Here is a 55454-nt window from a genome sequence, read left to right as displayed (position 1 = left end):
CGCGAGATAATAATCTCCCCAGATTCCAGTGGTTCACGCAATGAATCAAGTACCTTGCGTTCGAACTCGGGCATCTCATCGAGAAACAACAGCCCATTGTGCGCCAAAGAGATCTCTCCTGGCCTAGGGATAGAGCCTCCCCCCACCAGTGCCGCCATCGAGCTTGAATGATGCGGAGCGCGAAAAGGACGCTGCTTCCAATTGTGGGCATTGATTTCTTGTTGGGTCAGTGAAGCTACCGAAGCCGATTCAAGCGCCTCACTATCTGACATATCGGGTAGCAAGTCGCATAAACGCGAAGCCAACATGGTTTTTCCTGTCCCCGGCGGGCCAAGAAACAACAAGTTGTGATTGCCTGCGGCAGCAATCTCTAAAGCGCGCTTGCCTTGCTGCTGCCCGATTATATCTTGCAGATCTCTCAGGCTACTCGGTGCTGCACAAACTTGCGCGGTTTGATGTAGTGAGAGCTTTTGTTGTCCACAAAGGTCGGCACACACTTCAAGTAAGCTTTGCGCCGATTTATGTCTTTCAGCACCAACTAAAGCTGCCTGATCACCATTGCTATGGGGAACCACTAAACTGCGCTCAACTCGATTGGCAGCCAATGCCGCGGGTAACACACCTTTCACCCTTCTCAGCTCTCCAGATAAAGCAAGCTCGCCAATAAACTCTTGATTATTTAGCTCATTAACAGGAATCTGCTCCGACGCCGCTAAAATACCTAATGCAATCGGCAGATCGAATCGACCACCTTCTTTAGGTAAATCAGCAGGCGCGAGATTGACTGTGATTCGCTTAGCTGGAAATTCAAAACGCGAATTGATGATCGCACTGCGCACTCTATCGCGAGACTCTTTAACCGTAGTTTCAGGTAGCCCAACCAAACAAAATCCCGGCATACCATTACTAATATGCACTTCTACCGTCACTTTAGGCGCCTCTACCCCAACGCAAGCTCGGCTGTGAATGATCGCTAATCCCATACCAAGCTCACTTGTTGTCTGACCATTATTTATCCCCCTGATAGTTCGTCTATTTTGTTATCAAGGTTGTTATATAGCTTGGCGAGATGCTGAAAGAATGTGAAAAAAGAATGAGTTTTTGCTTGTCATGCGGCGGAATTGTATGTTACCACTAGAGACGCAAACAATTTCGTGCCCTATTAGGCACAGATAACTAAAGAAATAATAAATGAACTTCAACGCCCGCATTAACGCACTGATTGCCCTGATTATCGTGGTCATTATTGATTCCGCGCGGGGTAGAGTGGGCGAAAGATAACCACAGATTCAAAAAAACCCCCGCACTGAAAAGTCCGGGGGTTTTTTACAATTAGTACGCTGAAAATTTGGCAGACATAAATTAAAGCTCAGAAAAACAAGAGCCGTAGGAAGAATGGGAGCGCACATGACGTGCAACACAACACAACATCAAGCAATGCATAAAGGGGGCTCACAATGACAGGTGCCGAGTTAGTCGTTGCCGCCCTAAAGCAGCAAGGCATTAAAACCGTATTTGGTTACCCAGGTGGGGCCATCATGCCAATCTATGATGCCCTCTATGATGGTGGCGTCGAACATATCCTTTGTCGACATGAACAAGGCGCAGCGATGGCCGCGATTGGTATGGCTCGCTCAACTCAAGACGTCGCAGTCTGTATGGCAACATCAGGGCCGGGGGCAACCAACCTAGTTACTGGTCTCGCCGATGCCTTTATGGATTCAATTCCACTGGTTGCGATCACAGGTCAGGTTGCCAGCTCTCATATCGGTACTGACGCGTTCCAAGAAATCGATGTGATCGGTATGTCACTCGCGTGTACTAAACACAGCTATCTAGTAACGGATATCAATGAACTGGCACCAACACTTGCTGAAGCCTTTGAAGTGGCGAAAACAGGTCGCCCAGGCCCAGTAATCGTTGATATCGCCAAAGATGTTCAGCTAGGCCAAGCACCTGTAAACCTTCTTCCTCCTTTTTCTCCACCAGCGATGCCTGTGGCAAACCAAGAGGCTATAACCCAAGCACAAGAGCTGCTTTCTCAAAGCTCTCGTCCGGTACTTTATGTCGGTGGTGGTGTTCAGCTTGGTCACGCAACGGACTCGGTACGAGAGTTCCTACGTTTAAACCCAATGCCTTCTGTTAGCACCCTAAAAGGGCTAGGTACCATTGAGCGTCATGACCCTCACTATCTAGGTATGCTTGGCATGCACGGCACTAAAGCGGCCAACCTAGTTGTACAAGAGTGTGACCTTTTGATTGCTGTTGGCGCCCGCTTTGATGACCGAGTGACCGGCAAGCTCGATACCTTTGCGCCAAATGCTAAGGTGATTCACATTGATATTGATGCCGCAGAGATTCACAAACTGCGCCAAGCCAATGCGCCAGTGCGTGGTGAGATCCCAGCCGTTCTTCCTCAACTAGAGCTGACTCAAGACATCACGCCTTGGGTTAAGCATAGTGAAAGTCTCCGTAGTGGCTTCAAGTGGCGCTACGACCACCCAGGCGATCTTATCTACGCTCCAGGGTTACTGAAGCAGCTATCTGATCTTATGCCGGACACTTCGATTATTTCTACCGATGTGGGCCAGCACCAGATGTGGGCAGCCCAGCACATCCAACCGCGCGAGCCACAAAACTTCATCACATCAGCAGGCCTAGGCACTATGGGCTTTGGTCTTCCTGCAGCGATGGGAGCAGCGGTTGCTCGACCTGATGATCAGTCTATTCTTATCACAGGTGATGGCTCATTTATGATGAACATCCAAGAGCTAGGCACACTGAAGCGCCGTCAGATTCCGGTAAAAGTCGTTCTACTCGATAACCAGCGTTTAGGCATGGTTCGTCAATGGCAATCGCTGTTCTTTGATGGTCGCCACAGTGAAACTATTCTTGATGACAACCCGGACTTTGTGATGCTAGCAAAAGCCTTTGATATTCCGGGTAAAGTGATCACTAAAAAAGAAGAAGTTGAGCCAGCTCTTAAAGAAATGCTAGAAAGTAAAACCTCATACTTACTTCATGTTTTAATCGACGAAGAAGAAAACGTATGGCCACTTGTACCACCAGGTGCATCAAACAATGACATGCTGGAGAACACCTAACATGGAAAGATATCTAATCGACATTAAAGCGGATGATAAACCTGTACTGTTAGAACGCGTTCTTCGTGTGGTACGCCACCGTGGTTTTATTGTTAAGCAAGTTGCTGGCACGCAAAACCACGAGAGCAAAGTCGCTAGCGTTGAAATCATCGTCGACAGTGATCGTCCTATTTCATTTCTCACCAATCAAATCGAGAAGCTTTGGGATGTACGCACTGTTGAAGTCACGCAAATTGCGAGTGACGAACTCCCAAATAACAACCTACAACAAAAGATTTGTGCATAAGGAAGGCAATAATGGCTACAAAAACAGCAGACTACATTTGGTTTAACGGTGAAATGGTTCCTTGGGCAGAAGCAAATGTGCATGTGTTAACTCACGCTATGCACTACGGTACTTCAGTATTTGAAGGCGTGCGCTGCTACAACACACCTAAAGGCCCAATTGTCTTCCGCCATTTAGAGCATGCAAAACGTCTTAAAGATTCAGCAAAAATCTACCGCTTCCCTATTCCATACACTGTTGAAGAGATCATGGAAGCGACGCGCGAGACGCTGCGTCAAAACAAACTTGATAGTGCTTACATTCGTCCACTAGGTTTCGTGGGTAACGTTGGTCTAGGTGTCTGCCCACCTGTAGGCACTGAAATGGATCTGATCATTGCGGCTTTCCCTTGGGGTTCATACCTAGGTGAAGAAGCACTAGAGAAAGGTGTAGATGCAATGATCTCTAGCTGGAACCGTGCAGCGCCAAACACGATTCCAACAGCGGCAAAAGCCGGTGGTAACTACCTATCTTCACTACTGGTTGGTGGTGAAGCTCGTCGTCACGGCTACGATGAAGGTATTGCACTCAGTGTCGATGGTTACCTATCTGAAGGTGCTGGCGAAAACATCTTCGTGATTAAAGATGGTGTTATCACTACGCCACCAGCAACCAGCGCAATCCTACCTGGTATCACTCGCGATTCAATTATGACTATCGCTCGTGATCGCGGTTATGAAGTGCGTGAAGCAAACATTGCGCGTGAAGCGCTTTACCTAGCAGACGAAGTCTTTATGACAGGTACTGCAGCAGAAGTCGTTCCTGTTGCAACTATCGATAAGATTGAAGTCGGCAGCGGTAAACGTGGCCCAATCACCAAAGAGCTCCAAGAAGCTTACTTCGGCCTATTTAATGGCACCACAGAAGATAAATGGGGTTGGCTAGATTACGTTTACCCACAAGACGCAGACAAAGCTTAAAAAGCACCGGCAAATATAGGAAGTAACACAATGCCAAAATATAGATCAGCAACCACAACACACGGACGCAATATGGCCGGTGCGCGCGCCTTATGGCGTGCTACGGGCGTTAAAGACGAAGATTTCGGTAAACCTATCATCGCGGTAGTCAACTCGTTTACCCAGTTTGTACCAGGCCACGTGCACTTAAAAGACATGGGTCAGTTGGTAGCGCGTGAGATTGAAAAAGCGGGCGGTATCGCCAAAGAATTCAACACCATTGCTGTCGACGACGGTATCGCAATGGGCCACGGCGGTATGCTTTATTCGCTACCATCACGTGAGCTGATTGCCGACTCGGTTGAGTACATGGTTAATGCCCACTGTGCTGATGCCATGGTATGTATCTCTAACTGTGACAAAATCACTCCGGGAATGCTAATGGCGTCAATGCGCCTGAATATTCCAGTTATCTTTGTTTCTGGCGGTCCGATGGAAGCGGGTAAAACCAAGCTTTCTGATCAAATCATCAAGCTAGACTTGGTTGATGCAATGATCCAAGGCGCTGACCCGAAAGTGTCAGACGAACAGAGTGAGCAGATCGAGCGTAGTGCATGTCCGACATGTGGCTCATGTTCAGGGATGTTTACTGCTAACTCAATGAACTGTCTAACCGAAGCGCTGGGTCTTTCTCAGCCAGGTAACGGCTCAATGCTAGCCACTCACGCTGACCGTGAACAGCTATTCCTTAATGCAGGTCGTCGCATTGTTGAACTAACTCGCCGCTACTATGAGCAAGATGACGAATCTGCACTACCACGCAACATCGCAACCTTTGACGCGTTTGAGAATGCAATGGCACTCGATATTGCAATGGGTGGTTCAACTAACACTATTCTGCACCTGCTAGCTGCAGCGCAAGAAGGTGAAGTCGACTTCGATATGGAAGATATCGATCGTCTATCTCGTCAGGTTCCACACCTTTGTAAAGTAGCTCCTTCGACTCAGAAATATCATATGGAAGACGTCCACCGTGCGGGTGGTGTCATGGCCATTCTTGGTGAGCTTGACCGCGCTGGCCTACTTCACAACCAAGCACGCACCGTTCTTGGCCTGTCAATGAAAGAGCAGCTAGCCAAATACGACATCATCCAAACTGAAGATGAAGAAGTATTGAAGTTCTTCCGCGCAGGTCCTGCAGGTATTCGTACCACTCAGGCATTCTCTCAGGATTGTCGTTGGGATCGTCTTGATGACGACCGCGCTGAAGGTTGTATCCGCACCAAAGACAACGCCTTCAGCCAAGAGGGTGGCCTGGCCGTTCTTTCTGGCAACATCGCATTAGATGGCTGTATTGTTAAGACCGCAGGTGTGGATGAGAGCATTCATAAATTCACTGGCCCTGCGGTAGTGTTTGAAAGCCAAGAAGATGCGGTTGAAGGCATCCTTGGTGGCAAAGTGAAAGCAGGCGATGTGGTTGTTATCCGTTACGAAGGCCCTAAGGGTGGTCCGGGCATGCAAGAGATGCTTTACCCAACGACATACCTAAAATCTATGGGGTTAGGTAAAGAGTGTGCCCTACTGACAGATGGTCGCTTCTCTGGCGGTACATCTGGTTTATCTATTGGTCACGCGTCTCCAGAAGCAGCTAACGGCGGTGCAATCGGCTTGGTGAAACAAGGCGATATGATCGCTATTGATATTCCAAACCGTTCAATTTCTTTACAAGTTTCAGATCAAGAACTTGCTGAGCGCCGTGCAAAACAAGATGAGTTGGGCTGGAAACCAGTCGACCGTCAACGTGAAGTTTCATTTGCACTAAAAGCGTACGCAAGTATGGCGACTAGTGCTGACAAAGGTGCAGTACGAGACAAATCTAAGCTAGAGGACTAGCTTATGAGTGACTCAATACTTTCAGGGCAAGAACCTCAAACTGGCGCGGATTACCTGCGCCAGATCTTACGAGCGCCTGTTTATGAAGTGGCGACAGTAACGCCACTTCAAGAGATGCCACGCCTTGCAGCACGTATTGGTAACAATGTGCAAATCAAACGGGAAGACCGCCAGCCGGTACACTCGTTTAAACTGCGCGGCGCATACAACATGGTTGCAAGCCTAAACGATGAGCAAAAAGCGGCGGGAGTAATTGCAGCATCCGCAGGTAACCATGCTCAAGGTATGGCGCTTTCTGGGACTAAACTAGGTATCAAGACCACTATCGTGATGCCAAAAACCACGCCAGACATTAAAGTCGAAGCAGTACGTGGTTTTGGCGGTAACGTGGTGCTGCATGGCAGTAACTTTGACGAGGCAAAAGCCGAAGCAGAGCGTCTATCAGCTGAGCATGGCTATACTTTTGTACCACCATTTGATCACCCACTAGTGATTGCCGGTCAGGGTACGATTGGTATGGAGATGCTGCAGCAAAATGGTCACCTCGACTACATCTTCGTTCCCGTTGGTGGTGGTGGTCTCGCGGCAGGTGTCGCAGTATTGGTTAAACAACTGATGCCTGAAATCAAGGTGATTGCCGTTGAACCTGAAGACTCCTCTTGTTTGAAAGCAGCTTTAGACGCAGGTGAACCAGTGGTGCTCGATCAAGTTAGCATGTTTGCTGATGGCGTCGCTGTAAAACGCATTGGTGATGAGACTTTCCGTCTTTGTCAGAAATACATTGATGGGCATATCTCAGTATCCAGTGATGAAATCTGCGCAGCTGTGAAGGATATCTTTGAAGACACACGTGCGATTGCCGAACCTTCTGGCGCAGTAGCTTTAGCGGGCCTGAAGAAATTTGCCGAGCAAAACGGGCTGCAAGATAAAAACCTAGGTACGGTTCTTTCGGGTGCCAACACTAACTTCCACGGTCTACGTTACGTCTCTGAGCGCTGTGAACTGGGTGAGAAACGTGAAGGTCTATTGGCGGTAACCATCCCTGAGCGTCAAGGTGCTTTCTTCGAGTTCTGTAACTTGATTGGCGGCCGTGCCGTGACTGAGTTTAACTACCGTTACAACGATGACGCACTAGCCAATATCTTTGTTGGTGTCCGTCTGCAAGGTGGGCAAGAAGAGCTAGATAACATCATTCATGACTTGCGTGATGGTGGCTACCCTGTGGTCGATCTTTCTGATGACGAAATGGCTAAGCTGCACGTGCGCTATATGATTGGTGGTAAACCTTCTAAACCACTTAAAGAACGTTTATACAGCTTTGAGTTTCCAGAATACCCTGGTGCACTATTGAAGTTTTTGAGCACACTGGGAACCCACTGGAATATCAGCTTGTTCAACTATCGTAACCATGGGGCTGACTATGGCCGCGTACTGTGTGGCTTTGAGTTAGATGAATCCGATTTATCTCGCTTCTCTGCTCACCTACGAGAACTGGGTTACCAGTGTAAGGATGAAACTGACAACCCGTCGTACAAATTCTTCCTCTCATAAACTGTTAAGCCCTTAACCCCCTTGGTTAAGGGCTTTTTTGTTATCCCATCTATAGACAACCTTTCTCTTGCTTATACTTTGGTCAAAATGCGTGATGCGCATAGATATAATGCTAAAGTTTCATTTTTGTCATATCTAATTTGGATCTACACTCGTAACCAGTTTTTAAATTGCTGCTCTTATTTGTGGAGACCACTTATGTTCAACGCACTGATTCTAAATCAAGAAGAAAAACGTACTATTGCTTCTATCGAGCAAATCGACGAAGCACAACTGCCAGAAGGCGACGTACTAATTGATGTTGATTACTCATCACTAAACTACAAAGACGGATTAGCAATCACCGGGAAAGGCAAAATTATTCGTAATTTCCCTATGGTTCCAGGTATCGACTTAGCCGGCACCGTAGTGAGCTCTGAAGACAACCGCTACCAAGCAGGTGACAAAGTAGTACTGACAGGTTGGGGCGTCGGTGAAAACCACTGGGGTGGTATGGCTCAGCGTGCTCGCCTGAAAGCTGACTGGCTCGTTCCACTACCAAAAGGGCTAGATAGCAAGAAAGCCATGATGGTCGGTACGGCTGGCTTCACAGGTATGCTATGTGTCCAAGCACTGCTTGATGCGGGGATTAAGCCTGAAGATGGCGAAATTCTTGTTACTGGTGCGAGTGGCGGTGTTGGCTCAGTAGCAGTAACGCTATTGGCTCAGCTAGGTTACAAAGTGGCGGCGGTAACAGGCCGTGTTGAACAAAATGGCCCGCTACTTGAGAAGCTAGGTGCAAGTCGAATTATCGACCGTGTTGAGTTTGAAGAGCCAGCACGCCCACTTGAAAAGCAAGTTTGGGCAGGTGCAGTTGATACTGTAGGCAGTAAAGTACTAGCAAAAGTACTGGCTCAGATGGATTACAACAGCGCGGTCGCAGCGTGTGGTCTAGCAGGCGGTTTTGACCTACCTACTACAGTGATGCCTTTCATTCTACGTAACGTTCGCCTACAAGGTATTGATTCAGTCTCTTGCCCGACCGAAAAACGTATCGCAGCGTGGGAGAAACTGGTAGAACTCCTTCCAGATAGCTACTTTGAGCAAGCTTGTACTGAAGTAGAATTAGCTGAAGCACCAAAATACGCGGAAGACATCACTAACGGCCAAGTAACAGGTCGTGTTGTGATTAAGCTATAACAGCTGCAGTTAGATAGAAAAGAGCCAGCACCTGTAATGCCGGCTCTTTTGTTACTGAAACGATTTAGTCCAAACCAATATCTTCAATGCGCTTGGCAATCAAGCGACTGCACTCTTCCTTTACGATTCCGCGTAACCACTCCTGAGCAGGCGAATGCTCACAGCGTGGGTGCCAAATCATCGAATAGTCGAACGGAGTAAACTGAAATGGCAATGGCTTAATAACTAAGTCATAGCGTTCAGCGACCAAATAAGCCAAGTCTGCCGGAACCGTAATAATCAATGGCATGGTATCGACAATCGCCAACGCAGCCTCTAGATGGTACGCACGCAGCACCATTTTGCGCTTAGGTTGGTCAACTAACGCCCCTTCAATCAACGCCTTAACACCATCACTGATAGCGATCATCGCATGTGGATAGTTGAGATAATCCTGCAGGCTGAGCTCTTTGTCTGCCAAGGGATGCCGCTTCGATAATAAGCACAACACCCCAACCCGACCCAAAATTTCGCTACGCAGTGGCTCTACAGGGCCAATTGGGCGGCAGATCGCTAGGTCTGCACCTTCATAGGTAAGCTGATCGGCTAATCTATCATGCTGAAGTGGTAAAAAGTTAAACGACACATTGGGCGCTTCTTGATATATACGTGGCAAAGCAAACGGCAAGATAGTTTGCATTGCGTAGTCCGTCGTAGCGATATTAAACGTTTGATCGCAGCTGCTTGGTTCAAACTCAATTGGTGACAACAACTGACGCAGGGACTCTAGCGGCTCACCTAAACAGCGATCAATTTCGAGAGCCTTTTCTGTTGGAATCAGATGTTGACCTTGGCGGGTGAATAAAGGGTCGCCAAGCATATCGCGTAGCCGTCCCAAAACACGACTCATCGCAGATTGACTAAGGTTAAGGCGATTCGCTGCTTTGCTCACGCTGCACTCTTCAATCAGTACGCGCAATGCAACCAATAGGTTGAGATCTCGACGATAAATATCTTCTAATTCCACGCTTAAACCACGTATTTTAGATGGGTATGGGCGTATTGTACCTTTTTCAGGCAAAAAAAATCCCGCTTTTCAGCGGGGAAGCCCAAGAAAACTGGGGATAGTGTCGGAATGTAGTTGAGCGTAGTGATAAAAAACGAAGCGTAGTTGGAAGCGCTACAGTTCGTTTTCGTGTTCTTCAGATGCGCTCGGCCAGCGATGCATCTCAAGCCAAATCCCTACCACCGTCGCACCCATGCCGAGCAAAGGCATAAATGACGACGATTCTGCTGGTGAACGTAAAACAAGTGCGCAAAAAGAGATAAAACACAGCACTGAATAGATGGTTAGACGATCTAAAGCTGTCAACATACTTGCTCTCCCGTTTTAAATGTTACCAACTTGTTAACTAAGTTAAAACAAAATGATCGCTTTGCCAAGGGGTTATTGAATATTTTTTCTTCACTAGTATTATCTAGGCCAAATTGAGTAACCAAAGATACGACCATGACATTCAATCCAGAACAGGCAACCAAGACATTAGAGGCGGAAGGATTACGCTGCCCAGAGCCAGTGATGATGGTCAGGAAGACAATTAGAACCATGCAAGATGGTGAAGTACTGCTCGTTAAGGCGGATGACCCATCAACAACTCGCGACATTCCAAGTTTTTGTCGCTTTATGGATCACCAATTGATTGGCTCGCAAACCGAGCAACTGCCTTATCAGTATCTGATTAAGAAAGGAATGGCTTAAACGCCACGGCAGAAAAGAAAACGGCAGCCTTTGTGGCTGCCGTTGTTTTATTCATCGTATTCTAGTGTACGGACTTCTGACTGAAGTTTACTTATCTGTTTTCTCATCGCGCGCATCTCTTCATGCATCGGGATAATATGTTCAGCTCGAATCCAAGCTTCAACAGTCAAACCAGTCAAAATAAACGAACCAGCCACAATCGGTAGCCACATATCGGTCAGTACCATTGCTAGCAAACACAACGCTAGACCAAAGGTGAACAAATAACTCTGACTTTTAGGTGTCATCCCCGTATAACGTGTAAGCATAACCTTGCCCTCTCGCTATCATTCACATGGTTAAAGTACCATGACAAGTATGACACTTATATGTCAGTGATCACGACTCAGAATGAAATAAACTCAGAGTTTGAACTGGATCTTTTTACTGCTAGTTATTGATATTTAACACCTACTTAGCCGATGTTATTGAAACACGGCTGCCGCGGTCGCCAGAGCAATAAACAGCAAAGCAGTAACCTTGCGAATTAAGTCTAACGGCATCTTATCTGCAGATAGTTTGCCAATCAGAACCACAGGGACGTTGGCCAGTAACATGCCGATCGTGGTGCCCAAAATAACCCATGTCAGTGCGTCAGGATATTGCGCACCAAGAATCGAAGTCGCGATTTGAGTTTTATCTCCAACTTCAGCGATAAAAAAGGCAATGAAGCTCGCAACAAACGGTCCTCGACTGGAAATCTGTTCATCATCATCAAGTTTGTCAGGGATCAGTACCCAACCAGCCATCACCAAAAAGCTCACCACCAGCACCCACTTCAATATTTCTGGAGAGAGATAATCGGCGACAACAACACCTAGCCATGCAGCAAGGGCATGGTTCGCCAATGTAGCTAAAAATATCGCAGTGATAATAGGTAATGGCTTGCGGTATCGACTGGCTAAAAGCAGAGATAAAAGTTGGGTTTTGTCACCGATTTCCGCCAAGGCAACGGTGGTGATAGAAATAGCTAAAACGCTCACGACATGCTCTTCTGGGGCAGGGATTATAATTTTAACCGAAGACAAACCTCACGCCCCACCCCGGTTCGTGATGATTTGTCTAAGGTCTTGCTAAACGCATTCGACATTGTTGTGATTAAATTGGTCGATACGTCTCGAACGCCATGATGATTTTGCATCAATTATGTTGACGAACGAACTTAACATCCCAGTGTTGATAGTTAAGTAAGCTACTCCCCAAAGACGGCGGAATTCTAACCATCTGAAAGGTGTTTCTCAAGCGATAAACTGCAAATAAACTCCCTTTTAGGAAAATTTGGACGAATAAGCCATTAAATTTCCATTAAAGGAGAATTTTGCCTAGGAATTAATCAAGATTAACGCTACTCCCATGCCAAATATCTGGGTATACTTGATTGTTATTTTTTCTCAATTTTTGACACAAGAATCGCGCGAATTACTATGCAAAATTACGATATCAAAACCTTCCAGGGAATGATCCTCGCGCTGCAGGATTACTGGGCACAAAACGGTTGTACTATTGTTCAACCTCTAGATATGGAAGTAGGTGCGGGCACCTCTCACCCAATGACATGTCTACGTGCACTTGGCCCAGAGCCAATGTCGACAGCTTACGTTCAACCTTCACGTCGTCCTACCGATGGTCGTTATGGTGAAAACCCGAACCGTCTGCAGCACTACTATCAGTTCCAAGTAGCCCTAAAACCTTCTCCAGATAACATTCAGGAGTTGTACCTAGGCTCGCTTGAAGTTCTTGGTATCGACCCGCTAGTACACGATATTCGTTTCGTAGAAGACAACTGGGAAAACCCTACGCTAGGCGCATGGGGTCTTGGTTGGGAAGTATGGCTAAACGGCATGGAAGTAACTCAGTTTACTTACTTCCAACAAGTAGGCGGCCTTGAGTGTAAACCTGTTACTGGCGAGATAACTTACGGTATCGAGCGTCTAGCTATGTACATCCAAGAAGTGGACTCTGTTTACGACCTAGTGTGGAACATCGCACCAGACGGCAGCAAGGTAACTTACGGTGACATCTTCCACCAAAACGAAGTGGAACAATCAACGTACAACTTCGAACACGCAGACGTAGATTTCCTATTCACCTTCTTCGATCAGTGTGAAAAAGAGTGTAAAGAGCTACTTGAGCTTGAGAAGCCACTTCCGCTTCCAGCTTACGAGCGCATTCTAAAAGCTGGTCACGCATTCAACATCCTTGATGCACGTAAAGCTATCTCTGTTACAGAGCGCCAACGTTACATCCTTCGTATCCGCAACTTAACTAAATCAGTTGCTGAAGCATACTACGCATCACGTGAAGCACTTGGCTTCCCTATGTGCAAGAAGGACGAGGAGAAGTAATCATGGCTAAAGAATTTCTAATTGAACTGGGTACTGAAGAGCTACCACCAACGCAACTTCGCACTCTAGCGGAAGCGTTCGCAGCAAACTTCGAAGCAGAGTTAAAAGGCGCAGACCTAGCACACGAAGGTGTGAAATGGTACGCCGCTCCTCGTCGTCTAGCACTTAAAGTCGCAGGTCTTGCTGAAGGCCAAGCAGACAAAGTAGTAGAGAAGCGTGGTCCTGCAGTTTCTGTAGCATTCGATGCTGATGGTAACGCAACTAAAGCGGCTCAAGGTTGGGCTCGTGGTAACGGCATCACAGTTGAACAAGCTGACCGTCTAGTGACAGACAAAGGCGAATGGCTTCTTTTCAAACAAGAAGTAAAAGGCCAAGCAACGTCTGAAATCGTTGTCGACCTAGCAGCTAAAGCACTAGGTAACTTACCTATCGCTAAACCAATGCGTTGGGGTAACAAGACAACTCAGTTTATCCGCCCGGTAAAAACACTAACTATGCTTATGGGCTCAGATCTTATCGAAGGTGAGATCCTAGGCGTAGCATCGGACCGTACTATCCGCGGTCATCGCTTCATGGGTGAGCAAGAGTTCACTATCGAATCAGCAGAGCAATACCCAGCGATCCTAGAGGAGCGCGGTAAAGTTATGGCTGATTACGAAGCGCGTAAAGCTATCATCCTTGCTGACTCGAAAAAAGCAGCAGCGGCCGTTGGCGGTGTTGCTGATCTAGAAGATGACCTAGTAGAAGAAGTGACTTCTCTGGTTGAGTGGCCAGTAGTCTTAACTGCGAAGTTTGAAGAAGAGTTCCTAAAAGTACCTTCTGAAGCATTGGTTTACACCATGAAAGGTGACCAGAAGTACTTCCCAGTGTATGACGAAAACAAGAAGCTACTGCCTAACTTCATCTTCGTTTCAAACATCGAGTCAAAAGAGCCTCGCTACGTCATCGAAGGTAACGAGAAGGTTGTACGTCCACGTCTAGCGGATGCAGAATTCTTCTTTAACACTGACCGTAAGCGTCCTCTTATCGACCGTCTACCTGAGCTAGAGCAAGCTATCTTCCAGAAACAGCTTGGTACTATCAAAGACAAGACAGACCGCATCACAGAACTTGCTGGCTACATTGCTGAGCAGATCGATGCTGACGTTGAAAAATCTAAGCGTGCAGGTTTGCTAGCGAAGTGTGACCTAATGACCTCTATGGTATTCGAGTTTACCGATACTCAGGGTGTAATGGGCATGCACTACGCAACCCACGATGGTGAAGATGAGCAAGTTGCACTAGCGCTTTACGAGCAGTACATGCCTCGTTTCGCGGGTGACGACCTACCAAGCACAGGTATTTCATCTGCAGTCGCAATGGCTGACAAGCTAGATACGATTGTTGGTATCTTCGGTATTGGCCAAGCACCTAAGGGTTCTGACCCATTCGCACTTCGTCGTGCGTCGCTAGGTGTACTACGCATCATCGTAGAGAATGGCTACAACCTAGACCTAACAGACCTTATCGCGAAGGCACAGTCTCTATTCGGCGACAAGCTGACTAACGCAAATGTTGCTGACGACGTTATCGAGTTTATGCTTGGTCGTTTCAATGCATGGTACAAAGACGAAGGCTTCAGCGTGGATATCATCCAAGCTGTACTGGCTAACCGTCCAACTAAGCCTGCAGACTTCGATCAGCGCGTGAAAGCAGTATCTCACTTCCGTGAGCTAGAAGCCGCAGAAGCACTAGCTGCAGCGAACAAACGTGTAGGTAATATCCTAGCGAAATTCGACGGTGAGCTAGCGACAGACATCGACCTTGCGCTTCTACAAGAAGACGCAGAAAAAGCACTAGCTGAAAGCGTTGAAGTGATGACAGAAGCGCTAGAGCCAGCGTTCGCAACTGGTAACTACCAAGAGGCGCTAAGCAAGCTTGCTGACCTACGTGAGCCTGTTGATGCCTTCTTCGATAACGTAATGGTAATGGCAGATGACGAAGCTCTGAAGAAGAACCGTCTTACACTGCTAAACAACCTGCGTAACCTATTCTTAGAAATTGCCGATATTTCTTTACTGCAGAAGTAAACGCCAAAGTAGGGTCTAAGACCTTACACTAAGCAAGTCTACTCAAGCCCAACTCCTCGGAGTTGGGCTTTTCTTTATCAATGCACTGATTTAGTGCTTTTCGTCCTATTATCATTAATGTATGTTCAAGGATTACTCTATTGGCTAGCCACGCACTAGCTGTTCAAGAACTAAAGCAATGACAACAATGAATTAGGTACAGAAAGTAATGCAGTTTTCTAAGTTTGGTGAAAAATTTAATCAGTATTCAGGTATTACCCAGTTAATGGATGATTTAAATGATGGTCTACGCACTCCGGGCGCCATCATGCTCGGTGGAGGAAACCCAGCCGCCATTCCTGCCATGCTCGATTATTTTCGACTCGCCAGTGAGGAACTGCTAGAAAGTGGAGAACTGGTTGCCGCAATGGCGAACTACGATGGCCCGCAAGGCAAAGATGCATTTGTTAAAGCGCTCGCCAAGCTACTTAAAGAGACCTATGGCTGGAATATCACAGAAAAGAACATCAGCTTAACCAATGGCAGTCAAAGTGGCTTTTTCTACCTATTTAATCTGCTGGCTGGCAAACAACCTGACGGCTCGCACAAAAAAATCTTACTGCCACTCGCACCGGAATACATTGGCTATGGTGATGCCGGTATAGATGAAGATATCTTTGTCTCGTACCACCCAGAGATTGAAATGCTCGACAATGGTCTATTTAAGTACCATGTCGATTTTGAACAGCTAAAGGTAGATGACTCTGTCGCAGCTATCTGTGCATCCCGCCCTACCAACCCGACTGGCAATGTGCTGACCGACGAAGAGATCCATAAATTGGATAAGCTCGCGCGTGAGAACAACATCCCACTGATCATCGATAACGCTTACGGTCTACCGTTTCCAAATATTATTTTTGAAGATGTGGAGCCATTCTGGAATGAAAACACCATTCTTTGCATGAGCCTATCAAAACTCGGTTTGCCGGGCGTGCGTTGCGGAATCGTGATTGCCAGTGAAGAAATCACTCAGGCTATGACCAATATGAATGGCATTATCAGTCTCGCTCCGGGCAGTTTAGGCCCTGCAATTGCCAACCACATTATTGGCAAAGGGGATTTGTTAAAGCTGAGCTCAGAGGTGATTAAACCTTTTTACAAACAGAAGTCTCAGCGCGCTGTCGAGTTACTGCAAACAGCAATTACTGACTCACGTTTCCGAATTCACAAACCAGAGGGCGCTATTTTCCTTTGGCTTTGGTTTGATGAGCTGCCGATCACAACTATGGAGCTGTATCAACGCTTAAAAGCACGCGGCGTTCTGATTGTTCCTGGCGAGTACTTCTTTATTGGTCAAGAAGATGACTGGGAACATGCTCATCAATGCTTACGAATGAACTACGTTCAAGATGACGAAATGATGCAAAAAGGTATCGCTATCATTGCAGAGGAAGTAGAGCGCGCTTACCAGCAAGGTTAAGCGCAGCAAAACAAAAACAGCCCAAAGTTCACGCTTTGGGCTGTTGGTATTTATAGAGCTGGGATGTGCTCACATAGGAAGTAGCTTGCTTCTATAGTAGAGGAACGCTGATATACACCACCGTATGTAGAAGAGCCAGCAAACCCACGATTAATGTAGTTAGCGCCTAACGCTGCTGCTTCTTCACCAAAAGTTGAGTTAATTTTATGCTCAGCATCCATTCCGCTATCGCCAAAGGATACAATTCCCATAATACTTTGCGAGTTAGGGTTGAACGCTGACTGGCCTTTCAGCTCACAGTTAGCCGATTTTTCAGGGTTGGCATAAGCAATACGAATCTTTTCACCGTTTGATGCGGTGTAGTCAGTAGCAAGCGGAGCGACAAGGCTAGAACAGCCAGAGACAGCAATAACTAATGCAGCCAATAATAATTTTTTCATTCTATTGTCCAAATTTATCGTTTACGGCGCAGAAATTACTGATTTACAGATTCGAGTACAATAAAAAAGAGCGCTAATGTGCGCTCTTTCACTCTTTACTCTCAGTTTTGAGACAGCCAATTAACCTTCGATTAGGTTACTGCCATTGATAGCAATCTTACGCGGTTGCATCGCTTCTGGAATCTCACGCTCTAGGTCGATATGCAGTAGACCATTTTCCATGCTCGCACCCACGACTTTTACATAGTCTGCAAGTTGGAATTTGCGTTCAAAATCGCGTTCTGCGATACCTTGGTAAACGTATTGCTTCTCTTCTTCGCTTTTACGCTCACCTTTAACAATCAGCATATTTTCTTTCTGAGTCAGATCGAGTTGCTCATCAGCGAAACCTGCCACTGCCATAGTAATGCGGTAGTGGTTCTCGTCTTTCTGCTCAATATTGTAAGGAGGGTAACCGCCAGAAGCGTTCTTCGCAGTGTTTGCTTCCATCATGTTGAATAGACGATCGAAGCCAATTGCGTTGCGGTAAAGTGGAGTGAAATCTACAGTTCTCATAATGCTATCCTCATAGTAAGCAATAGTCTTAGCCGTGAGTTTGCGCGGATCTATCTTGTTGAGATCTTTGCCGGCTAAGGGATTTATCCGCTACTCCTCGGGTACTTATAACGCTGGGACGTAGTAATAAATCAGTTCAATGTGTGCCTCTAAGGTTATCCTCTCCTGAGCGATATCTTATCAGCGAATCCAGAGGTTCTGTTTCTTCTCTCTTGAGCAAGACAGCTTCCCTCTTCAACAATAGATATGTGGCTAAAGCAAAATAGTTTCAAGGGATTATCTTCAGATATTTTTCTAATTCTATATTTTTCAAACACCTAATAACAAAAAAGACCGTCATTTCTGACAGTCTTTTAAAACAATTTTAGTTTTTTGACACGAAGCTATTTCGTTTTAGTTCAAGGAAGAGGCGCGGAGCATACGAAGGTATGTGAGCACCTCTGACACAGAAATTAAGCGAAAGAGCGAAGTATCAAAGATACTAAACGTCCAAGTTGGCAACTTTAAGTGCGTTTTCTTCGATAAAGTTACGACGAGGTTCTACTTGGTCACCCATTAGCGTCGTAAACAGCTGATCTGCACCAACCGCATCTTCAATCGTTACTTGCATCATGCGACGAGTCTCTGGGTCCATGGTTGTTTCCCAAAGCTGATCTGGGTTCATCTCACCTAGACCTTTGTAGCGCTGTAGGCTTAGACCACGACGTGACTCTTTGATTAACCACTCAAGAGCATCAACAAAGCTTGTGATTGGCTGAGTACGCTCACCACGTTTGATGTAAGCACTCTCTTCAATTAGGCCATCTAACGCTTCAGATAGGTCTGCTAGCTTGCCGTATTCTTTCGAGTTGAACAGATCAACACTTAATGCAAACTCATGCGTCACACCATGGGTACGAACAATAATCTTAGGTAGGTTAAGATCAAGTTCAGCGTGTTGTTCCACTTCGAAGCTGTACTGGCTTGCACCCACTTCTTTGGCATTAAGCTGCTCGACAAGCCGCTTAGTCCATGCTTCAACTGCCGCAGCGTCATGACACTGCTCTGCCGTTAGACGTGGCGTGTAAACCAGTTCATGCACAAGAGCACGTGGATAACGACGACTCATGCGATCCACCAGCTTAATGCCCGCGTTGTACTGCTGAACAAGCTTCTCTAGCGCTTCACCAGCTAGGGCTGGCGCTTGTGCGTTGACGTGAAGAGATGCGTTATCTAGCGCCAATGCCACTTGGTATTGGTTCATCGCATCTTCATCTTTGATGTACTGCTCTTGCTTACCTTTCTTCACTTTGTAAAGCGGTGGCTGAGCAATGTACACGTAGCCACGCTCAATCAGCTCTGGCATTTGACGATAGAAGAAGGTCAATAGCAGCGTACGAATGTGTGAACCATCGACATCGGCATCGGTCATGATGATGATGTTGTGGTAACGCAGTTTGTCTGGGTTGTACTCGTCACGACCGATACCACAACCAAGCGCTGTAATAAGTGTCGCTACCTCTTGAGAAGAAAGCATTTTGTCAAAACGCGCTTTCTCAACGTTAAGGATTTTACCTTTCAGAGGAAGGATCGCTTGGTTCTTACGGTTACGGCCTTGTTTTGCGGAGCCGCCTGCCGAGTCACCCTCCACTATGTAGAGTTCAGAAAGTGCTGGGTCTTTTTCCTGACAGTCTGCCAATTTACCTGGCAGACCAGCTAGGTCTAGAGCGCCTTTACGACGAGTCATTTCACGAGCTTTACGCGCCGCATCACGCGCACGAGCTGCGTCGATAATCTTAGTACAAACCGTTTTCGCTTCTGCTGGGTGCTCAATTAGGAACTCAGACAGTTTCTCACCCATAGCTTGCTCAACCGCTGACTTCACTTCAGAAGAAACCAGTTTGTCTTTAGTTTGGCTTGAGAACTTAGGATCTGGCACCTTAACCGAAATAACCGCCGTTAGACCTTCACGCGCGTCATCACCTGACGTTGCAGTTTTCGCTTTCTTTGAGAAGCCTTCTTTGTCCATGAACGAGTTCAATGTACGCGTTAGAGCTGCACGGAAACCAGCAAGGTGAGTACCACCATCACGCTGAGGAATGTTGTTGGTGAAACAGAAAATGTTCTCTTGGTAACCATCGTTCCACTGCATCGCGACTTCTACCGCGATACCGTCTTCACGCTCTGCGTTAAAGTGGAATACTTTTTCGATGATTGGTGTCTTGTTAGTATTCAAGTGATCAACGAACGCTTGGATACCACCTTCATACATAAAGTGATCTTGCTTATCTTCTTCACGCTCATCACGTAGCTTGATCGATACCCCAGAGTTTAGGAAAGAAAGCTCTCGTAGACGTTTAGCTAGAATGTCATAGTGGAATTCTGTATTAGAGAAGGTCTCTTCACTTGGCCAGAAACGGATTTCTGTACCCGTTTGCTCAGTTTCACCAATCACGCTTAGTGGCGCTTGAGGCTCACCATGATGGTAAGTTTGAGTATGGATTTGACCACCGCGATGGATAGTCAGTGTTACTTGCTTAGAGAGTGCGTTTACTACCGAAACACCTACACCGTGCAGACCACCTGATACCTTGTATGAGTTATCATCGAACTTACCACCAGCGTGAAGTACCGTCATAATAACTTCTGCTGCTGATACGTTCTCTTCTGGGTGCATTTCGGTAGGGATACCACGACCATCATCGCGTACCGATACTGAATTGTCCTCATGAATTGTCACAACGATGTCTTGACAGTGACCCGCTAACGCTTCATCAATTGAGTTATCCACCACCTCAAAAACCATGTGGTGCAGACCGGTGCCATCATCCGTGTCGCCGATGTACATACCAGGACGCTTACGAACCGCATCCAGACCCTTTAGTACCTTAATACTCGATGAATCGTAATTTTCAGACATGAGTTATCTTCCGCTATATATTTTGCTCTATTGTGCCATGTTCCACATGGAACATCTTGCCATTTTCATCACGCATATCCGCAATTTGGCTATCAGTAATAGAACTTACAAAAACTTGCGCCCCCGTCTCTTTTAAGCAGTCAGCAAGACGCTTACGACGTTGGCTATCTAATTCAGATGCAAAGTCATCAATTAAGTAGATACATTGCTTGCCAGTCATTTCTGTTAGGTGTTGTCCTTGCGCCACACGCAGTGCACACACCATCAGTTTTAACTGACCTCGTGAAAGCACATCTTCGACAGGCGTACCATTCACTTTAATGCGCAAATCCGCTTTGTTAGGGCCACTAAAGGTGTACCCTAACGCCTGATCACGCTCAAAATTTTTCTCTAGTATCTCTTGGTAAGGCGTATCTTTATCCCAACCACGATAATACTTCAATTGAATGTCGAACTCGGGTAAAAACGCTTTGCAGATCTGCTCCGCTTTGACCTTCATTTGTTCAACGTAATCAGCGCGCCATTGACTGATATTCTCAGCCAAACGCGCCATCTCTTGATCCCAATAACTCAGCTCTCGATAGCTAGTTGCTGTTTTCAATAGAGCATTGCGCTGCTTGTTAAGACGTTTAAATCGCCCCCAAGCATCATAAAAAGCCGACTCGGTATGAAACACACCCCAGTCGATAAACGAACGACGATGTTTCGGCCCATCAGTCAATAAATCAAACCCTTCTGGGTGTATCAACTGTAAGGGTAAAACCTGCGCCAGCTGTGCGAGCTTTTGCCCAGACTGACCGCCTATTTTAACCTCTGTTGAGCCATCACGCTGCTTATTAATGCCAATTGGTAGCTCAAATTGATCCGAGTTCAAAAAACGTCCATGAACAAACAGCTCATTACAGTCATTTTGAATCACTCTTCCGGTCAAAGAGCTCTTAAATGAGCGACCATGACCAAGCAAGTAGATCGCTTCTAAGACACTGGTTTTGCCACTGCCGTTTGGTCCAATAAGAAAGTTAAAGCCTGCTGACAAGTTAATGTCACAGGCTTCAATGTTTCTAAACTGCTTTATTATAAGACGAGAGAGCGGCATGCTAGAGTCGGATTGGCATCACCACGTACATGGCACTGTCGTCTTCCGAGTTTTCGATCAGCGCACTGGCATTGGCATCTGACATCGAAATTCTGACTTTTTCACAGCGCAGAGTGTTCAACACATCCAATACATAGCTAACGTTGAAACCAATCTCAATCGGCTCACCCTCAAAGCTGACATCAAGCATCTCTTCCGCTTCTTCCTGCTCTGGGTTATTGGCCGTAATGCGCATTTCGGTGTCAGCTAGATTGACACGTACGCCACGGAATTTCTCGTTAGAAAGAATCGCAGCGCGCGAAAAAGCTTGGCGTAATTCGTCACAACCCGCTTCAAGCGTTTTAGTTGTCGTCTGTGGCATAACGCGGCGGTAATCAGGGAATCGACCATCCACCAGCTTAGAGGTAAACACATAGTTGTTCACTTCAGCACGAACGTTAGAGCTACCAATTTGCAGCACAACAGGTTGCTCTGGTGCATCGAGTAGCTTAACTAGCTCTAATACACCTTTACGCGGCACAATGATTTGTTTCTGTGCAAAGTCAGCACCAAGTTCAGTTTGAGATACCGCCATACGGTGACCATCGGTCGCAACACTGCGTAGCGTAGTGCCGTCAATTTCAAACAGCATGCCGTTGAGATAATAACGAACATCTTGGTTCGCCATTGAGAATTGTGTCTTTTCAACTAAGCCACGTAATTCAGCTTGAGTCAGTGATACTTCCACTTCACTCTGCCAATCTTCAATATTTGGGAAATCATTGGCAGGTAGCGTCGATAGCGAGAAACGGCTGCGTCCAGAACGAACCTGAACACGGTCGCCTTCTAAGACAAAGGTAATCACAGAGTCATCAGGCAAACCACGGCAAATATCTAAAAACTTGCGCGAAGGTACAGTAATACTCCCCGCTTCGAATTCACCTTCGAGGTTAACACGGCTAATTAACTCGACCTCAAGGTCGGTTGCCGTCATTGAGAGTACGTTGTCTTCGACTTTAAGAAGTAAGTTACCAAGAATTGGTAAAGTTGGACGACCGCCCAGTGCTCCTGACACTTGCTGAAGTGGTTTAAGCAGGTGGCTACGCTCAATGGAAAATTTCATAGGATGCTCTTATCCGAATTCGTTATTGTTGCTCGATGCTTAGAATACTGTGAATCAAGAAATAGTGCGAATTAAGAAGATAGAGTACGAATCAGGTTCGAGTAATCTTCTTTAATGTCGTGGCTCTCTTCACGTAGCTGCTCAATCTTACGGCAAGCATGCAGTACCGTGGTATGGTCTCGGCCACCAAACGCATCACCAATTTCTGGCAAACTGTGGTTAGTCAGCTCTTTAGCCAATGCCATCGCTAGCTGACGTGGACGGGCTACTGAGCGAGAACGGCGCTTAGACAACAGGTCTGCGACTTTAATCTTGTAGTATTCTGCGACTGTCTTTTGAATATTATCAATCGTCACCAACTTTTCTTGCAGGGCAAGTAGGTCACGCAGCGCTTCACGAACAAAGTCGATAGTAATTGGGCGGCCGGTAAAGTTTGCATTAGCGATAACACGGTTTAAAGCACCTTCCAGCTCACGAACATTGGAACGCAGTCGCTTAGCAATAAAGAACGCGACTTCATCGGCAAGGTGAATTTGGTGATCTTCTGCTTTTTTCATCAAGATCGCGACGCGTGTTTCTAGCTCTGGTGGCTCGATCGCAACCGTTAGACCCCAACCAAAACGAGATTTAAGGCGATCTTCAACACCATTAATCTCTTTTGGGTAACGGTCTGAAGTCAAGATGATCTGTTGGTTGCCTTCTAACAGAGCGTTGAAAGTATGGAAGAACTCTTCCTGCGAACGCTCTTTATTGGCAAAAAATTGAATATCATCGATAAGCAGCGCATCGACACTACGGTAGTAACGCTTGAACTCTTCGATCGCGTTGTTTTGCAGCGCTTTGACCATATCTTGCACAAAGCGCTCAGAGTGCATGTAGACAACTTTAGCATTTGGCTTGTTATCCACAATCGCATTACCTACAGCGTGCAGCAGGTGAGTTTTACCTAAACCTGTACCACCGTATAAGAATAGCGGATTGTATGCAGAACCAGGGTTATCTGACACCTGACGAGCAGCCGCTAAGCCTAGTTGGTTCGATTTACCCTCAACAAAGTTGTTGAACTTGTGTTTTGGGTTCACATTCGAGCGATGGTTAATATCCGCAATAGCTTGCGCATCATCATCCCAAGTCTTATGGACTGGCTTTCTTGCCTGTAACTGTGCGGGTGCTGAAGATTCAGCGGCGACATCAGCAGGGGTACGCTTAGGCGCTGGCTTTGGCGCTGCAACAGGTCGGCTACCCACTTCAAAACGCAGACTTGGCATGTCATTGCCGCAATACTCTTGCAGCAGACGATTAATGCTGTTGAGGTACTTATCACGTACCCAGTCCAATACGAAACGGTTTGGGGCAAAAAGAGTGAGTGTATTGTCATTGAGCTCAGCTTGTAATGGACGAACCCACATACTGAATTCCGTTGCTGGTAGCTCTTCTTGAAGCTGTTGCAAACATTGCAACCAAAGCGAAGATGACACAGTGCCCCCACTCGAAGTAATTGATCTGAAAAGATTGGCAATTTTACCTGTTGATAACCAAGATCGCCAGTAAATGATCGACGATCCAGTGAATAAGATCTAAGTTATTCACAATATTTTCGACATTATTCGTTAGATCCTCACATTCTGCCCCATTTTTACTCACACTTTGATCCACATTAAGGCATTTTTAGCGAGATCTTTGTTCTGGTGATAAGTCTGTGAATGAAAATTTTTCATCACCCAAAATTCGTCTTTTCTCAGCGAGTCTCGTCTAACAGGTTGAATATCAGCAAATCACCTCACCTTATTACTCTACTGTCTAGGTTATTGCACTTGGTTATTTATCTAATTAAGTAAAGTGACAGTAGTATTTATCCCCATAATTATATGGAGTTGTACTATGAAAAACTGGATTAAGGCTGCAGTTGCAGCTATCGCGCTTTCTGCTGCTACTGTCCAAGCAGCGACTGAAGTTAAAGTCGGAATGTCGGGTCGCTACTTCCCGTTTACTTTCGTTCAGCAAGATAAGCTACAAGGTTTCGAAGTAGACCTGTGGGATGAGATCGGTAAACGCAACGATTACAAAGTAGAGTACGTCACGGCTAACTTCTCTGGTCTATTTGGTCTATTAGAAACGGGTCGTATCGACACTATCTCTAACCAGATCACTATGACGGATGCACGTAAGGCGAAGTACCTATTTGCTGACCCATATGTGGTCGACGGCGCGCAAATCACAGTTCGTAAAGGCAATGACAGCATTCAAGGCATTGAAGATCTTGAAGGTAAAACAGTCGCAGTAAACTTAGGTTCTAACTTCGAACAGCTAATGCGTAACTACGACAAAGATGGCAAGATCAATATCAAGACATACGACACAGGTATTGAACACGATGTCGCACTAGGCCGCGCAGATGCCTTCGTGATGGATCGCTTGTCAGCACTGGAGCTGATCAAGAAAACCGGTCTTCCGCTACAACTTGCGGGTCAGCCATTTGAAACCATCCAGAACGCTTGGCCATTTGTTGACAACGAAAATGGTAAAAAACTTCAAGCAGAAGTGAACCAAGCTCTCGCAGCTATGCGTGCAGACGGTACGCTGAAGACCATCTCTGAGAAGTGGTTTGGCGCAGACATCACCGAGTAAACCATTAGACATTTCTATCTGATTTAGATAGAACTCTTAAACCCACTGCTTCCCTTCCTTTGCAGTGGGTTTTGCTTTTTTACGTCGTTATTTAATCATTGGAATAGGCTATGGGATTCGATTTTAACTACATGCTGGATCTGATGCCGATACTGCTCAAGTATCTTGGCACCACGATGGAGATGGCAACTTGGGGTTTGCTATTTTCACTGATTTTATCCGTCATTTTGGCCAATATCCGTGTATTTCGCGTCCCAGTTCTTGATCAACTCAGCCAGCTATACATCAGCTTTTTCCGTGGTACGCCACTGTTAGTACAGTTATTCCTACTTTACTACGGCCTGCCGCAGATCTTTCCATGGTTAGTTGGACTGGATGCTTTCAGCGCAGCTGTGATTGGTTTGACCCTTCACTTCGCGGCATACATGGCTGAGAGTATTCGCGCAGCAATAATCGGTATTGACCGCAGCCAAATGGAAGCCAGTTTATCTGTAGGCATGACGACCTCTCAGGCAATGCGTCGCGTCATCCTGCCACAAGCCACTCGCGTAGCACTGCCATCACTGATGAACTACTTCATTGATATGATCAAATCTACCTCACTAGCGTTTACGCTCGGTGTCGCAGAGATCATGGCGAAAGCACAGATGGAAGCGTCATCCAGTTTCCGCTTCTTTGAAGCATTCTTAGCAGTCGCATTAATCTATTGGGGCGTGGTAGTCATTCTGACTAGAGTACAAATTTGGGCGGAAGCGAAACTGAATAAGGCGTATGTACGATGATTAAACTCAACAATATCCATAAGCGCTTTGGCGATACCGAGGTTCTCAAAGGCATCGACCTAGAGATTAACCAAGGTGAAATCATCGTTATCATAGGCTCAAGTGGCACAGGTAAATCGACCTTACTGCGCACGGTCAACTTTCTCGAAAATGCAGATAAAGGCGTCATCACAATCGATGATGTCAGCGTTGATACCGAAAAACACACCAAAGCGGAAGTGTTAGCTCTGCGGCGTAAAACCGGTTTTGTGTTTCAAAACTACGCTCTGTTCGCTCATATGACAGCAAGACAAAATATCGCTGAAGGCTTAGTCACAGTGCGCGGTTGGAAAAAAGCCGACGCCTTGCGCCGTGCTCAAGAGATTCTTGATGACATTGGTTTAGGTGACAAAGGGGATAGTTATCCAGCGGCACTGTCGGGTGGCCAGCAGCAGCGTGTCGGTATCGGCAGAGCGATGGCGCTGCAACCTGAGCTACTGCTATTTGATGAGCCTACATCAGCGCTTGATCCCGAGTGGGTTGGAGAAGTTCTTAATTTAATGAAGGACTTAGCGACCAAACATCAGACGATGCTGGTGGTGACTCACGAAATGCAATTTGCCAGAGAGGTCGCCGATAGAGTGATCTTTATGGCGGAAGGAAACATTGTTGAGCAAGGTTCTCCACAGGATATCTTTGGCAATCCACAAGATCCTCGCCTGCAAAAATTTCTTCGACAAGTCGGTGCTGAGTAAAGATCAACGGATAGGATCGAACGATCCTTGAGATTTTGCTCACACTACGTATAATCGCCCGGTCGGAATTTAGCGCTTGCACAAAGATTGACACTTTGTGTGACTGTGATTACAATTCCGCCTCTTTGTTGAGAGGCGTCGGTTTGTCCTCTTTATATATAAAGAAGACGTTATTGCCCACGCCGGGTTAACATTGACCTAAAACTACTGATCAGTAAAGGTAATTATCATGAAACGCACTTTTCAACCTTCAGTTCTAAAGCGCAAGCGTACTCACGGTTTCCGTGCACGTATGGCTACTAAGAACGGTCGTGCTACTATCAATGCACGTCGTGCAAAAGGCCGTAAGCGTCTTTCTAAGTAATCGTTAGATTATTTTGAAAACGTACGCGTTCAATCGGGAGTTACGCTTGTTAACTCCCGAGCATTATCAAAATGTCTTTCAGCAAGCTCACAGAGCTGGCTCACCTCATTTCACCATCATTGCTCGTAAAAATAGCCTATCTCATCCTCGACTAGGTTTAGCCGTTCCCAAGAAACAGATCAAAACCGCTGTAGGTCGTAACCGTTTTAAGCGCCTTGCACGTGAAAGCTTTCGTAACAATCAACATCAGCTTGCTAACAAAGATTTTGTTGTTATTGCCAAGAAAAGCGCGCAAGATTTAAGCAATGAAGATATTTTCAAACTGTTTGATAAATTATGGCAGCGCCTGTCTCGCCCTTCGCGTGGTTAGCAATCGGATTCGTCCGTCTCTATCAAGGTTTTATTAGTCCGCTTATCGGACCACGTTGTCGTTTTACTCCAACCTGCTCTACTTATGCCATTGAAGCGTTAAAAGCTCACGGTTTTGTAAAAGGGTGTTGGTTATCGAGCAAACGTCTATTAAAATGCCATCCTTTGAATGAAGGGGGGTATGACCCCGTTCCACCAGTCCAAAAACAAGACAGAGATAAATAACGATGGATTCTCAACGTAATATCCTGTTAATCGCGCTAGCACTGGTTTCTTTCCTATTGTTCCAGCAATGGCAAGTTGCAAAGAATCCAACGCCTCAGCCGGTTGAGCAGGCTCAATCAAGCAGTACTCTACCTGCACCATCTTTTGCCGACGAGCTAGATCCAGCTCCAATGCAGCAAGCTTCTGCTAAAACGGTTACTGTGACCACTGATGTATTGACTCTGTCGATTGATACGGTGGGTGGTGATGTTATTCATGCAGACCTAAACCAATACTCAAACGAGCTAGATTCAGCTGACCCATTTGTTCTGCTTAAGAACGAAGCCGGCCATCAGTTTATCGCGCAAAGTGGTCTTGTCGGCCCTCAAGGGATCGACCTTAGCAGCTCAAACCGCCCTGCTTACTCTGTAAGCGCAGACAGCTTTACTCTAGCTGACGGTCAAGATGAACTGCGTATTCCAATGACATTCACTGCTAATGGTCTTGAGTACACAAAAACATTCATTGTTAAGCGTGGTAGCTACGCACTTGACGTTGAATATGACATCGTAAACAAATCTGGCAACAACGCGACATTTGGTATGTACGCTCACCTACGTCAAAACCTGCTTGACGCTGGTGGTAGCATCACAATGCCAACATACCGCGGTGGTGCATACTCTACTGAAGATACTCGCTACAAGAAGTACAGCTTCGAAGACATGCAAGATCGCAACCTGTCTCTACCATTGACTAATGGTCAGGGTTGGGCAGCGATGATCCAGCACTACTTCGCAACAGCGTGGATTCCACGTGATGAACCAGGCACTAACCTTTACACTCGCGTGATCGGTAACCTTGGTGATATCGGTGTGCGTATGCCAAACAAAACTATTGCGGATGGCGATAGCGCAAACTTCAAAGCGACACTTTGGGTTGGCCCGAAACTGCAAGACCAAATGGCTGAAGTGGCACCAAACCTAGACCTAGTAGTTGACTACGGTTGGTTATGGTTTATTGCAAAACCTCTGCACTCACTGCTTTCGTTCATTCAAGGCTTTGTTAGCAACTGGGGTTTGGCAATCATCTGTTTGACCTTCATTGTTCGTGGTGCGATGTACCCACTAACTAAGGCACAGTACACCTCAATGGCGAAAATGCGTATGCTTCAGCCTAAGCTGCAAGCGATGCGTGAGCGTATTGGCGATGACCGTCAACGCATGAGCCAAGAAATGATGGAACTGTATAAAAAAGAGAAAGTGAACCCACTTGGTGGCTGTTTACCTCTGATTCTACAGATGCCTATTTTCATCGCTCTTTACTGGGCACTAATGGAATCGGTAGAGCTACGTCACTCTCCATTCTTTGGTTGGATTCATGACCTTTCAGCGCAAGACCCATACTACATCTTGCCATTACTGATGGGTGCTTCTATGTTCTTAATCCAGAAGATGAGCCCAACAACCGTAACGGATCCAATGCAGCAGAAGATCATGACCTTTATGCCGGTTATGTTTACTTTCTTCTTCCTGTTCTTCCCGTCAGGTCTAGTTCTTTACTGGCTAGTATCGAACATCGTAACGCTTATCCAGCAAACGCTTATTTACAAAGCGCTGGAGAAAAAAGGCTTACACAGCAAGTAACCTTTAGTGGAATTAACAACGAAAGGCGGCCAAAAGGTCGCCTTTTTTATTTGAGCTGATTACAATTCAGCTAACAGAATTTTTGCCCAGCGCGGCATTTAGATAGCACAGGCACATTTATGACAACAGATACCATCGTTGCTCAAGCAACAGCGCCCGGTCGTGGTGGCGTCGGGATTATTCGCGTATCCGGTCCCTTAGCTGCGCAAGTCGCGGTTGAAATGACAGGCAAAGAGTTACGTCCACGTTACGCTGAGTATCTGCCATTTAACTCGCAAGATGGCCACCAGATCGACCAAGGTATCGCACTCTACTTCCCTAACCCACACTCATTTACTGGTGAAGATGTCCTTGAGCTTCAAGGGCATGGCGGTCCAGTTGTGATGGATATGCTGATTAAGCGCATCCTCCAGATCCCTGGGATACGTACCGCAAGACCTGGTGAGTTCTCAGAGCGTGCTTTCCTAAACGATAAGCTCGATCTGGCTCAAGCAGAAGCGATTGCTGACTTAATTGATGCCAGTTCTGAAGAAGCGGCCAAGTCTGCACTCCAGTCGCTGCAAGGCGCATTTTCAGGCCGTATTAATACGCTTGTAGAATCACTGATCCACTTACGTATCTATGTCGAAGCGGCGATTGATTTCCCAGAAGAAGAAATAGATTTTCTTGCTGACGGTAAGGTCGCTGCCGATTTGCAAACCATCATAGATAACCTTGCAGCGGTACGCAAAGAAGCGACACAAGGCGCTATCATGCGTGAAGGGATGAAAGTGGTCATCGCAGGTCGTCCGAATGCGGGTAAGTCAAGCTTGCTTAATGCCCTATCAGGTAAGGAATCAGCGATTGTGACAGATATTGCTGGCACAACACGTGACGTGCTGCGCGAGCACATTCATATTGATGGGATGCCACTGCATATTATCGATACCGCAGGTCTGCGTGACGCCTCTGATGAAGTAGAAAAAATCGGTATCGAACGCGCTTGGGATGAAATTGCCCAAGCAGACCGAGTTCTGTTTATGGTGGATGGCACGACGACAGACGCCACCGATCCGAAAGAGATTTGGCCAGACTTCGTTGATCGCTTACCCGACAATATCGGTATGACAGTGATCCGCAACAAAGCCGATCAAACAGGTGAAGATCTCGGTATCTGTCATGTCAACGATCCAACCTTAATTAGACTCTCAGCGAAAACAGGCGATGGCGTTGAAGCACTGCGTACTCACCTCAAAGAATGCATGGGTTTCGCTGGTGGTAATGAAGGCGGCTTTATGGCCCGACGTCGCCACTTAGAAGCACTCAATCGCGCCTCAGAGCACCTAGAGATAGGTCAGCAGCAACTTGAAGGCTATATGGCAGGAGAAATCTTGGCAGAAGAGCTACGTATCACTCAGCAGCATTTAAGTGAGATCACGGGTGAGTTTAGCTCTGATGACCTTCTAGGGCGCATCTTCTCTTCTTTCTGTATCGGGAAATAATCTATAACGCGGCCTCTGGCCGCGTTTTTTTCATTGTGTATAAAGGAACACCTATGATCCACATTATTACAGGTAGCACACTGGGTGGTGCTGAGTATGTGGGAGACCACCTCAGTGACCTACTGATAGAAAAAGGCTATGAAACAACTATCCATAACCAGCCTAATTTGGCTGAAGTTGATAATAAGGGTACTTGGTTAGTCATTACTTCAACTCACGGCGCAGGCGAGTATCCAGATAATATTCAGCCATTCATCCAAGCACTGCAAGACACACCACCGAAAATGAGCGACGTAAAATACGCAACGATCGCCATTGGTGATTCAAGTTACGATACGTTCTGTGCAGCAGGTCAGCATGCCCATGACCTGCTTGCTGACATCGGTGCCACTGCAATTACAGAGTGTTTTACGATTGATGTCCTCAACCATGACGTACCAGAAGATGCAGCAGAAAGCTGGTTAAATGACCATATTGAACTGTTCTAGCTCCCTTCCAAGTGGTCATTTGCTTGGCCACTTTGCCCTTTTGTGAATAACTTTCCTTCCTCTTAAAAAAACTGTTCGCTCATTTTTCAATCATTTCAGCTGTGGATAAACTACGATCTTTCCGGTGATTAACCTATAGTTATCCAAATAACAACTTAGATCCTTTTCCACCCCTGTGTATAACCACCCATTTTGATCCCAGCTAATCCTCGATCTGATCAAGGTAAGATCACATGATATGATCCAAATAAGATCCATGATCTTATTGATCATTTTCCACTTATCCACAGAAATAGTCGATCTTAATAGTAGATCTAATAAAAGATCATATATATAGATCTTATATATATAAGGATTTCACTGCTTGAAGGAAAAGAGCCAAAAGCATTTTCTCAGCCCGTGAAAGAAGGTAGAATAACGCTCTTTTTATCTATCCAACTCTCTATTGAATACCTGAGGTCGGTTCATGCTTTATCACGAAAAATTTGATGTCATCGTCGTTGGTGGCGGTCACGCAGGAACGGAAGCCGCACTCGCATCTGCCCGTACAGGGCAAAAGACTTTGTTGCTCACTCACAACATTGACACCTTAGGTCAAATGTCGTGTAACCCAGCCATCGGTGGGATCGGCAAAGGTCACTTGGTCAAAGAAGTCGATGCTATGGGCGGTTTAATGGCTCAAGCAATTGATCATTCCGGTATTCAATTTAGAACACTCAACGCTTCGAAAGGCCCAGCTGTAAGAGCAACACGTGCTCAAGCTGATCGTGCGTTGTACAAAGCTTATGTTCGCAATGCGCTCGAAAACGCTCCTAACCTCACTCTGTTCCAACAATCCGTTGATGATCTTATTGTTGAACAAGATCGTGTTTTGGGTGTGGTTACTCAAATGGGACTGCGCTTTTACGCAAAAGCTGTCGTACTGACTGTCGGAACTTTCTTGGGTGGTAAGATCCATATCGGTATGGAGAGCTCTTCAGGTGGTCGCGCTGGTGATCCGCCATCGATCGCGCTGGCACATCGTTTACGTGAACTCCCGTTTAGAGTCGATCGTTTAAAAACGGGCACACCACCACGAATTGATGCACGTAGCGTCGACTTTTCTCAGTTAGAAGCTCAGCATGGTGACAACCCTGCGCCTGTATTTTCGTTTGTCGGTAAACGTGAACAACATCCACGCCAAATCCCATGCTTTATCACCCATACCAACGAGCAAACTCACGATGTGATTCGTAACAACCTTGATCGTAGCCCTATGTATGCTGGCGTGATAGAAGGTATTGGCCCTCGTTATTGTCCGTCAATCGAAGACAAAGTGATGCGTTTTGCTGACAAGAACAGCCATCAGATCTTTATCGAACCTGAGGGGCTGGATACACATGAATTGTATCCAAATGGCATTTCCACCAGTTTGCCATTTGATGTTCAAGTTCAGATCGTGCGTTCGATGAAAGGGTTCGAAAATGCCCATATCGTACGACCTGGGTATGCGATTGAGTATGACTTCTTCGATCCGCGTGACTTAAAGCAGAGCTATGAGACTAAGTTTATTAATGGTCTGTTCTTTGCGGGACAAATTAACGGTACAACGGGTTACGAAGAAGCAGCAGCACAAGGCTTGATGGCTGGTCTTAACGCAAGTCTGTTTAGCCAAGACAAAGAGGGCTGGAGCCCACGTCGTGATCAGGCTTACATGGGCGTGCTAATTGATGACCTATCGACCATGGGGACCAAAGAACCTTACCGTATGTTTACTTCACGCGCGGAATACCGTTTGTTACTTCGTGAAGACAACGCAGATCTACGTTTGACTGAGCAAGCTCGTCAGCTTGGTTTGGTTGATGATAGCCGCTGGGCTCGCTTTAACGAGAAAATCGACAATATTGAGGCTGAGCGTCAACGTTTGAAAGATATCTGGATGAACCCTAAATCAGAAGGGGTTGATGCGTTAAATGGGTTGTTAAAAACACCAATGGCACGTGAAGCAAGTGGTGAAGATTTACTGCGTCGCCCAGAAATGTCTTACGATCAACTGACGCAGTTAGATGCGTTTGCACCAGCTATTGAAGATCAACAAGCCGCTGAGCAGGTTGAAATTCAAGTGAAATACGAAGGTTATATCAAACGCCAGCAAGACGAGATCGAAAAATCGTTACGCCATGAACACACTAAGCTCCCTGCTGATTTAGATTACGCTAAGGTTAGCGGATTATCGAATGAGGTTGTGGCGAAGCTGACGGAAGCAAAACCAGAGTCAATTGGTATCGCTTCACGTATCTCGGGCATTACACCAGCAGCGATTTCAATTCTTTTAGTTCATTTGAAAAAACATGGCCTGCTGAAAAAAGGCGAGGAAGCATAATGTCTCAACTACGCACTCAACTGGATGAATTGATTGTTCAGACCGATCTAGAGGTATCACCTCACCAGCGTGAACAGCTAGTTGGCTATGTCGAAATGCTCAATAAATGGAACAAGGCGTATAATCTGACGTCAGTACGCGACCCGCAAGAGATGCTAGTGAAGCACATTATGGACAGCATCATTGTTAGCACTCACTTACAGGGCGAGCGTTTTATTGATGTCGGCACTGGGCCAGGTCTACCGGGCATTCCGTTATCCATAATGAACCCAGATAAAGCGTTTGTGTTGCTAGACAGCTTGGGCAAACGCATTCGATTTATCAAACAAGTTCTTCATGAGCTCAAAATAGAAAATGTGACTCCGATTCAAAGTCGAGTCGAAGAATACCAGCCTGAAGATAAATTTGATGGCGTATTAAGTCGTGCATTTGCTTCAATGACTGATATGGTTGAGTGGTGCCACCATCTACCAAAATTACAGGGCGGGCATTTCTTGGCGCTGAAAGGTCAATTACCACAGGATGAGATTGAGCAATTACCTGAGTGGTGTTCTGTGACCGACATCAAAGCTTTGAATGTTCCTCAACTGGAAGGTGAGCGTCATCTAGTAATCTTATCGCGCAAGGAATAAAAGCGAGGTTCATTGTGGGAAAAATCGTAGCGATCGCCAACCAGAAAGGCGGGGTTGGAAAAACAACGACATGCATTAACTTAGCCGCATCTATGGCTGCGACTAAGCGTAAGGTATTGGTGATAGACCTCGACCCACAAGGCAATGCGACGATGGCCAGTGGTGTAGATAAATACCAAGTGGACGCCACCGCTTATGAACTGCTTGTGGAAGATGTGCCGTTTGATGAAGTCGTGTGTCGCAAGACATCCGGTAACTATGATTTAGTGGCGGCCAATGGTGATGTGACAGCCGCTGAAATCAAACTGATGGAAGTGTTTGCTCGCGAAGTTCGCCTTAAGCACGCTTTAGCATCAGTTCGCGATAACTATGATTTCATCTTTATCGATTGTCCTCCTTCTCTAAACCTTCTTACAATCAACGCTATGGCCGCAGCCGATTCGGTTTTGGTTCCAATGCAGTGTGAGTATTTTGCACTTGAAGGTTTAACCGCGTTAATGGATACAATCAGTAAGCTTGCTGCTGTAGTAAACGAAAATCTAAAAATAGAAGGGTTATTGCGCACTATGTACGACCCTCGCAACAGATTGTCGAACGAAGTATCCGATCAACTTAAAAAGCACTTTGGCAACAAGGTGTACCGCACCGTTATTCCGCGCAATGTGCGTCTCGCTGAAGCGCCTAGTCATGGTAAACCGGCAATGTATTACGATAAATACTCTGCGGGTGCTAAGGCTTATCTAGCTCTAGCTGGTGAGATGCTTCGCCGCGAAGAAATCCCTGCATAACGACAACCAAAGGAATTCCGTCTCATGTCTAAGCGTGGTTTAGGTAAAGGGCTTGACGCCCTGCTTTCAACCAGTTCACTAGCGCGTGAAAAGCAGCAAAGTGCACTGCACAGCCAAGAACTGTCATCGGATGGTAACCTCACCGATTTAAATATTAACAGCTTAAAGCCGGGTGTTTACCAGCCACGAAAAGAGATGGAACCTGAAGCGTTAGAAGAGCTTGCCGCTTCGATTGAATCTCAGGGGATTATTCAGCCTATCGTTGTGAGACAGGTTGATGGTGACAAATTTGAAATTATTGCCGGTGAGCGTCGCTGGCGTGCGGCTCGTAAAGCTGGCCTTAAGCAAGTGCCATGTGTGGTGAAAAATGTCGAAGATCGTGCAGCGATCGCCATGGCATTGATCGAGAACATTCAACGTGAAGATCTCAATGTGATCGAAGAAGCTGTTGCACTTGATCGTCTGCAAGAAGAATTTAGCCTTACCCATCAGCAGGTCGCAGATGTGATTGGTAAGTCTCGAGCTGCGGTAAGTAACTTATTGCGTCTAAATCAGCTAGAAGATGACGTGAAAAGTTTAGTTTCCGGCAATTTGCTTGATATGGGGCATGCTAGAGCTCTGTTAGCTCTTGAAGGTGAGCAACAGGTAGAGATTGCTCAGCAGGTCGCAAAAAAGAAAATGACCGTTCGTCAGACCGAGCAGTTAGTGAAAAAGTGTCTCCAGCCACAATCTGAACCCAAAAATGAGGTTCAAGACGCTGAAGCACAACAAATGTCACAAAAATTGAGTGAAATGCTTGGTGCTAAAGTTGCAATTGTACGCGCTGATAACGGCAAGTCTAAAGTGACGATTAGTCTTGATGAGCCTCACAAATTAGAGCAGTTAATTGCCAAGCTTGAAAGCTAAATGAGATAATTGATCTCAATCAATATATGTAAAAATCGAATTTTTGTGCGGAAGTTGTCGGCTTGTAAACAAAATTGTAACTTTTTGCGGTGTTTTAATTGCAATCAGTTCGACTCACCGTATAATTTTCGCCAATTTCCCAGCCCTGAGGTAGTAAAGCTGTGGATTTTACTAGAGGTACGAATACATGGTAGCTGCGTTAGCTAGACCAGGACGAGCGCTTGCAAAGCAATTGTTGATGATCGAGGCGTGCGCGGTTACGTTAGTGGCAGCGGGTATGGCGATTGCCGTCAATACTGAATGGGGAATCTCAGCGCTAATTGGAGGGAGCATTTTTGTTGTCGCCAATGCTGTATTTGCCTTGTGTGCTTTTCTGTTTGTAGGGGCTCGAGCAGCGAAAATGATTGCTGCGTCTTTCTACACCGGAGTGGTACTAAAGATCCTCATTACTGTGGCTCTCTTCTCTGTTGCTTACATGTATATGCAGGTGGAACTCGTTCCCCTCAAACTAACCTATTTGCTGGTATTAGGGATTAATATCTTTGCGCCAGCGCTATTCATTAACAACAAAAAATAGGATGAGTTATGGCTGCGCCAGGTGAAGCGCTAACATCGTCCGGATACATTGCCCACCACTTATCAAACCTATCTTTAGCAAAGCTAGGCTTGGTAGCGGAGGAGACAAGTTTCTGGAACGTACATATCGATAGCCTGTTTTTTTCTTGGTTTACTGGTTTAATTTTCTTAGGAATTTTCTACAAAGTAGCGAAGAGAACAACAGCGGGTGTACCAGGTAAGCTTCAGTGTGCTGTTGAAATGATCGTAGAATTTGTCGCGGAAAACGTCAAAGATACGTTCCATGGACGCAACCCATTGATTGCCCCTCTAGCACTAACTATCTTTTGTTGGGTATTTTTAATGAACGTGATGGACTTAGTTCCTATCGATTTCTTACCTTACCCAGCAGAGCATTGGCTTGGTATCCCTTACCTTAAGGTTGTACCGTCAGCTGATGTTAATATCACCATGGCTATGGCTCTAGGCGTGTTTGCTCTGATGATCTACTACAGCATCAAAGTGAAAGGTCTAGGTGGATTCGCCAAAGAACTTGCTTTACATCCATTTAATCACCCAATCATGATTCCGTTTAACCTACTGATTGAAGTGGTATCGCTACTTGCGAAGCCTCTATCACTTGGTATGCGTCTATTTGGTAACATGTTCGCGGGTGAGGTTGTATTCATTCTTTGTGCGGCAATGTTACCATGGTATTTACAATGGATGGGTTCACTACCGTGGGCAATCTTCCATATCTTGGTTATTACGATTCAGGCCTTCGTGTTTATGATGCTTACGATTGTTTATATGTCGATGGCACACGAAGACAGTGATCACTAATTTTTTAAACTCTTATTAGTCAAAAAGTATATTTGGAGATAGTAATGGAAACTGTACTGAGCTTTTCAGCAATCGCAGTAGCAATCATCGTTGGTCTATGTGCAGTAGGTACTGCAATCGGCTTCGCAATCCTAGGTGGTAAGTTCCTAGAAGGTGCTGCGCGTCAACCAGAAATGGCTCCTATGCTACAAGTTAAGATGTTCATCATCGCTGGTCTACTAGATGCGGTTCCAATGATCGGTATCGTAATCGCTCTACTATTTACTTTCGCAAACCCATTCGTTGGTCAACTAGCTGGTTAATCATTGCTTTTCAGAGACAAACATTGGTTTGTCATTGATTAACACTAAGTCCAATTAAAGAGGGGTAGCTGTTGTGAATATGAACGCAACTCTGCTGGGTCAAGCAATCTCGTTCGCTCTGTTTGTGTGGTTCTGCATGAAGTATGTATGGCCGCCAATCATGAACGCTATCGAAGAACGTCAGAAGAAAATTGCTGACGGCCTTCATGCGGCAGAACGTGCTGAGAAAGACTTGAATCTAGCTCAAGCTAACGCTTCTTCTCAATTGAAAGAAGCGAAGCGCACAGCAACTGAGGTCATTGAGCAAGCGAACAAGCGTAAAGCTCAAATTCTAGACGAAGCTCGTGAGGAAGCTCAGGCAGAACGCCAGAAAATCCTTGCGCAAGCAGAAGCTGAACTTGAAGCTGAACGCAACCGTGCGCGCGATGAACTGCGCAAACAAGTTGCAACTCTGGCTTTAGCTGGTGCTGAGAAAATCCTAGAGCGCTCTATCGATAAAGATGCGCACAAAGATCTTCTCGACAACATTACTGCAAAACTTTAAGTCTGGGGGCGCACATGGCTGATATGACTACTATCGCACGCCCCTATGCTAAAGCAGCATTCGACTTTGCTGTAGAGAAAGGCCAACTAGACCAATGGGGTCAGATGTTGTCTTTTGCCGCGGAAGTCGCCAACAACGAACAAGTACACGAGTTATTAACTAGCTCAATGTCTGCAGACAAACTTGCAGAAGTATTTGTTGCGGTATGTGGCGAACAAGTTGATGAGTTTGGTCAAAACCTAATTAAGGTGATGGCGGAGAATGGCCGATTAGAGGCTCTTCCTGATGTATGTGCTGAGTTCTTGTTCTTAAAACAAGAACATGAGAAAGAAATCAGTGTAGAAGTAACTTCTGCTACTGAACTTTCAGAACAGCAAAAAGCAGACATCAGCAGCAAACTTGAAACGCGTCTTGAACGCAAAGTCCAGCTGAATTGCAGCATAGATGAGGCCCTACTTGGTGGGGTTATTATTAGAGCCGGAGACTTAGTCATCGATAACTCAGCTCGTGGTCGTTTGAACCGCCTGAGCGATGCATTGCAGTCTTAATGGGGATTGGAGCATGCAACTTAATTCCACGGAAATTAGCGATCTAATTAAACAACGTATCGAATCTTTCGAAGTTGTTAGTGAAGCTCGCAACGAAGGTACTATCGTATCGGTAAGCGATGGTATCATTCGCATTCACGGCCTAGCGGACGTGATGCAAGGTGAAATGATTGAATTACCGGGTGGCCGTTATGCACTAGCACTTAACCTTGAGCGTGACTCGGTTGGTGCGGTTGTAATGGGCCCATATGCTGACCTTAAGGAAGGCATGAAAGTTACAGGTACTGGTCGTATTCTTGAAGTACCAGTTGGTCCTGAAATGCTTGGTCGTGTTGTAAACACGCTAGGTGAGCCAATTGATGGTAAAGGTCCAATCGAAGCGAAACTGTCTTCGCCTGTAGAAGTGATTGCACCAGGTGTAATCGACCGTAAATCGGTAGATCAACCTGTGCAAACTGGTTACAAATCTGTTGACTCAATGATCCCTATCGGTCGTGGTCAGCGTGAGCTTGTAATCGGTGACCGTCAGACTGGTAAAACAGCAATGGCGATCGATGCAATCATCAACCAGAAAGACTCTGGTATTTTCTCAATCTACGTAGCAATCGGTCAGAAAGCATCGACTATCGCTAACGTAGTTCGCAAACTAGAAGAGCACGGCGCGCTAGCAAACACTATCGTTGTTGTTGCATCTGCTTCTGAATCTGCAGCGCTACAATACCTAGCGCCATACGCAGGTTGTGCGATGGGTGAATACTTCCGTGATCGCGGTGAAGACGCACTGATTGTTTATGATGATCTATCTAAGCAAGCGGTAGCTTACCGTCAGATCTCTCTACTACTAAAACGTCCACCAGGTCGTGAAGCATTCCCAGGTGATGTTTTCTACCTCCACTCACGTCTACTAGAGCGTGCAGCTCGTGTAAGCGAAGAGTACGTAGAGAAGTTCACTAATGGTGAAGTGAAAGGTAAGACAGGTTCTTTGACTGCACTGCCTATCATCGAAACTCAAGCTGGTGACGTTTCAGCATTCGTACCGACAAACGTAATCTCGATTACTGACGGTCAGATCTTCCTACAGACTGAGCTATTCAACGCGGGTGTTCGCCCAGCAGTTGACCCAGGTATCTCAGTATCTCGTGTTGGTGGTTCTGCACAGACGAAAATCATCAAGAAGCTATCAGGCGGTATCCGTACTGCACTAGCTCAGTACCGTGAACTAGCGGCTTTCGCACAGTTCTCGTCTGACCTTGATGAAGCGACAAAGAAACAGCTAGACCACGGTCAGAAAGTTACAGAACTAATGAAGCAGAAGCAGTACGCTCCAATGTCTGTATTTGACCAAGCTCTAGTTATCTTTGCGGCAGAGCGCGGCTACCTAGCAGATGTTGAACTCAACAAACTGCTAGATTTCGAAGCGGCTCTACTATCGTATGCTCGCGGTCAATACGCTGAATTTGCAGCTGAGATCGACAAGACGGGTGCATACAACGATGAAGTTGAAGCACAGCTGAAGAAGCTGACTGACGACTTCGTAGCAACCCAAACTTGGTAATAGGTCGGTGGCAGTAATGTCACCAACTAATGGAGAGTAACGATGGCCGGCGCAAAAGAGATACGTAATAAAATCGGTAGTGTTAAAAGCACTCAGAAGATTACGAAAGCAATGGAAATGGTAGCAGCTTCAAAAATGCGTCGCTCTCAAGACGCAATGGAAGCTTCTCGTCCATACGCTGAAACAATACGTAAAGTGATCGGTCACGTAGCAAACGCAAGTCTAGAGTATCGTCATCCATACCTAGAAGAGCGTGAAGCTAAGCGTGTTGGTTACATCATCGTTTCAACAGACCGTGGCCTCTGTGGCGGCTTGAACATTAACGTGTTCAAAAAAGCTGTGACAGATATGCAAAGCTGGAAAGAGAAAGGGGCTGAAGTTGAACTGGCATTGATTGGTTCAAAGGCAACAGCTTTCTTTAACAACAGTGGTGCAAAAGTGGCTGCTCAGGTTTCAGGCCTAGGCGATCAGCCAAGCCTTGAAGACCTAATCGGCTCTGTCAGCGTAATGCTTAAGAAATACGATGAAGGTGAATTGGACCGCCTATATGTGGTGAGCAACAAGTTTGTGAACACTATGGTTCAACAACCAACGATCGATCAATTACTACCTTTGCCTAAATCGGACAGCGAAGAGATGCAGCGTACCCACCAGTGGGACTACATCTACGAGCCAGAACCAAAATCGCTACTAGATACACTTCTAGTGCGTTATGTGGAATCTCAAGTATACCAAGGTGTGGTTGAGAACCTTGCTTGTGAGCAAGCGGCTCGAATGATTGCAATGAAAGCTGCAACTGATAATGCGAGCAACCTGATTGATGACTTAGAACTTGTGTACAACAAAGCCCGTCAGGCTGCGATTACACAAGAACTATCAGAAATCGTTTCAGGTGCAGCAGCGGTTTAAGCTTAGGTAAAACGAAATAGTTTAGAGGATTAACGATGGCTACAGGTAAGATCGTACAGATCATCGGTGCGGTAGTCGACGTAGAGTTCCCACAGAGCGAAGTACCTAGTGTATATGACGCTCTAAACGTTACTGAATCAAAAGAGCGTCTAGTTCTTGAGGTTCAACAACAGCTAGGCGGTGGCGTAGTTCGTTGTATCGTTATGGGTAGCTCTGATGGTTTACGTCGTGGAGTTGAAGTTGTAAATACTGGCGCTCCAATTTCAGTACCAGTAGGTACTAAGACCCTTGGTCGTATCATGAACGTACTTGGTGATGCGATTGATGAGTGTGGTGAAATCGGTGCGGAAGAGACTTACTCTATCCACCGTGAAGCACCAAGCTACGAAGAGCAATCAAACGAAACTGCTCTACTAGAAACTGGCGTTAAAGTAATCGACCTAGTTTGTCCATTCGCTAAGGGTGGTAAAATCGGTCTATTCGGTGGTGCAGGTGTAGGTAAGACCGTTAACATGATGGAACTTATCAACAACATCGCACTACAACACTCTGGTCTTTCAGTATTCGCTGGTGTAGGTGAGCGTACTCGTGAGGGTAACGACTTCTACTTCGAAATGCAGGAAGCTGGCGTTGTAAACGTTGAGAAGCCAGAAGAATCGAAAGTAGCAATGGTTTACGGTCAGATGAACGAGCCACCAGGCAACCGTCTACGTGTTGCACTGACTGGTCTAACAATGGCAGAGCGCTTCCGTGACGAAGGTCGTGACGTTCTACTGTTCGTTGATAACATCTACCGTTACACGCTAGCGGGTACTGAGGTATCAGCACTTCTAGGCCGTATGCCTTCTGCGGTAGGTTACCAGCCTACACTAGCAGAAGAGATGGGTGTTCTTCAGGAGCGTATCACGTCAACTAAAGCCGGTTCTATCACGTCTGTACAGGCGGTATACGTACCAGCGGATGACTTGACTGACCCTTCTCCAGCAACAACGTTCGCGCACTTAGATGCAACGGTTGTACTTAACCGTAACATCGCAGCAATGGGTCTATACCCAGCGATCGACCCGCTAGATTCGACTTCTCGTCAGCTAGACCCACTAGTAGTAGGTCAAGAGCACTACGACATCGCTCGTGGCGTTCAGCAGACACTTCAGCGCTATAAAGAGCTGAAAGATATCATTGCGATTCTAGGTATGGACGAGCTATCTGAAGAAGATAAGCAAGTTGTATCTCGTGCACGTAAGATTGAGCGTTTCCTAACTCAGCCTTACCACGTAGCGGAAGTATTTACTGGCGACCCTGGTGTTTACGTACCTCTTAAAGAGACTCTACGTGGCTTCAAAGGTCTACTAGCTGGTGATTACGATGACATTCCAGAGCAAGCGTTCATGTACTGCGGTACGATTGACGATGCTATCGAGAATGCGAAGAAGCTATAAGGCTAACTAGGAGGCGATATGGCAGCAATAACCTTTCACCTAGACGTTGTTAGTGCAGAGAAGAAAATCTTCTCAGGCCTAGTTGAAACGTTCCAGGTGACCGGTAGCGAAGGTGAGCTTGGTATTTTCCATGGTCACACACCGCTGCTGACCGCTATCAAGCCTGGTATGGTGCGTATTGTTAAACAGCACGGCCACGAAGAAATTATCTATGTTTCTGGTGGTATGATAGAAGTTCAACCTGGTACAGCGACTGTACTGGCTGATACGGCTATCCGTGGTGAAGAGCTAGACGCAGCTAAGGCAGAGGAAGCTAAACGTCGCGCTGAGGAGAGTATCCACAATCAGCACGGCGATATGGACTTCGCTCAAGCGGCCAGTGAACTGGCTAAAGCCATTGCTCAGCTACGAGTTATCGAGCTGACAAAACAGCGTCGCTAATTCGCGACACTGTTTTAAAAGTGATAAAGGCGGTCGTAAGACCGCCTTTTTGCTTAATTTTTAACGGAAATTTTTCCTAATCAATTAACTAATCAACGATTAGTGTCTAGAATACCTCTCAGTTTTAATACAAGTTCAAATGGGTAACTCAATGAAGTTTAGCGCAGTGATTCTGGCGGCGGGCAAAGGGACTCGCATGTACTCCAATAAACCTAAGGTTCTGCATACGCTTGCGGGTAAGCCGATGGTGAAACATGTGATTGATACATGTAATGGATTAGGCGCGCAGAACATCCATTTGGTATACGGCCATGGTGGCGATCAAATGAAAGCTGAACTAAGCAGTGAGTCGGTAAGTTGGGTGTTGCAAGCGGATCAGCTCGGTACTGGCCATGCAGTGGATCAAGCCGCGCCACAATTTGAAGATGATGAAAAGATCTTAGTGCTTTATGGCGATGTGCCATTGATTTCAGAAGAGACCATCGAAAGCTTACTCGATGCCCAGCCTACAGGTGGTATCGCGCTACTAACTGTAGTACTAGATAACCCTATGGGCTACGGACGTATCGTGCGCAAGAATGGCCCTGTAGTTGCGATTGTTGAGCAAAAAGATGCTTCAGAAGAGCAGAAGCTAATCAAAGAGATCAATACTGGTGTGATGGTTGCCACTGGCGGTGATCTGAAACGTTGGTTGTCTGGTCTAAACAACAACAATGCTCAAGGTGAGTACTACTTAACCGATGTTATCGCTGCTGCCCATGATGAAGGCAGAGCGGTTGAAGCGGTTCATCCAGTTAACCCAATTGAAGTAGAAGGAGTTAACGACCGCGCTCAGTTGGCGCGTCTAGAGCGTGCATTCCAGTCAATGCAAGCACAAAAACTACTAGAGCAAGGCGTTATGCTACGCGACCCTACCCGTTTCGATCTTCGTGGTGAATTGCAGTGCGGTATGGATTGTGAAATTGATGCCAATGTTATTATCGAAGGCAAAGTATCGCTCGGTGATAACGTCGTTATAGGCACTGGTTGTGTACTTAAAGATTGTGAAATAGACGACAATACAGTTGTTCGTCCGTACAGTGTGATTGAAGGCGCAACGGTCGGTGAAGAGTGTACCGTGGGTCCATTTACTCGTCTGCGCCCAGGTGCTGAGATGCGTAATGACTCTCACGTCGGTAACTTCGTCGAAGTGAAGAATGCTCGCCTTGGCGAGGGCTCTAAAGCCAATCACCTGACTTACTTAGGTGACGCCGAGATCGGTCAGCGCACCAATGTAGGGGCGGGTGTGATCACTTGTAACTATGATGGCGCAAACAAGTTTAAAACAACCATAGGTAACGATGTTTTTGTTGGCTCTGACAGTCAGCTGGTGGCGCCTGTCACTATCGCTGATGGCGCGACAATTGGTGCGGGAACGACTTTGACCAAAGATGTCGCTGAAGGTGAGTTAGTCATCACTCGCGCTAAAGAGCGTAAGATTTCAGGTTGGCAGCGCCCAGTAAAACAAAAGTAATCGCTTTTGCTACCAATAGTAATGTTACAAAGCCGCTCATGATGAGCGGCTTTGTTGTTTCTAGTTAGTTGGAAAGCGACTTAATGACTGGGAATAGCGATGCGTTTTTCTAGCCAACGAACGGATTGAGAGACCAAAAGAATCAGTACTAAATATTCTAAAACCAGGAAGGTATAAATCTCTAAAGGTAAGTACTCATTAACCACTAGCTCGTTGGCGCGACGGGTTAGGTCACTCAATCCAATCACGCTGACCAGTGAGCTCATTTTGAGAATATAAACAAATTGGTTACCTAATGGCGGTAATATTTGTCGAAATGCTTGCGGCAAAATCACTAAGCGCATCTTCTGCCAATAGTTCAAACCTAGCGATTCTGCAGCTTCATGTTGGCCGCGGCTGATGGCTTGAATCCCACCGCGAAATACTTCCGCCATAAAGGCACTTTCTGCGATGGTCAGTGCTATTACCCCTGCCCAGAAATGATCGAGCGAGATATCCAATAAAGTAGGCATACCATAATAAACCCACAGTAGTAAAACGAGTACTGGCACAGAACGCACGCTTTCTACATAGACGCGGTTGATAGCCCGCAGATATTTCAGCGGTGAAAGCGCAGGTAATGCGACAATGAGCCCGAGCGTCATGGCAAATAGCATACTCAGCAAAGAGACTTGAATAGTGTCGCTAAACCCAGCGAGTAGAAAGCTTACGTTGGTTCGGCCTTGATCGGTTGTTGGGTCGAGTACGTACCAACCCCACTGATAATCCGAACAGCCAGTGAGAAGCAACAGTGAACCAAGCAATAGATAACGAGAAGTCACATTACACCTTGTATTGACTAAAAAAATCCATTTGATGCTGCTATGTTAGCAATGAACGGGCTTAATTCGTAATAACTTTAGGGAAGATATAATGAACAAGTATATTTTGGCACTTGGATTGTGCTTATTGTCAGTGGGTCAGGTGATGGCTGAAACCAGTCGTTTGCATCAAATCCTTGATAAAGGGGTGCTACGTGTTGGTACAACCGGTGATTGGAATCCAATGACAATGAAGGATCCTGCCACCAATAGCTACCGCGGTTTTGATATTGATGTCACAACTGAGTTGGCTAAAGATCTTGGAGTGGAAGTCGAATATGTCGCAACCGATTGGAAAACGCTGGTCAACGGGGTGACTGCCAATAAGTACGATATTACTGGTAGCGCTTCGCTTAACATGTCGCGCGCCAAGGTAGCGGGCTACAGTCAGCCTTACTTCTATTTGGCATTTGTTCCTGTGGTGCAGAAAAAGGACTTAGACAAGTATTCGGACTGGAGTGACTTTGATAAAGTTGAAGTAAAAGTGGCGGCAACGCTAGGCACGGTTCAAGAGAAGATGGTGAAAGAGTTCTTCCCATCAGCACAACATGTAGTTATTGAAGCGCCAGCGCGTGACTTCCAAGAGTTATTGGCACGTAGAGCCGATGTCTCGGTGACTTCAAACGTAGAGGCGGCAACGCTGGTGGAGAAGTTTAAGCAATTGGCTATTGTTCCAGTTAAAGAGCCACGTAAGCCGACGCCAATCGCGATGTTACTGCCACAGGATGATCAGGTTTGGATTAATTACCTGAATCACTGGGTCGAGCTGAAGAAAACTCAAGGATTCTTCAAAAAGACCGCCGAGAAATGGGGGCTGAAAAGTTTGTAACCACTTACTTATCTAGCCAAAGCTAAAAAGAGCCGCAATTGCGGCTCTTTGTTTATTTATTCATCACCGACGACTCTCGAATTGTCTGGTGCTGTGAAGTGTTGAGATAACTCACGATTAGACACCACGTAGCCAATCCACATTCCGCCCATACATATCACAATCGCAATACCTGTCACCAGTTGAGCCTGACTTGCCATCGCGGCGACTAATGCACTGGCTAGGCTGCTAACGCAGATCTGTAGGCTATTCTGTAACCCTGCCGCAGTAGCTGGACTTTGCTGAGCACTGGCTAGTGCACGATTAACGACAATTGGGTAAAGGGCACCGTTGGCAACAGCAATCAAACAGAACGGAGCAAGAATTGGCCAGATGGACGTTAGCTGCCACTGAGAGGCGATAAATATCAGTAGAGAAGCGACACTGAATAGCCCGATCAGCTGGCGCAGGACTTTCTCATCACCATATTTACGCACGCCGACTTTACCTAAGTAGCCACCAGCCATAAAGGCGATAGTCTGTGGAATAAAGCTCAAACCAATATCTTTCGCTTGGTAGCCAAGCTGAGACATGATCTCTGGCATACCGGTTAGGTAAGCAAAGAATGCCGCTGATGCCGTGGCGAACATAAACACGTTACCTAGGTAGGTTTTAGAACCTAGCAGTGCCTTAATATCTGCCGAGATACTGGTTTGCTTGACCTCGGCCTTTTCATTTTTCTGTGCCATGGTGGCGATGACGAGTAATACCCCCATTAATGTCAGAGCAACAAAAATACTGTGCCAGCCAAAGTTATCTGCCAATAGCACACCTAGTTGTGGCGCAAGTGCCGGAGACAATGCAACTAAAGGCATGATCGTAGCAAAGATCTGTTGGCTATTACTGGAGTGGCGTTTGATCACCATTGCTTGCCAGATCACTGCCGGTGCGCAAACACCGATCGCTTGCACAAAGCGCAGAGTCAGTAGCTGCCAGACTTGATCGCTAAACGCCAAGCCAAATGATGCGATAGTGAAAATCACCAAGCCGGCCGCTAGGGTATTACGATGGCCAAACTTATCGGAGGCTAAGCCCCACATCAACTGACCAAAAGCCATTCCGACAAGAAAGACAGTCAGAGAAAGAGCTATTTGCTCAGGGCCTGTTGCAAAGTCGATTTCCATCGCTTTGAATGCAGGTAGGTACATGTCGGTGGCAATAAAGCCGAGCATCGAAAGGGCTGCGAGATAAACAAGCTGTAGTTTTGAAATTTTCATGATTCAACCAATCAAATTATTTAATCATTATTTACTCAGTATCAGTTGGCGCCAACCCTGATTTATTTACCCCGCCATTCTATTTTTCGATTTTCAGAAAATAAAACGTTAAAATTATTGGTTATCAATCAAAAAATTTGAACGGTTGTGCGTTATGTATTCAAAATCATCGCTTGAGATGTTAGATACCGTTGCCCGCTTGGGAAGTTTTACCGCTGCGGCTGAGGTGCTGCATAAAGTCCCGTCGGCGATCAGTTATGGCGTGCGTCAGGTCGAGCAAGAGTTGGACGTGATCTTGTTTCGCCGTCTGCCAAGGAAAGTAGAGCTGACACCCGCAGGCGAACTGTTTATTGCTGAAGCTCGGTTACTGCTGAGGCAGATGGAAGATCTTAAGGCGCAAACCAAACGCGCTGCTCAAGGCTGGCAATCAACACTCAAGTTAACCTTAGACAATGTGGTCAAGCTCGATAAGCTTAAGCCGCTAGTGGAAGACTTTTACCGTGAGTTTGAGTTTGCTGAGCTGCAAATCAATATGGAAGTGTTTAACGGCTCGTGGGAGGCGATAGCACAAGAGCGAGCGGATATTGTGATTGGAGCGACGTCTGCGATTCCTGTTGGTGGTGACTTCGAAGTGAGAGATATGGGGGTTTTAGACTGGGCATTTGTGATGTCTCCAGCGCATCCTTGTGTCCGCCAGCAAAATCTAACCGAAGAGTTTGTCAGTCAGTATCCGGCGATCTGCTTGGATGATACCTCCAGCGTGTTGCCTAAGCGTCATACAGGACATTATCCTCAGCAGCGGCGTTTGTTGCTGCCCAATTGGTACAGTGCAATTGAATGTCTCAAAAATGGCGTTGGAGTTGGTTATATGCCTAGGCACATTGCGATGCCGTTAATTCTTGATGGGGTGCTGGTGGAGAAGATGCTGCCAGATGAAAAGCCTATCAGCCAATGTTGTTTAGTCTGGCGCAAAGATGATAACCACAAGCTCATTCAGTGGATGGTGGATTACTTAGGCTCTTCCAATCAGCTCCATCACGACTGGTTAAAGCACTAAAGAAAACGCCAGCATAATGCTGGCGTTGCTTTACTTGATAACCGCTTAAGGGCGTTCAAAGACAGTTGCGATCCCCTGACCTAAACCGATACACATGGTGGCTAGGCCATATTTGGCATCTTTGGCTTCCATTAGGTTAATCAGTGTGGTCGAAATACGAGAACCAGAACAACCCAGCGGGTGACCAAGAGCGATAGCACCACCGTTCAGGTTAACCTTCTCATCCATTACTTCCAGTAAACCTAGGTCTTTAGCACAAGGTAAAGATTGAGCCGCAAACGCTTCATTTAGCTCTACCACATCCATGTCTTCGATAGAGAGGCCTGCACGTTTAAGCGCTTTCTGCGTTGCTGGTACAGGGCCGTAACCCATGATAGATGGATCGCAACCCGCAATCGCCATTCCTTTGATGCGCGCTCGAATTGGCAAGCCAAGTTCATTGGCTTTGTCTTCACTCATGATCAGCATGGCTGATGCACCATCTGAAAGAGCAGAAGATGTACCTGCGGTGACGGTTCCGTTTGCAGGGTCAAATACCGGACGAAGCTGAGATAGACCTTCTACTGAGGTTTCCGGACGAATCACTTCATCGTGATCTAGCGTGAATAGGGTGCCGTCCGCTGCGTGGCCCTCAATTGGAAGAATCTCGTTTTTAAAGCGGCCTTCAACGGTAGCTGCATGGGCACGAGCATGAGAACGCGCAGCAAACTCATCCTGTTGTTCACGGCTGATACCGTGCAGTTTGCCAAGCATTTCAGCGGTTAAACCCATCATACCCGCGGCTTTAGCAACGTTTTTCGACATGCCTGGGTGGAAATCCACACCGTGGTTCATAGGAACATGCCCCATGTGCTCAACCCCACCAATGAGGCAAATTTCCGCATCACCGGTCATGATTGCGCGTGTACCATCATGCAGAGCCTGCATTGATGAACCACATAGGCGGTTGACAGTTACCGCGCCAATTTCAATCGGCAAACCTGCAAGCAGCGCTGCATTACGCGCAACGTTAAAGCCTTGTTCTAAAGTTTGTTGTACACAGCCCCAGTAGATATCTTCAATCTCGCTTGGGTTAACCTGAGGATTGCGCGCAAGAATCCCTTTCATTAAGTGAGCAGAAAGATCTTCTGCGCGAGTATGACGGAAAGCTCCACCTTTAGAGCGTCCCATCGGTGTACGTAGACAATCTACTACGACAACGTTTTTAGTTTGATTAGTCATTTGGGAATCTCCTTAGATAGAACCTTGTTGCTGAGCACCGTAAAAGGTTTGGCCTTTTTCAGCCATATCAATCAGCAATTGTGGAACTTGGTACGTAGCACCTAGATCTGAGTATTGGTTCGCCATTGCGACAAACTCGGCAATACCTACGCTATCTAAGTAACGGAAAACGCCACCTCGGAATGGAGGGAAGCCCAGACCATAAACTAAAGCCATATCTGCTTCTTGCGGAGAAGCGATGATGTTTTCTTGCAGACACAAGACAACTTCATTGATCATTGGAATCATCATTCGTTGGATGATGGTTTGATCATCGAACTCTTGTTTCTCAGCACAAACGTCGGCGAGTACAGGCAGAATATCTTCACTGAATGTCTTCTTAGGTTTGCCTTTTCTATCCAAAGCGTAGCTATAGAAGCCGCTACCATTCTTCTGGCCATACTTGTCTGCTTCAAACAGGGCGTCAATCGCATCACGACCTTGTTTACCCATACGCTCCGGGAAGCCTTGAGCCATTACCGCTTGGGCATGGTGAGCGGTATCAATGCCGACTACATCTAGCAGATAGGCAGGTCCCATTGGCCAGCCAAACTTACGTTCCATGACTTTGTCGATCTTAGTGAAATCAGCACCGTCACGTAGCAACATGCTGAAACCACCAAAGTAAGGGAAGAGTACGCGGTTGACAAAAAATCCCGGACAGTCATTCACTACGATTGGGGATTTACCCATTTTCGCAGCGTAAGCGACAACGCGGTTGATGGTTTCATCTGAGGTGTGTTCACCACGGATGATCTCGACTAAAGGCATGCGGTGTACTGGGTTGAAGAAATGCATACCACAGAAATTTTCTGGTCGCTTAAGTGATTTAGCCAGCAGGTTGATCGGGATAGTCGATGTATTTGAGGTAATAACGGTTTCGTCGCCCACTTGTTGCTCGACTTCACTGAGTACTGCCGCTTTCACTTTCGGGTTTTCAACCACAGCTTCAACGATAACATCCGTCTCTTCGATGCCTGCGTAATGAAGGCTTGGAGTGATAGAGGCTAGGATACCCGCCATCTTAAAGCCATCAATGCGACCGCGAGATAGGCGCTTGTTAAGCAGTTTTGAGGCTTCAGTCATACCTAAATCTAGCGACGCTTGGGCGATATCTTTCATTAAGACAGGCACACCTTTAAGTGCTGACTGGTAAGCAATACCGCCACCCATGATACCTGCACCTAATACCGCTGCGCGTTGAGTGTCTTTGCTAGCAGACTTAGCCGCTTTTTTAGCTAGCCCTTTAATATATTGATCATTAAGGAATAGACCAACTAGAGACTTGGCTTCTTCTGATTTCGCTAGCTTAACAAAATGTTTGCGTTCAACATCAAGCGCTTCATTGCGAGCAAAACGAGCACCTTCCTCGATAGTCACTACTGCTGTCATTGGCGCAGGATAGTGAGGGCCAGCCTTCTGAGCGACCAAGCCTTTTGCCATCGTAAAGCTCATCATAGATTCAAGCTTGCTAAGTGAAAGTGGCGATGTTTTTTGTTTACGTCGTTCTTTCCAATCCAGCTTCTCATTGATCGCTTGGGTTAGAGTCTTAATAGCGGACTCGTACAGAGCATCTGTCTCGACAATAGCATCGAGTAGACCGATTTTAAGTGCTTCATCCGCTCGGCAAGCTTTGCCTTGTGTAATGACTTCCATCGCGCTGTCGGCACCGATAACACGCGGTAAGCGAACACAACCACCAAAGCCTGGCATGATTCCGAGTTTAGTCTCTGGTAAGCCAATGCTGGTGGTTTTGTCACCAATACGCATGTCAGTAGCAAGTACACACTCACATCCACCACCCAAAGTGTGGCCTTTTAAAACAGAAAGTGTCGGTACGGGTAGGTCTTCAAGCTTATTAAAGATGCTGTTAGCAAATTGAAGCCATTGATCCAGTTCTTGCTCTGATTTGGCAAATAGGCCCAGAAACTCAGTAATGTCAGCGCCAACAATAAACGCCTCTTTATCTGAAGTAAGCAGTAAGCCTTTGAGAGAGCTGTGAGCTTTAAGCGCGTCAAGAGCCTTATCCAGTGACTCAAGAGTAGCGAGGTCGAGCTTGTTAACAGACGCTGGTGCACAGAAGCTGAGCTCAGCGATTCCGTCTTGTAATTCCTTTACCTGTAGGGTTTCGGCTTGGTAAATCATTGTCTATCTCCATGACATACAATCTTCGGATTGCGTGTACAGCGGTTGGTTGAGTTACAACCGCTGTAAAGGAAAGTGGTGTTATAGTTATTCTGGTTAGACCAGTAGTTTTAGTTTGGACTTGCTGATGGTTAAATTCAATACATTTTTTAAACAAGTGTTTAACATTGTGCGCTCGGACAGATCTTAGGCGGCGTTAAATTCGCTCTCGTGATACACTGCGAGCAAGACATAACACGAACCACAGCCATGAATGACCTGCCGTATTTAATACCCGCAAAACCCACTCAGTTTGAAGAGGAAATAAAGAAAAGCGTCTTTATTACTTACCTTGCACATACTCCATCAATTGACTTAGCTAAAGCGTTTGTTGAGCAGATAAAAAGCAAACACTCGGATGCGCGACATAATTGCTGGGGATTTGTTGCCGGTAGACCTGAAGATTCAATGCAATGGGGCTTTAGCGACGATGGTGAGCCATCAGGAACCGCGGGGAAACCTATATTGGCGCAATTATCAGGTTCGGGAGTGGGTGAAATTACTGCTGTAGTGACTCGCTACTCTGGTGGTATCAAGCTGGGAACCGGTGGATTGGTTAAAGCATATGGTGGTGGGGTACAGCAAGCTCTCAAGTCGCTTCAAACAATTGAGAAAAAAATAACCACAAAACTACTACTAGAGTTAGACTATGGGTTTATACCAATTGCACAGTCTCTATTTCCTCAGTTCGGAGCTCAAGAAGTTAGTGCTGAGTACAGTGAGTTGGTTAAAATGGTTATCGAGATTGAACTTCGTCAAGTGAGTGACTTTACTCAAACCATTATTAATAAGAGTGGCGCCAAGGTACAGGTTACCTCGTTGGACAAACAACAAAGATAATTAGGAAGTCGGAAGCTACGCTTCATAAATCAATCTAACCATGCAATTTCGATCCATTATTCGCATCGTCGGGCTTTTGCTCGCGCTTTTTAGTCTCTCTATGCTAGCTCCTGCTTTAGTGGCGCTTATCTATCGAGACGGTGCAGGTGTTCCTTTTGTCACCACCTTTTTTGTTCTGCTGTTTTGCGGAACCGTGTGTTGGTTTCCAAACCGACGCCATAAGCATGAATTAAAAGCTCGTGATGGTTTTCTGATCGTCGTTTTGTTTTGGACGGTACTTGGAAGTGCAGGTTCACTGCCATTTCTCATCGCTGACAATCCCAATGTTTCTGTCACAGACGCTTTCTTTGAGTCTTTTTCTGCTTTAACCACCACCGGAGCCACGGTCATTGTTGGTCTTGATGACTTGCCTAAAGCAATCTTGTTTTATCGTCAGTTCCTACAATGGTTTGGCGGTATGGGTATCATCGTACTTGCCGTTGCGATCTTACCGGTGTTAGGTATCGGTGGTATGCAGCTTTACCGAGCTGAAATTCCGGGGCCAGTAAAAGACACCAAGATGACGCCGCGTATCGCCGAAACGGCGAAAGCACTGTGGTATATCTATTTAAGTCTAACCATTGCTTGTGCTGCTTCTTTTTGGCTTGCGGGGATGACACCGTTTGATGCAATAAGCCATAGCTTCTCGACAATCGCCATCGGTGGTTTCTCTACCCATGATGCTAGTATGGGGCATTTCGACAGTTACGCGATCAATATGATTACCGTTGTGTTCCTTTTGATCTCGGCATGTAACTACTCACTTCACTTTGCAGCCTTTGCCTCTGGAGGTGTGCATCCTAAGTACTATTGGAAGGACCCGGAGTTTAGAGCCTTTATCTTTATTCAGGTCTTACTGTTTGTGGTTTGTTTCCTAGTTTTGTTAAACCACCACTCATATAACTCGGTATATGACGCCTTTGATCAGGCTCTTTTCCAAACGGTTTCCATTTCGACCACAGCAGGCTTCACAACGACAGGCTTTGCTGAGTGGCCACTATTCTTACCCGTGCTGTTGCTTTTCTCCTCCTTTATTGGTGGATGTGCGGGTTCTACCGGTGGTGGTATGAAAGTCATCCGTATTCTCTTACTGACATTGCAAGGTGTGCGTGAACTTAAGCGTTTGGTACACCCGCGTGCTGTGTATACGATCAAAGTCGGCGGTAGTTCGCTTCCTCAGCGGGTTGTCGATGCGGTGTGGGGATTCTTCTCTGCCTATGCTCTGGTTTTTGTTGTCTGCATGTTAGGTCTGATTGCGACTGGAATGGATGAGCTAAGTGCTTTCTCTGCCGTTGCGGCGACACTCAACAACTTAGGTCCGGGTCTTGGTGAAGTGGCACTTCACTTTGGTGATGTGAATGACAAGGCGAAATGGGTTCTGATTGTTTCGATGCTATTTGGACGACTGGAAATCTTTACTCTACTTATACTACTTACGCCAACGTTCTGGCGTAGCTAAGGAGACGATGTGGCAAAGGCGCTATTTCTCTATTCAAGCCGTGAAGGTCAAACTAAAAAGATATTTAGCCATATTCAGACAGAGCTGTCGGAATATGATTGTGAACTGCTCGACCTGCACGCCATAGACACGGTGGATTTCAGCCAATATGAGCGAGTGCTTATTGGCGCCTCTATTCGTTATGGTCACCTTAACAAAAAGCTCTATCAGTTTATTGAGCGTAACCTGTCTTTATTACAACAGAGTAAAGTGGCCTTCTTCTGTGTGAATCTAACAGCACGTAAAGAAGATCAAGGAAAGGATACGCCTGAAGGTAGTGCTTATATAAAGACATTTCTCAAAAAGTCGCCTTGGCAGCCTAAACTTATCGGTGTCTTTGCTGGTGCTCTCTATTACCCACGTTATAACTGGTTCGATAGAACAATGATTAAATTCATTATGAGTATGACGGGAGGAGAGACAGATACAAGTAAAGAGGTAGAGTACACCAACTGGGAAAAAGTGACTCTATTCGCCAATAAGTTTAAAGATATGTAAAGAAAAGGCTCACTTATAAGGCTTTTAGATCGAAATTTAATCGAACAATAAAAAAGTTAGAAAAAACTGAAAAAAGGGCTTGCCAAGAATCTTTCGATCTCTATAATGCCCCCTCGCTGACACGGCAACGCTTCGAAAGAAACGAGAGCCCAGTTAGCAAGGTCAAATAGCCAAGCGGAAACGCTTGAAAAAAGTTTGAAAAAAGTGGTTGACACTAAACTTTATCTCGCTAAAATGGCCGTCCGATTTGAGCGAAGCTCAGTCGGAAAGTTCTTTAACAATATAAACCTATCAATCTGTGTGGGCACTCGTTGATGATAATCCAAATAGATACTTCGGTATCAATTTAGGTTTCAATGATACGAAGTGACCATTCGAATTGGGAAGCAGCCTTGAGCTGTTTTGTTTTA

General features: G+C 46.2%; 53 protein-coding genes. 38 read left to right on the top strand and 15 right to left on the bottom strand.

Going from position 1 to position 55454, the window contains the following annotated elements; genetic code table 11:
- Nucleotides 1-983: YifB family Mg chelatase-like AAA ATPase (locus tag AC6R00_RS00800; protein ID WP_500639011.1), on the bottom strand; the 983-nt coding region annotated here is incomplete at its 3' end.
- A 474-nt stretch (nt 984-1457) separates the two neighbouring features.
- On the opposite strand from AC6R00_RS00800, the gene ilvG reads away from it, so the two are divergent.
- The 6 genes from ilvG (at nt 1458) to acuI (ending at nt 8951) form a co-directional block, all read left to right on the top strand.
- Nucleotides 1458-3104 carry an acetolactate synthase 2 catalytic subunit gene (gene ilvG / locus AC6R00_RS00795; protein ID WP_500639010.1) on the top strand — a complete coding sequence of 549 codons (1647 nt, stop codon included), beginning with the start codon at nt 1458-1460 and terminating at the stop codon, nt 3102-3104.
- A gap of 1 nt (nt 3105) precedes the next feature.
- Nucleotides 3106-3390: an acetolactate synthase 2 small subunit gene (ilvM, locus tag AC6R00_RS00790; protein ID WP_004743613.1), complete on the top strand. Its 285-nt coding sequence runs from the start codon at nt 3106-3108 to the stop codon at nt 3388-3390.
- An 11-nt stretch (nt 3391-3401) separates the two neighbouring features.
- On the top strand, nt 3402-4349 hold the full coding sequence (gene ilvE, locus AC6R00_RS00785) for a branched-chain-amino-acid transaminase (RefSeq protein ID WP_171325403.1): 948 nt from the start codon (nt 3402-3404) through the stop codon (nt 4347-4349).
- Between the two features lie 30 nt (nt 4350-4379).
- Nucleotides 4380-6221, top strand: coding sequence for a dihydroxy-acid dehydratase (gene ilvD, locus AC6R00_RS00780; protein WP_171325405.1), 1842 nt, complete (start codon nt 4380-4382; stop codon nt 6219-6221).
- 3 nt (nt 6222-6224) lie between these two features.
- Nucleotides 6225-7772: a threonine ammonia-lyase, biosynthetic gene (gene ilvA / locus AC6R00_RS00775; RefSeq protein WP_500639009.1), complete on the top strand. Its 1548-nt coding sequence runs from the start codon at nt 6225-6227 to the stop codon at nt 7770-7772.
- A 198-nt stretch (nt 7773-7970) separates the two neighbouring features.
- On the top strand, nt 7971-8951 hold the full coding sequence (gene acuI, locus AC6R00_RS00770) for an acrylyl-CoA reductase (NADPH) (RefSeq protein ID WP_239827195.1): 981 nt from the start codon (nt 7971-7973) through the stop codon (nt 8949-8951).
- A gap of 64 nt (nt 8952-9015) precedes the next feature.
- Here acuI and AC6R00_RS00765 read toward each other — a convergent pair whose 3' ends face one another.
- Together AC6R00_RS00765 and AC6R00_RS00760 are read right to left on the bottom strand one after the other, a co-directional pair.
- Nucleotides 9016-9957 carry a LysR family transcriptional regulator gene (locus tag AC6R00_RS00765; RefSeq protein WP_500639008.1) on the bottom strand — a complete coding sequence of 314 codons (942 nt, stop codon included), beginning with the start codon at nt 9955-9957 and terminating at the stop codon, nt 9016-9018.
- A gap of 153 nt (nt 9958-10110) precedes the next feature.
- Nucleotides 10111-10305 carry a hypothetical protein gene (locus AC6R00_RS00760; RefSeq protein WP_004743607.1) on the bottom strand — a complete coding sequence of 65 codons (195 nt, stop codon included), beginning with the start codon at nt 10303-10305 and terminating at the stop codon, nt 10111-10113.
- A 135-nt stretch (nt 10306-10440) separates the two neighbouring features.
- On the opposite strand from AC6R00_RS00760, the gene tusA reads away from it, so the two are divergent.
- Entirely contained in the window at nt 10441-10689 is a 249-nt protein-coding gene (tusA, locus tag AC6R00_RS00755; RefSeq protein ID WP_004743605.1) for a sulfurtransferase TusA, read from the top strand.
- Nucleotides 10690-10736: 47 nt separating this feature from the next.
- Here tusA and AC6R00_RS00750 read toward each other — a convergent pair whose 3' ends face one another.
- Nucleotides 10737-10997, bottom strand: a complete 261-nt coding sequence (locus tag AC6R00_RS00750; protein ID WP_004743604.1) for a hypothetical protein — start codon at nt 10995-10997, stop codon at nt 10737-10739.
- Between the two features lie 156 nt (nt 10998-11153).
- A complete protein-coding gene (locus AC6R00_RS00745; protein ID WP_500639007.1) occupies nt 11154-11711 on the bottom strand; it encodes a TMEM165/GDT1 family protein in 558 nt (185 codons plus the stop codon).
- A gap of 441 nt (nt 11712-12152) precedes the next feature.
- Between AC6R00_RS00745 and glyQ the strand changes: the two genes are divergently transcribed.
- From glyQ to AC6R00_RS00730, 3 genes are all read left to right on the top strand, one after another.
- Complete coding sequence (gene glyQ, locus AC6R00_RS00740) at nt 12153-13073, top strand: glycine--tRNA ligase subunit alpha (RefSeq protein ID WP_500639006.1); 921 nt, start codon at nt 12153-12155, stop codon at nt 13071-13073.
- Between the two features lie 2 nt (nt 13074-13075).
- A complete protein-coding gene (gene glyS / locus AC6R00_RS00735; RefSeq protein ID WP_500639005.1) occupies nt 13076-15142 on the top strand; it encodes a glycine--tRNA ligase subunit beta in 2067 nt (688 codons plus the stop codon).
- A gap of 208 nt (nt 15143-15350) precedes the next feature.
- On the top strand, nt 15351-16601 hold the full coding sequence (locus AC6R00_RS00730; RefSeq protein ID WP_004743600.1) for a valine--pyruvate transaminase: 1251 nt from the start codon (nt 15351-15353) through the stop codon (nt 16599-16601).
- Between the two features lie 50 nt (nt 16602-16651).
- Here AC6R00_RS00730 and AC6R00_RS00725 read toward each other — a convergent pair whose 3' ends face one another.
- The 6 genes from AC6R00_RS00725 to dnaA form a co-directional block, all read right to left on the bottom strand.
- Nucleotides 16652-17041 carry a hypothetical protein gene (locus AC6R00_RS00725; protein WP_486787061.1) on the bottom strand — a complete coding sequence of 130 codons (390 nt, stop codon included), beginning with the start codon at nt 17039-17041 and terminating at the stop codon, nt 16652-16654.
- Between the two features lie 120 nt (nt 17042-17161).
- Nucleotides 17162-17596: an Hsp20 family protein gene (locus tag AC6R00_RS00720; protein WP_004743598.1), complete on the bottom strand. Its 435-nt coding sequence runs from the start codon at nt 17594-17596 to the stop codon at nt 17162-17164.
- A 481-nt stretch (nt 17597-18077) separates the two neighbouring features.
- A complete protein-coding gene (gyrB, locus tag AC6R00_RS00715) occupies nt 18078-20495 on the bottom strand; it encodes a DNA topoisomerase (ATP-hydrolyzing) subunit B (protein WP_500639004.1) in 2418 nt (805 codons plus the stop codon).
- 13 nt (nt 20496-20508) lie between these two features.
- The gene (gene recF, locus AC6R00_RS00710; protein ID WP_069667991.1) at nt 20509-21591 is read right to left on the bottom strand and encodes a DNA replication/repair protein RecF; all 1083 of its coding nucleotides are present in this window, start codon (nt 21589-21591) and stop codon (nt 20509-20511) included.
- Nucleotide 21592: 1 nt separating this feature from the next.
- Nucleotides 21593-22693 carry a DNA polymerase III subunit beta gene (gene dnaN / locus AC6R00_RS00705; protein ID WP_004743595.1) on the bottom strand — a complete coding sequence of 367 codons (1101 nt, stop codon included), beginning with the start codon at nt 22691-22693 and terminating at the stop codon, nt 21593-21595.
- A gap of 71 nt (nt 22694-22764) precedes the next feature.
- The gene (gene dnaA, locus AC6R00_RS00700; RefSeq protein ID WP_004743594.1) at nt 22765-24171 is read right to left on the bottom strand and encodes a chromosomal replication initiator protein DnaA; all 1407 of its coding nucleotides are present in this window, start codon (nt 24169-24171) and stop codon (nt 22765-22767) included.
- Nucleotides 24172-24574: 403 nt separating this feature from the next.
- On the opposite strand from dnaA, the gene AC6R00_RS00695 reads away from it, so the two are divergent.
- From AC6R00_RS00695 to glmU, 23 genes are all read left to right on the top strand, one after another.
- A complete protein-coding gene (locus AC6R00_RS00695; RefSeq protein WP_500639003.1) occupies nt 24575-25321 on the top strand; it encodes an amino acid ABC transporter substrate-binding protein in 747 nt (248 codons plus the stop codon).
- 110 nt (nt 25322-25431) lie between these two features.
- Nucleotides 25432-26103 carry an amino acid ABC transporter permease gene (locus AC6R00_RS00690; RefSeq protein WP_004743592.1) on the top strand — a complete coding sequence of 224 codons (672 nt, stop codon included), beginning with the start codon at nt 25432-25434 and terminating at the stop codon, nt 26101-26103.
- On the top strand, nt 26100-26837 hold the full coding sequence (locus AC6R00_RS00685) for an amino acid ABC transporter ATP-binding protein (RefSeq protein ID WP_239852373.1): 738 nt from the start codon (nt 26100-26102) through the stop codon (nt 26835-26837). Before AC6R00_RS00690 ends, AC6R00_RS00685 begins: the two co-directional genes overlap by 4 nt.
- 229 nt (nt 26838-27066) lie before the next feature.
- The gene (rpmH, locus tag AC6R00_RS00680; RefSeq protein WP_004411068.1) at nt 27067-27201 is read left to right on the top strand and encodes a 50S ribosomal protein L34; all 135 of its coding nucleotides are present in this window, start codon (nt 27067-27069) and stop codon (nt 27199-27201) included.
- A gap of 46 nt (nt 27202-27247) precedes the next feature.
- Entirely contained in the window at nt 27248-27571 is a 324-nt protein-coding gene (rnpA, locus tag AC6R00_RS00675; protein ID WP_230300094.1) for a ribonuclease P protein component, read from the top strand.
- Complete coding sequence (gene yidD, locus AC6R00_RS00670) at nt 27538-27795, top strand: membrane protein insertion efficiency factor YidD (protein ID WP_004743588.1); 258 nt, start codon at nt 27538-27540, stop codon at nt 27793-27795. The genes rnpA and yidD overlap by 34 nt, the downstream gene beginning before the upstream one ends.
- 2 nt (nt 27796-27797) lie before the next feature.
- Nucleotides 27798-29417, top strand: coding sequence for a membrane protein insertase YidC (gene yidC, locus AC6R00_RS00665; RefSeq protein WP_239852369.1), 1620 nt, complete (start codon nt 27798-27800; stop codon nt 29415-29417).
- Nucleotides 29418-29536: 119 nt separating this feature from the next.
- Nucleotides 29537-30898, top strand: a complete 1362-nt coding sequence (gene mnmE / locus AC6R00_RS00660) for a tRNA uridine-5-carboxymethylaminomethyl(34) synthesis GTPase MnmE (RefSeq protein WP_500639002.1) — start codon at nt 29537-29539, stop codon at nt 30896-30898.
- Nucleotides 30899-30951: 53 nt separating this feature from the next.
- Nucleotides 30952-31386 carry an FMN-binding protein MioC gene (gene mioC / locus AC6R00_RS00655; RefSeq protein ID WP_500639001.1) on the top strand — a complete coding sequence of 145 codons (435 nt, stop codon included), beginning with the start codon at nt 30952-30954 and terminating at the stop codon, nt 31384-31386.
- A 466-nt stretch (nt 31387-31852) separates the two neighbouring features.
- Nucleotides 31853-33748, top strand: coding sequence for a tRNA uridine-5-carboxymethylaminomethyl(34) synthesis enzyme MnmG (gene mnmG, locus AC6R00_RS00650; protein WP_500639000.1), 1896 nt, complete (start codon nt 31853-31855; stop codon nt 33746-33748).
- Nucleotides 33748-34380: a 16S rRNA (guanine(527)-N(7))-methyltransferase RsmG gene (rsmG, locus tag AC6R00_RS00645; RefSeq protein WP_500638999.1), complete on the top strand. Its 633-nt coding sequence runs from the start codon at nt 33748-33750 to the stop codon at nt 34378-34380. Before mnmG ends, rsmG begins: the two co-directional genes overlap by 1 nt.
- Nucleotides 34381-34394: 14 nt before the next feature.
- Complete coding sequence (locus AC6R00_RS00640) at nt 34395-35168, top strand: ParA family protein (protein ID WP_069667981.1); 774 nt, start codon at nt 34395-34397, stop codon at nt 35166-35168.
- A gap of 24 nt (nt 35169-35192) precedes the next feature.
- Nucleotides 35193-36074, top strand: coding sequence for a ParB/RepB/Spo0J family partition protein (locus AC6R00_RS00635; protein ID WP_500638998.1), 882 nt, complete (start codon nt 35193-35195; stop codon nt 36072-36074).
- A gap of 187 nt (nt 36075-36261) precedes the next feature.
- On the top strand, nt 36262-36651 hold the full coding sequence (locus AC6R00_RS00630; protein WP_500638997.1) for a F0F1 ATP synthase subunit I: 390 nt from the start codon (nt 36262-36264) through the stop codon (nt 36649-36651).
- An 8-nt stretch (nt 36652-36659) separates the two neighbouring features.
- Nucleotides 36660-37472 carry a F0F1 ATP synthase subunit A gene (gene atpB, locus AC6R00_RS00625; RefSeq protein WP_004743579.1) on the top strand — a complete coding sequence of 271 codons (813 nt, stop codon included), beginning with the start codon at nt 36660-36662 and terminating at the stop codon, nt 37470-37472.
- A 44-nt stretch (nt 37473-37516) separates the two neighbouring features.
- Nucleotides 37517-37774 (top strand): F0F1 ATP synthase subunit C, encoded by a 258-nt coding sequence (gene atpE / locus AC6R00_RS00620; protein ID WP_004411110.1) that lies wholly within the window; start codon nt 37517-37519, stop codon nt 37772-37774.
- A gap of 73 nt (nt 37775-37847) precedes the next feature.
- Entirely contained in the window at nt 37848-38318 is a 471-nt protein-coding gene (gene atpF, locus AC6R00_RS00615; protein WP_004743578.1) for a F0F1 ATP synthase subunit B, read from the top strand.
- Between the two features lie 14 nt (nt 38319-38332).
- Nucleotides 38333-38866 (top strand): F0F1 ATP synthase subunit delta, encoded by a 534-nt coding sequence (gene atpH, locus AC6R00_RS00610; RefSeq protein WP_500638996.1) that lies wholly within the window; start codon nt 38333-38335, stop codon nt 38864-38866.
- A 13-nt stretch (nt 38867-38879) separates the two neighbouring features.
- The gene (gene atpA / locus AC6R00_RS00605) at nt 38880-40421 is read left to right on the top strand and encodes a F0F1 ATP synthase subunit alpha (RefSeq protein WP_239852349.1); all 1542 of its coding nucleotides are present in this window, start codon (nt 38880-38882) and stop codon (nt 40419-40421) included.
- Nucleotides 40422-40463: 42 nt separating this feature from the next.
- Nucleotides 40464-41330 carry a F0F1 ATP synthase subunit gamma gene (gene atpG / locus AC6R00_RS00600; RefSeq protein WP_004743575.1) on the top strand — a complete coding sequence of 289 codons (867 nt, stop codon included), beginning with the start codon at nt 40464-40466 and terminating at the stop codon, nt 41328-41330.
- Between the two features lie 35 nt (nt 41331-41365).
- On the top strand, nt 41366-42769 hold the full coding sequence (gene atpD, locus AC6R00_RS00595; protein ID WP_272785997.1) for a F0F1 ATP synthase subunit beta: 1404 nt from the start codon (nt 41366-41368) through the stop codon (nt 42767-42769).
- 18 nt (nt 42770-42787) lie between these two features.
- A complete protein-coding gene (locus AC6R00_RS00590; protein ID WP_004743573.1) occupies nt 42788-43210 on the top strand; it encodes a F0F1 ATP synthase subunit epsilon in 423 nt (140 codons plus the stop codon).
- A 151-nt stretch (nt 43211-43361) separates the two neighbouring features.
- Entirely contained in the window at nt 43362-44723 is a 1362-nt protein-coding gene (gene glmU, locus AC6R00_RS00585) for a bifunctional UDP-N-acetylglucosamine diphosphorylase/glucosamine-1-phosphate N-acetyltransferase GlmU (RefSeq protein ID WP_500638995.1), read from the top strand.
- An 80-nt stretch (nt 44724-44803) separates the two neighbouring features.
- Here the strand turns inward: glmU and AC6R00_RS00580 are convergent, their stop codons facing one another.
- On the bottom strand, nt 44804-45544 hold the full coding sequence (locus tag AC6R00_RS00580; RefSeq protein WP_500638994.1) for an amino acid ABC transporter permease: 741 nt from the start codon (nt 45542-45544) through the stop codon (nt 44804-44806).
- 91 nt (nt 45545-45635) lie between these two features.
- Between AC6R00_RS00580 and AC6R00_RS00575 the strand changes: the two genes are divergently transcribed.
- Entirely contained in the window at nt 45636-46412 is a 777-nt protein-coding gene (locus AC6R00_RS00575) for a transporter substrate-binding domain-containing protein (RefSeq protein ID WP_500638993.1), read from the top strand.
- A 56-nt stretch (nt 46413-46468) separates the two neighbouring features.
- Here the strand turns inward: AC6R00_RS00575 and punC are convergent, their stop codons facing one another.
- Entirely contained in the window at nt 46469-47668 is a 1200-nt protein-coding gene (gene punC, locus AC6R00_RS00570) for a purine nucleoside transporter PunC (RefSeq protein ID WP_500638992.1), read from the bottom strand.
- Between the two features lie 154 nt (nt 47669-47822).
- Between punC and punR the strand changes: the two genes are divergently transcribed.
- The gene (gene punR, locus AC6R00_RS00565; protein WP_272785992.1) at nt 47823-48725 is read left to right on the top strand and encodes a DNA-binding transcriptional activator PunR; all 903 of its coding nucleotides are present in this window, start codon (nt 47823-47825) and stop codon (nt 48723-48725) included.
- Between the two features lie 45 nt (nt 48726-48770).
- Here the strand turns inward: punR and fadA are convergent, their stop codons facing one another.
- Together fadA and fadB are read right to left on the bottom strand one after the other, a co-directional pair.
- Nucleotides 48771-49946, bottom strand: coding sequence for an acetyl-CoA C-acyltransferase FadA (gene fadA / locus AC6R00_RS00560; protein ID WP_054963291.1), 1176 nt, complete (start codon nt 49944-49946; stop codon nt 48771-48773).
- A gap of 12 nt (nt 49947-49958) precedes the next feature.
- Nucleotides 49959-52130 carry a fatty acid oxidation complex subunit alpha FadB gene (fadB, locus tag AC6R00_RS00555; RefSeq protein WP_272785990.1) on the bottom strand — a complete coding sequence of 724 codons (2172 nt, stop codon included), beginning with the start codon at nt 52128-52130 and terminating at the stop codon, nt 49959-49961.
- 249 nt (nt 52131-52379) lie between these two features.
- On the opposite strand from fadB, the gene AC6R00_RS00550 reads away from it, so the two are divergent.
- Genes AC6R00_RS00550 through hemG form a run of 3 tightly spaced genes read left to right on the top strand, consistent with a single transcriptional unit; the run spans nt 52380 to nt 55044 of the window.
- On the top strand, nt 52380-53009 hold the full coding sequence (locus AC6R00_RS00550) for a YigZ family protein (RefSeq protein ID WP_500638991.1): 630 nt from the start codon (nt 52380-52382) through the stop codon (nt 53007-53009).
- A 40-nt stretch (nt 53010-53049) separates the two neighbouring features.
- Complete coding sequence (locus AC6R00_RS00545) at nt 53050-54507, top strand: TrkH family potassium uptake protein (protein ID WP_004743564.1); 1458 nt, start codon at nt 53050-53052, stop codon at nt 54505-54507.
- Nucleotides 54508-54516: 9 nt separating this feature from the next.
- On the top strand, nt 54517-55044 hold the full coding sequence (hemG, locus tag AC6R00_RS00540) for a menaquinone-dependent protoporphyrinogen IX dehydrogenase (protein ID WP_500638990.1): 528 nt from the start codon (nt 54517-54519) through the stop codon (nt 55042-55044).
- Nucleotides 55045-55454 lie beyond the last annotated feature (410 nt).

The organism is Vibrio sp. R10-SF1-ISO8 (genome assembly GCF_059833805.1).
The sequence above is the reverse complement of the archived record's forward strand: the minus strand, read 5'-3'. Positions and strand labels throughout refer to the sequence as shown.

Excerpts from the sequence above, each read along its gene's own strand:
- ilvG (WP_500639010.1), top strand. The coding sequence starts at position 1,458 with ATGACAGGTGCCGAGTTAGTCGTTGCCGCCCTAAAGCAGCAAGGCATT.
- ilvM (WP_004743613.1), top strand. The coding sequence starts at position 3,106 with ATGGAAAGATATCTAATCGACATTAAAGCGGATGATAAACCTGTACTG.
- ilvE (WP_171325403.1), top strand. The coding sequence starts at position 3,402 with ATGGCTACAAAAACAGCAGACTACATTTGGTTTAACGGTGAAATGGTT.
- ilvD (WP_171325405.1), top strand. The coding sequence starts at position 4,380 with ATGCCAAAATATAGATCAGCAACCACAACACACGGACGCAATATGGCC.
- ilvA (WP_500639009.1), top strand. The coding sequence starts at position 6,225 with ATGAGTGACTCAATACTTTCAGGGCAAGAACCTCAAACTGGCGCGGAT.
- acuI (WP_239827195.1), top strand. The coding sequence starts at position 7,971 with ATGTTCAACGCACTGATTCTAAATCAAGAAGAAAAACGTACTATTGCT.
- AC6R00_RS00760 (WP_004743607.1), bottom strand. The coding sequence starts at position 10,305 with ATGTTGACAGCTTTAGATCGTCTAACCATCTATTCAGTGCTGTGTTTT.
- tusA (WP_004743605.1), top strand. The coding sequence starts at position 10,441 with ATGACATTCAATCCAGAACAGGCAACCAAGACATTAGAGGCGGAAGGA.
- AC6R00_RS00750 (WP_004743604.1), bottom strand. The coding sequence starts at position 10,997 with ATGCTTACACGTTATACGGGGATGACACCTAAAAGTCAGAGTTATTTG.
- glyQ (WP_500639006.1), top strand. The coding sequence starts at position 12,153 with ATGCAAAATTACGATATCAAAACCTTCCAGGGAATGATCCTCGCGCTG.
- glyS (WP_500639005.1), top strand. The coding sequence starts at position 13,076 with ATGGCTAAAGAATTTCTAATTGAACTGGGTACTGAAGAGCTACCACCA.
- AC6R00_RS00730 (WP_004743600.1), top strand. The coding sequence starts at position 15,351 with ATGCAGTTTTCTAAGTTTGGTGAAAAATTTAATCAGTATTCAGGTATT.
- AC6R00_RS00725 (WP_486787061.1), bottom strand. The coding sequence starts at position 17,041 with ATGAAAAAATTATTATTGGCTGCATTAGTTATTGCTGTCTCTGGCTGT.
- AC6R00_RS00720 (WP_004743598.1), bottom strand. The coding sequence starts at position 17,596 with ATGAGAACTGTAGATTTCACTCCACTTTACCGCAACGCAATTGGCTTC.
- gyrB (WP_500639004.1), bottom strand. The coding sequence starts at position 20,495 with ATGTCTGAAAATTACGATTCATCGAGTATTAAGGTACTAAAGGGTCTG.
- recF (WP_069667991.1), bottom strand. The coding sequence starts at position 21,591 with ATGCCGCTCTCTCGTCTTATAATAAAGCAGTTTAGAAACATTGAAGCC.
- dnaN (WP_004743595.1), bottom strand. The coding sequence starts at position 22,693 with ATGAAATTTTCCATTGAGCGTAGCCACCTGCTTAAACCACTTCAGCAA.
- AC6R00_RS00695 (WP_500639003.1), top strand. The coding sequence starts at position 24,575 with ATGAAAAACTGGATTAAGGCTGCAGTTGCAGCTATCGCGCTTTCTGCT.
- AC6R00_RS00690 (WP_004743592.1), top strand. The coding sequence starts at position 25,432 with ATGGGATTCGATTTTAACTACATGCTGGATCTGATGCCGATACTGCTC.
- AC6R00_RS00685 (WP_239852373.1), top strand. The coding sequence starts at position 26,100 with ATGATTAAACTCAACAATATCCATAAGCGCTTTGGCGATACCGAGGTT.
- rpmH (WP_004411068.1), top strand. The coding sequence starts at position 27,067 with ATGAAACGCACTTTTCAACCTTCAGTTCTAAAGCGCAAGCGTACTCAC.
- yidD (WP_004743588.1), top strand. The coding sequence starts at position 27,538 with ATGGCAGCGCCTGTCTCGCCCTTCGCGTGGTTAGCAATCGGATTCGTC.
- yidC (WP_239852369.1), top strand. The coding sequence starts at position 27,798 with ATGGATTCTCAACGTAATATCCTGTTAATCGCGCTAGCACTGGTTTCT.
- mnmE (WP_500639002.1), top strand. The coding sequence starts at position 29,537 with ATGACAACAGATACCATCGTTGCTCAAGCAACAGCGCCCGGTCGTGGT.
- mioC (WP_500639001.1), top strand. The coding sequence starts at position 30,952 with ATGATCCACATTATTACAGGTAGCACACTGGGTGGTGCTGAGTATGTG.
- mnmG (WP_500639000.1), top strand. The coding sequence starts at position 31,853 with ATGCTTTATCACGAAAAATTTGATGTCATCGTCGTTGGTGGCGGTCAC.
- rsmG (WP_500638999.1), top strand. The coding sequence starts at position 33,748 with ATGTCTCAACTACGCACTCAACTGGATGAATTGATTGTTCAGACCGAT.
- AC6R00_RS00635 (WP_500638998.1), top strand. The coding sequence starts at position 35,193 with ATGTCTAAGCGTGGTTTAGGTAAAGGGCTTGACGCCCTGCTTTCAACC.
- AC6R00_RS00630 (WP_500638997.1), top strand. The coding sequence starts at position 36,262 with ATGGTAGCTGCGTTAGCTAGACCAGGACGAGCGCTTGCAAAGCAATTG.
- atpB (WP_004743579.1), top strand. The coding sequence starts at position 36,660 with ATGGCTGCGCCAGGTGAAGCGCTAACATCGTCCGGATACATTGCCCAC.
- atpE (WP_004411110.1), top strand. The coding sequence starts at position 37,517 with ATGGAAACTGTACTGAGCTTTTCAGCAATCGCAGTAGCAATCATCGTT.
- atpH (WP_500638996.1), top strand. The coding sequence starts at position 38,333 with ATGGCTGATATGACTACTATCGCACGCCCCTATGCTAAAGCAGCATTC.
- atpA (WP_239852349.1), top strand. The coding sequence starts at position 38,880 with ATGCAACTTAATTCCACGGAAATTAGCGATCTAATTAAACAACGTATC.
- atpG (WP_004743575.1), top strand. The coding sequence starts at position 40,464 with ATGGCCGGCGCAAAAGAGATACGTAATAAAATCGGTAGTGTTAAAAGC.
- atpD (WP_272785997.1), top strand. The coding sequence starts at position 41,366 with ATGGCTACAGGTAAGATCGTACAGATCATCGGTGCGGTAGTCGACGTA.
- AC6R00_RS00590 (WP_004743573.1), top strand. The coding sequence starts at position 42,788 with ATGGCAGCAATAACCTTTCACCTAGACGTTGTTAGTGCAGAGAAGAAA.
- glmU (WP_500638995.1), top strand. The coding sequence starts at position 43,362 with ATGAAGTTTAGCGCAGTGATTCTGGCGGCGGGCAAAGGGACTCGCATG.
- AC6R00_RS00575 (WP_500638993.1), top strand. The coding sequence starts at position 45,636 with ATGAACAAGTATATTTTGGCACTTGGATTGTGCTTATTGTCAGTGGGT.
- punC (WP_500638992.1), bottom strand. The coding sequence starts at position 47,668 with ATGAAAATTTCAAAACTACAGCTTGTTTATCTCGCAGCCCTTTCGATG.
- punR (WP_272785992.1), top strand. The coding sequence starts at position 47,823 with ATGTATTCAAAATCATCGCTTGAGATGTTAGATACCGTTGCCCGCTTG.
- fadA (WP_054963291.1), bottom strand. The coding sequence starts at position 49,946 with ATGACTAATCAAACTAAAAACGTTGTCGTAGTAGATTGTCTACGTACA.
- fadB (WP_272785990.1), bottom strand. The coding sequence starts at position 52,130 with ATGATTTACCAAGCCGAAACCCTACAGGTAAAGGAATTACAAGACGGA.
- AC6R00_RS00550 (WP_500638991.1), top strand. The coding sequence starts at position 52,380 with ATGAATGACCTGCCGTATTTAATACCCGCAAAACCCACTCAGTTTGAA.
- AC6R00_RS00545 (WP_004743564.1), top strand. The coding sequence starts at position 53,050 with ATGCAATTTCGATCCATTATTCGCATCGTCGGGCTTTTGCTCGCGCTT.